The organism is Planctomycetota bacterium (assembly GCA_039819165.1).
Lineage (GTDB): Bacteria > Planctomycetota > Phycisphaerae > Phycisphaerales > UBA1924 > JAHCJI01.
On record JBCBSM010000001.1, the window covers coordinates 1,841,319 to 1,898,679 of the forward strand.

49 protein-coding genes and 1 tRNA gene (1 of these 50 running past the window's edge) are annotated in these 57,361 nt (G+C 70.2%); 20 read left to right on the forward strand and 30 right to left on the reverse strand.

Features of this window, described 5'->3' with window-relative positions; genetic code table 11:
* A protein-coding gene (locus AAFX79_08015) for a transporter substrate-binding domain-containing protein (GenBank protein ID MEO1008497.1) crosses the window boundary here: on the forward strand, window positions 1-259 show its end. 824 nt of this gene lie to the left of the window's left edge; 259 of the gene's 1,083 nt are visible here — the last part of the coding sequence; the start codon falls outside the window, past its left edge; its stop codon occupies window positions 257-259.
* A gap of 119 nt (window positions 260-378) precedes the next feature.
* Here the strand turns inward: AAFX79_08015 and AAFX79_08020 are convergent, their stop codons facing one another.
* Window positions 379-594 carry a hypothetical protein gene (locus AAFX79_08020; protein ID MEO1008498.1) on the reverse strand — a complete coding sequence of 72 codons (216 nt, stop codon included), beginning with the start codon at window positions 592-594 and terminating at the stop codon, window positions 379-381.
* A 532-nt stretch (window positions 595-1,126) separates the two neighbouring features.
* On the opposite strand from AAFX79_08020, the gene AAFX79_08025 reads away from it, so the two are divergent.
* From AAFX79_08025 to AAFX79_08035, 3 genes are read left to right on the forward strand one after another with little or no spacing between them, the layout of a single operon-like run.
* Window positions 1,127-2,596: an aminotransferase class III-fold pyridoxal phosphate-dependent enzyme gene (locus tag AAFX79_08025; protein MEO1008499.1), complete on the forward strand. Its 1,470-nt coding sequence runs from the start codon at window positions 1,127-1,129 to the stop codon at window positions 2,594-2,596.
* Between the two features lie 22 nt (window positions 2,597-2,618).
* Window positions 2,619-3,866, forward strand: a complete 1,248-nt coding sequence (locus AAFX79_08030; protein MEO1008500.1) for an arginine N-succinyltransferase — start codon at window positions 2,619-2,621, stop codon at window positions 3,864-3,866.
* Complete coding sequence (locus tag AAFX79_08035; protein ID MEO1008501.1) at window positions 3,863-5,422, forward strand: aldehyde dehydrogenase family protein; 1,560 nt, start codon at window positions 3,863-3,865, stop codon at window positions 5,420-5,422. Before AAFX79_08030 ends, AAFX79_08035 begins: the two co-directional genes overlap by 4 nt.
* Window positions 5,423-5,561: 139 nt before the next feature.
* On the opposite strand, the gene AAFX79_08040 is transcribed toward AAFX79_08035, so the two are convergent.
* The gene (locus AAFX79_08040; GenBank protein MEO1008502.1) at window positions 5,562-6,161 is read right to left on the reverse strand and encodes a hypothetical protein; all 600 of its coding nucleotides are present in this window, start codon (window positions 6,159-6,161) and stop codon (window positions 5,562-5,564) included.
* Window positions 6,162-6,209: 48 nt separating this feature from the next.
* On the opposite strand from AAFX79_08040, the gene tilS reads away from it, so the two are divergent.
* Genes tilS through AAFX79_08055 form a run of 3 tightly spaced genes read left to right on the forward strand, consistent with a single transcriptional unit; the run spans window position 6,210 to window position 9,858 of the window.
* The gene (tilS, locus tag AAFX79_08045; protein ID MEO1008503.1) at window positions 6,210-7,238 is read left to right on the forward strand and encodes a tRNA lysidine(34) synthetase TilS; all 1,029 of its coding nucleotides are present in this window, start codon (window positions 6,210-6,212) and stop codon (window positions 7,236-7,238) included.
* Window positions 7,235-8,446, forward strand: coding sequence for a Xaa-Pro peptidase family protein (locus tag AAFX79_08050; GenBank protein ID MEO1008504.1), 1,212 nt, complete (start codon window positions 7,235-7,237; stop codon window positions 8,444-8,446). The genes tilS and AAFX79_08050 overlap by 4 nt, the downstream gene beginning before the upstream one ends.
* A 50-nt stretch (window positions 8,447-8,496) precedes the next feature.
* Window positions 8,497-9,858, forward strand: a complete 1,362-nt coding sequence (locus AAFX79_08055; protein MEO1008505.1) for a GC-type dockerin domain-anchored protein — start codon at window positions 8,497-8,499, stop codon at window positions 9,856-9,858.
* A gap of 29 nt (window positions 9,859-9,887) precedes the next feature.
* Here the strand turns inward: AAFX79_08055 and AAFX79_08060 are convergent, their stop codons facing one another.
* On the reverse strand, window positions 9,888-11,009 hold the full coding sequence (locus AAFX79_08060) for a TIGR03032 family protein (GenBank protein MEO1008506.1): 1,122 nt from the start codon (window positions 11,007-11,009) through the stop codon (window positions 9,888-9,890).
* A 38-nt stretch (window positions 11,010-11,047) separates the two neighbouring features.
* Here AAFX79_08060 and AAFX79_08065 point away from each other — a divergent pair, with 38 nt between their 5' ends.
* Window positions 11,048-11,743, forward strand: a complete 696-nt coding sequence (locus tag AAFX79_08065) for a hypothetical protein (GenBank protein MEO1008507.1) — start codon at window positions 11,048-11,050, stop codon at window positions 11,741-11,743.
* 3 nt (window positions 11,744-11,746) lie between these two features.
* Here the strand turns inward: AAFX79_08065 and AAFX79_08070 are convergent, their stop codons facing one another.
* Window positions 11,747-12,448: an MBL fold metallo-hydrolase gene (locus AAFX79_08070; protein MEO1008508.1), complete on the reverse strand. Its 702-nt coding sequence runs from the start codon at window positions 12,446-12,448 to the stop codon at window positions 11,747-11,749.
* A 127-nt stretch (window positions 12,449-12,575) separates the two neighbouring features.
* Between AAFX79_08070 and AAFX79_08075 the strand changes: the two genes are divergently transcribed.
* The gene (locus tag AAFX79_08075; GenBank protein ID MEO1008509.1) at window positions 12,576-13,682 is read left to right on the forward strand and encodes a hypothetical protein; all 1,107 of its coding nucleotides are present in this window, start codon (window positions 12,576-12,578) and stop codon (window positions 13,680-13,682) included.
* Here AAFX79_08075 and AAFX79_08080 read toward each other — a convergent pair.
* From AAFX79_08080 to AAFX79_08090, 3 genes are all read right to left on the reverse strand, one after another.
* A complete protein-coding gene (locus tag AAFX79_08080; GenBank protein MEO1008510.1) occupies window positions 13,679-14,419 on the reverse strand; it encodes a signal peptidase II in 741 nt (246 codons plus the stop codon). The genes AAFX79_08075 and AAFX79_08080 overlap by 4 nt on opposite strands.
* A gap of 2 nt (window positions 14,420-14,421) precedes the next feature.
* Window positions 14,422-15,483, reverse strand: a complete 1,062-nt coding sequence (locus AAFX79_08085; GenBank protein MEO1008511.1) for a TraR/DksA C4-type zinc finger protein — start codon at window positions 15,481-15,483, stop codon at window positions 14,422-14,424.
* Between the two features lie 127 nt (window positions 15,484-15,610).
* The gene (locus AAFX79_08090) at window positions 15,611-16,720 is read right to left on the reverse strand and encodes an acetyl-CoA carboxylase carboxyltransferase subunit alpha (protein MEO1008512.1); all 1,110 of its coding nucleotides are present in this window, start codon (window positions 16,718-16,720) and stop codon (window positions 15,611-15,613) included.
* Between the two features lie 116 nt (window positions 16,721-16,836).
* Between AAFX79_08090 and proC the strand changes: the two genes are divergently transcribed.
* From proC to AAFX79_08110, 4 genes are all read left to right on the forward strand, one after another.
* Complete coding sequence (gene proC / locus AAFX79_08095; GenBank protein ID MEO1008513.1) at window positions 16,837-17,655, forward strand: pyrroline-5-carboxylate reductase; 819 nt, start codon at window positions 16,837-16,839, stop codon at window positions 17,653-17,655.
* A 185-nt stretch (window positions 17,656-17,840) separates the two neighbouring features.
* The gene (locus AAFX79_08100; protein MEO1008514.1) at window positions 17,841-19,157 is read left to right on the forward strand and encodes a GGDEF domain-containing protein; all 1,317 of its coding nucleotides are present in this window, start codon (window positions 17,841-17,843) and stop codon (window positions 19,155-19,157) included.
* Entirely contained in the window at window positions 19,157-21,310 is a 2,154-nt protein-coding gene (locus tag AAFX79_08105; protein ID MEO1008515.1) for a hypothetical protein, read from the forward strand. The genes AAFX79_08100 and AAFX79_08105 overlap by 1 nt, the downstream gene beginning before the upstream one ends.
* On the forward strand, window positions 21,307-22,440 hold the full coding sequence (locus AAFX79_08110) for an HD domain-containing phosphohydrolase (GenBank protein ID MEO1008516.1): 1,134 nt from the start codon (window positions 21,307-21,309) through the stop codon (window positions 22,438-22,440). Before AAFX79_08105 ends, AAFX79_08110 begins: the two co-directional genes overlap by 4 nt.
* Before the next feature lie 6 nt (window positions 22,441-22,446).
* Here AAFX79_08110 and AAFX79_08115 read toward each other — a convergent pair whose 3' ends face one another.
* The 4 genes from AAFX79_08115 to AAFX79_08130 all read right to left on the reverse strand — a co-directional run bounded on the left by AAFX79_08115 (window position 22,447) and on the right by AAFX79_08130 (window position 28,504).
* On the reverse strand, window positions 22,447-25,581 hold the full coding sequence (locus AAFX79_08115) for a multidrug efflux RND transporter permease subunit (protein MEO1008517.1): 3,135 nt from the start codon (window positions 25,579-25,581) through the stop codon (window positions 22,447-22,449).
* Window positions 25,578-26,858, reverse strand: a complete 1,281-nt coding sequence (locus AAFX79_08120; protein MEO1008518.1) for an efflux RND transporter periplasmic adaptor subunit — start codon at window positions 26,856-26,858, stop codon at window positions 25,578-25,580. The genes AAFX79_08115 and AAFX79_08120 overlap by 4 nt, the downstream gene beginning before the upstream one ends.
* A gap of 225 nt (window positions 26,859-27,083) precedes the next feature.
* A complete protein-coding gene (locus AAFX79_08125; GenBank protein MEO1008519.1) occupies window positions 27,084-27,248 on the reverse strand; it encodes a hypothetical protein in 165 nt (54 codons plus the stop codon).
* A gap of 605 nt (window positions 27,249-27,853) precedes the next feature.
* Window positions 27,854-28,504, reverse strand: coding sequence for a hypothetical protein (locus tag AAFX79_08130; protein ID MEO1008520.1), 651 nt, complete (start codon window positions 28,502-28,504; stop codon window positions 27,854-27,856).
* A gap of 82 nt (window positions 28,505-28,586) precedes the next feature.
* Here AAFX79_08130 and AAFX79_08135 point away from each other — a divergent pair, with 82 nt between their 5' ends.
* On the forward strand, window positions 28,587-29,363 hold the full coding sequence (locus AAFX79_08135) for a hypothetical protein (GenBank protein ID MEO1008521.1): 777 nt from the start codon (window positions 28,587-28,589) through the stop codon (window positions 29,361-29,363).
* A complete protein-coding gene (locus AAFX79_08140; protein ID MEO1008522.1) occupies window positions 29,332-32,961 on the forward strand; it encodes a CHAT domain-containing protein in 3,630 nt (1,209 codons plus the stop codon). The genes AAFX79_08135 and AAFX79_08140 overlap by 32 nt, the downstream gene beginning before the upstream one ends.
* A 33-nt stretch (window positions 32,962-32,994) precedes the next feature.
* Here the strand turns inward: AAFX79_08140 and AAFX79_08145 are convergent, their stop codons facing one another.
* The 9 genes from AAFX79_08145 to AAFX79_08185 form a co-directional block, all read right to left on the reverse strand.
* On the reverse strand, window positions 32,995-34,281 hold the full coding sequence (locus tag AAFX79_08145; GenBank protein ID MEO1008523.1) for a hypothetical protein: 1,287 nt from the start codon (window positions 34,279-34,281) through the stop codon (window positions 32,995-32,997).
* Window positions 34,282-34,932: 651 nt separating this feature from the next.
* Window positions 34,933-35,006, reverse strand: a tRNA-Asp gene (locus AAFX79_08150).
* Between the two features lie 122 nt (window positions 35,007-35,128).
* On the reverse strand, window positions 35,129-35,332 hold the full coding sequence (locus tag AAFX79_08155) for a hypothetical protein (GenBank protein MEO1008524.1): 204 nt from the start codon (window positions 35,330-35,332) through the stop codon (window positions 35,129-35,131).
* A gap of 49 nt (window positions 35,333-35,381) precedes the next feature.
* A complete protein-coding gene (locus AAFX79_08160; GenBank protein MEO1008525.1) occupies window positions 35,382-36,236 on the reverse strand; it encodes a hypothetical protein in 855 nt (284 codons plus the stop codon).
* A 325-nt stretch (window positions 36,237-36,561) separates the two neighbouring features.
* Window positions 36,562-37,626 (reverse strand): HEAT repeat domain-containing protein, encoded by a 1,065-nt coding sequence (locus AAFX79_08165; protein ID MEO1008526.1) that lies wholly within the window; start codon window positions 37,624-37,626, stop codon window positions 36,562-36,564.
* Window positions 37,627-37,642: 16 nt separating this feature from the next.
* Window positions 37,643-39,412: an apolipoprotein N-acyltransferase gene (gene lnt / locus AAFX79_08170; GenBank protein MEO1008527.1), complete on the reverse strand. Its 1,770-nt coding sequence runs from the start codon at window positions 39,410-39,412 to the stop codon at window positions 37,643-37,645.
* Window positions 39,413-39,416: 4 nt separating this feature from the next.
* Window positions 39,417-40,271, reverse strand: a complete 855-nt coding sequence (gene accD, locus AAFX79_08175) for an acetyl-CoA carboxylase, carboxyltransferase subunit beta (GenBank protein ID MEO1008528.1) — start codon at window positions 40,269-40,271, stop codon at window positions 39,417-39,419.
* A 64-nt stretch (window positions 40,272-40,335) separates the two neighbouring features.
* A complete protein-coding gene (locus tag AAFX79_08180) occupies window positions 40,336-40,944 on the reverse strand; it encodes a histidine phosphatase family protein (GenBank protein MEO1008529.1) in 609 nt (202 codons plus the stop codon).
* 195 nt (window positions 40,945-41,139) lie between these two features.
* A complete protein-coding gene (locus tag AAFX79_08185) occupies window positions 41,140-41,865 on the reverse strand; it encodes a ribulose-phosphate 3-epimerase (GenBank protein MEO1008530.1) in 726 nt (241 codons plus the stop codon).
* Window positions 41,866-41,942: 77 nt separating this feature from the next.
* Here AAFX79_08185 and AAFX79_08190 point away from each other — a divergent pair, with 77 nt between their 5' ends.
* From AAFX79_08190 to AAFX79_08200, 3 genes are read left to right on the forward strand one after another with little or no spacing between them, the layout of a single operon-like run.
* Window positions 41,943-43,406, forward strand: coding sequence for a UDPGP type 1 family protein (locus AAFX79_08190; protein ID MEO1008531.1), 1,464 nt, complete (start codon window positions 41,943-41,945; stop codon window positions 43,404-43,406).
* Between the two features lie 6 nt (window positions 43,407-43,412).
* On the forward strand, window positions 43,413-44,282 hold the full coding sequence (locus AAFX79_08195; GenBank protein MEO1008532.1) for a prolyl oligopeptidase family serine peptidase: 870 nt from the start codon (window positions 43,413-43,415) through the stop codon (window positions 44,280-44,282).
* Window positions 44,279-45,742, forward strand: coding sequence for an MFS transporter (locus AAFX79_08200; protein ID MEO1008533.1), 1,464 nt, complete (start codon window positions 44,279-44,281; stop codon window positions 45,740-45,742). Before AAFX79_08195 ends, AAFX79_08200 begins: the two co-directional genes overlap by 4 nt.
* Here the strand turns inward: AAFX79_08200 and AAFX79_08205 are convergent.
* The 9 genes from AAFX79_08205 to AAFX79_08245 all read right to left on the reverse strand — a co-directional run bounded on the left by AAFX79_08205 (window position 45,728) and on the right by AAFX79_08245 (window position 53,090).
* Window positions 45,728-47,752, reverse strand: a complete 2,025-nt coding sequence (locus tag AAFX79_08205; protein ID MEO1008534.1) for an alpha/beta hydrolase — start codon at window positions 47,750-47,752, stop codon at window positions 45,728-45,730. The two genes, AAFX79_08200 and AAFX79_08205, sit on opposite strands and share 15 nt — an antisense overlap.
* A complete protein-coding gene (locus tag AAFX79_08210) occupies window positions 47,749-49,002 on the reverse strand; it encodes a M20/M25/M40 family metallo-hydrolase (protein ID MEO1008535.1) in 1,254 nt (417 codons plus the stop codon). Before AAFX79_08210 ends, AAFX79_08205 begins: the two co-directional genes overlap by 4 nt.
* Before the next feature lie 23 nt (window positions 49,003-49,025).
* Window positions 49,026-49,598, reverse strand: coding sequence for a PH domain-containing protein (locus AAFX79_08215; protein ID MEO1008536.1), 573 nt, complete (start codon window positions 49,596-49,598; stop codon window positions 49,026-49,028).
* Window positions 49,591-49,836 (reverse strand): hypothetical protein, encoded by a 246-nt coding sequence (locus AAFX79_08220; protein ID MEO1008537.1) that lies wholly within the window; start codon window positions 49,834-49,836, stop codon window positions 49,591-49,593. The genes AAFX79_08215 and AAFX79_08220 overlap by 8 nt, the downstream gene beginning before the upstream one ends.
* A 64-nt stretch (window positions 49,837-49,900) precedes the next feature.
* Window positions 49,901-50,773, reverse strand: coding sequence for a heme-binding protein (locus AAFX79_08225; protein ID MEO1008538.1), 873 nt, complete (start codon window positions 50,771-50,773; stop codon window positions 49,901-49,903).
* A gap of 130 nt (window positions 50,774-50,903) precedes the next feature.
* Window positions 50,904-51,662, reverse strand: a complete 759-nt coding sequence (locus AAFX79_08230) for a hypothetical protein (GenBank protein MEO1008539.1) — start codon at window positions 51,660-51,662, stop codon at window positions 50,904-50,906.
* Window positions 51,659-52,720: a Rieske 2Fe-2S domain-containing protein gene (locus AAFX79_08235; GenBank protein ID MEO1008540.1), complete on the reverse strand. Its 1,062-nt coding sequence runs from the start codon at window positions 52,718-52,720 to the stop codon at window positions 51,659-51,661. The genes AAFX79_08230 and AAFX79_08235 overlap by 4 nt, the downstream gene beginning before the upstream one ends.
* Window positions 52,717-52,887 (reverse strand): hypothetical protein, encoded by a 171-nt coding sequence (locus tag AAFX79_08240; GenBank protein ID MEO1008541.1) that lies wholly within the window; start codon window positions 52,885-52,887, stop codon window positions 52,717-52,719. Before AAFX79_08240 ends, AAFX79_08235 begins: the two co-directional genes overlap by 4 nt.
* The gene (locus tag AAFX79_08245) at window positions 52,884-53,090 is read right to left on the reverse strand and encodes a hypothetical protein (protein ID MEO1008542.1); all 207 of its coding nucleotides are present in this window, start codon (window positions 53,088-53,090) and stop codon (window positions 52,884-52,886) included. Before AAFX79_08245 ends, AAFX79_08240 begins: the two co-directional genes overlap by 4 nt.
* A 206-nt stretch (window positions 53,091-53,296) precedes the next feature.
* Here AAFX79_08245 and AAFX79_08250 point away from each other — a divergent pair, with 206 nt between their 5' ends.
* Window positions 53,297-53,911 (forward strand): GC-type dockerin domain-anchored protein, encoded by a 615-nt coding sequence (locus tag AAFX79_08250; GenBank protein ID MEO1008543.1) that lies wholly within the window; start codon window positions 53,297-53,299, stop codon window positions 53,909-53,911.
* A 78-nt stretch (window positions 53,912-53,989) separates the two neighbouring features.
* Window positions 53,990-55,168: a GC-type dockerin domain-anchored protein gene (locus AAFX79_08255; protein MEO1008544.1), complete on the forward strand. Its 1,179-nt coding sequence runs from the start codon at window positions 53,990-53,992 to the stop codon at window positions 55,166-55,168.
* Between the two features lie 34 nt (window positions 55,169-55,202).
* Here AAFX79_08255 and dxs read toward each other — a convergent pair whose 3' ends face one another.
* The gene (gene dxs, locus AAFX79_08260) at window positions 55,203-57,188 is read right to left on the reverse strand and encodes a 1-deoxy-D-xylulose-5-phosphate synthase (protein MEO1008545.1); all 1,986 of its coding nucleotides are present in this window, start codon (window positions 57,186-57,188) and stop codon (window positions 55,203-55,205) included.
* Window positions 57,189-57,361 lie beyond the last annotated feature (173 nt).

Sequence of the window (57,361 nt, forward strand, 5' to 3'; positions counted from 1 at the left end):
CAACATCGAGGATGCGATGGCGCTGCTGGCCGACGGGCAGGTCGACGCCGTCGTGCACGACGCGCCCGTGCTGCGGCACCTCGCCCGCACCGACCGCGACGGCGTGGTGCGGGTGCTCGAGGCGACCTTCCAGCCCCAGAACTACGGCATCGCGCTGCCCACGGGCAGTCCGCTCCGCGAGCGGATCAACCGGGCGATCCTGGCCGAAACCAGCTCGCTGGAGTGGCAGGAGACGGTGCGGCGGTACCTGGGTCGCTAGAGCATGCTTGATCGCTCCGTAGCGGCCTCCGGCCGCGACGCTCGCTTCATGACGGCCTCGCCGGAGTGAATCCGGCGGGCCTAAACGGACGCACACGCGACACCCGGATCGAGCATGCTCTAGCCAGCCCCGCACTCCGGGCAGCGCACGACCGCCTCGCCCAGCTCGTAGTTGCACGCGACGCACAGCCCGCGCTTCCGCCGGCGGGCGATGCGACGCCAGCGGAGGGTGGTCCAGGGCAGGAAGACCAGCGCCGCGTAGAACGCGGTGTTGGCGAACAGGCCGGGCCAGTAGGGCAGGATCGGCATCGCGTAGATTCGCTTGTTGAGCGCCACATAGAGCAATCCAAACTCGCGGCACGCTGCCGAGTCGCGGCGTTCGATGTCCCCGGCCCACATGGCGCCGGGCAGCGGCCAACCGAAGCCAGCAACTCCGAACGCCACAACGCCGGGGTCGTCCTGCCACCTCCCGAGGGGGCCAGGAAGCGACTGGACTAGGCGGACGGGCTGCGGCTCGACGTCACTATCAGGCCGCTCTACTGCCCAGAAGGCCCATGCCACTCCTAGCGCGTCCCTTAAAAGATAAACCTCGTAGCGCTGGCCGCGAGACTCGTAGTCCCGAGGACCGCTGCGATGCCCCCGCAGGTCTAGTCGATGTGTGAGCAAGACAGCAGCCGGCACGCTGGCCACCGCCAGCAGCGCACCCACCTGAACGCTCGCCAGGCCCACCCGCCAGTGCCAGATCCGCGGCTGCCGCGCCATCCCCCGCCCCTTCGCGTTCCGGTGGACCCCCGGTGGATCCCACTGCCCGCACGCCCGATCTCCTACCCTACGGAACCCGCGCACCGGCGGGCCCCAAGGAGGCGCCATGACCCAGGTGGATTCCAAACAAACCGGCTTCGAGCACCTCCACGGCTCCCTGGCGGGCCACGCCCTCCGCGAGGATCCGGCGGTGCTGGCGGCCATCGACGCCATCGTCGAGCGGACGCGGGCCCACGCCGAGGGCATCACCGACGTGCGGCCGCCCTCGGGCGAGGCGGCGGCCTCCTTCGACGACCTCGTCCGGCGGGCCGAGGCGATGAAGGGCCGCCCGCTGCTGTACAAGTACGTCGGCAGCGGCCTGGGCAACGGCGCCCTCGTCGAGCTGGCCGACGGCAGCGTGAAGTGGGACATGATCGGCGGCATCGGCGTGCACTTCTTCGGGCACAGCCACCCCGAGCTGGTGCGGGCCCAGGCCGTCGCGGCCCTCGACGACACCGCCAAGTCGGGCAACCTGATGTCCAACTTCGAGGCCTACCGCTTCGGCGAGACGCTGCTGGAGTACGCCGGCCGCAACAGCAAGCTCAGCGAGGCCTTCATCACCACGTCGGGCGCGATGGCCAACGAGAGCGCCCTGAAGGTGTGCTACCAGAAGCACTTCCCCGCCTCCCGCGTCATCGCCTTCAAGCACTGCTTCATGGGCCGCAGCGTGACGATGGCCCAGATCGGCGATTCGGCCGGGGGCCGCGAGGGCCTGCCGCTATCCACCCAGGTCGACTACATGCCCTTCTGGAACGACGTGGCGGCCGAGAAGGTGGGCGGAAAGACCGCGTTCATCGACCACTGCAAGTGGCGGCTGCAGCAGTTCATCGACCGCTACCCGAGGATGCACGCCTGCTTCATCTTCGAGCTGGTGCAGGGCGAGGGCGGGTTCAATACCGCGCCCCGGGAGTTCTTCGTCGAGCTCATGGACATGTGCAAGGCGAGCGGCATCGCCGTGTGGGACGACGAGATCCAGACCTTCGGCCGCACGCGGAACATGTTCGCCTACGAGACCTACGACCTGGGCGAGTACGTCGACGTCTTCTGCGTGGGCAAGATGACCCAGGCCTGCGCCACGCTGTGGACCGACGAGTACAAGCCCAAGCCCGGCCTGCTCAGCGGCACGTTCACCGGCAGCGGTACGGACTTCACCGTGGGCACCCGCATCCTCGAGATGCTGGGCGAGGGCGACTACTACGGCAACGACGGCCGCATCGCGCAGCACCACGCCGCCTTCCGCGAGCAGGTGCAAGCGCTCATGGGCCGCCACCCCGAGTGGTTCCCCGAGGCGCTGTTCACCAGCGAGCTCGTCGGCGGCGAGGGCGGCATGATGCGCTTCACGCCCTTCGGCGGCGAAAAGGCCAAGATCGCCGCCGCCTGCAAGGCCTGCTTCGAGGAGGGCGTCATCCTCTTCTGGTGCGGCCACGGCCCCTACCACGTCCGCATGCTGCCGCCGCTGGGCGTGATGGACCTCGCGGACTGGCCGCGGGTGTTCGGGGTGGTGGAGCGGGCGCTGGCGAAGGTTGCCGCCTCTTAGGTCCGTCGAAGAGCGAGTCCGAATGTACATCATCCGCCGTGCCAAGATCGAAGACGCCGACACGCTGCTGAAGCTGGCGAAGATGGTGCACTTCATCAACCTGCCGCCCGACAAGGAGATCATCACCGAGAAGATCCTCCGCAGCCGGGATTGCTTCAAGCACGTCGGCCGCGGGCTGCCGCCGCAGCAAAAGGACTCCCGCCGCCGCTCGCACGGCCTCCGCGAGACCATGAACGAGAGCGAGCTGTTCGCCTTCGTCGTGGAGGACGTCGAGACCGGCGCGGTGCTGGGCAGCAGCCAGCTGGTGGCCTCCATGGGCGGACCTGGCAACCCCAACGTGGGCTTCAAGATCAGCGAGCGGAAGTTCTTCAGCCAGAGCCTGCACACGGGCGTGACGCACATGGTCGCCACGCTGCACCTCGACGAGAGCGGGCCGACCGAGATCGGCGGGCTGATCCTCCAGCCGGCGTACCGCGCGCACAAGGCCAAGCTGGGGCGATTCCTCAGCTTCGTGCGGTTCCATTTCATCGGGCTGCACCGCGCGCACTTCGCCGACCACGTGCTGGCCGAGATGATGGCGCCGCTGACCAGCGACGGCGACAACCGCTTCTGGGATGCGCTGGGACGCCGGTTCATCAATCTGAGCTACGACGAGGCCGACCGCTTCTGCCAGTACAGCCGCGAGTTCATGTTCAGCCTGCTGCCGCGGGAGGACATCTACCTCACGCTGCTGGCGCCGCAGGCGCGGCAGGGCGTGGGGCAGGTTGGCCAGGACACCATCCCCGCACGCAAGATGCTCGAGAAGCTGGGTTTCGAGTACAGGGGCGTGGTCGACCCCTTCGACGGCGGCCCCCACCTGCAGGCCGCCACCGACGACATCCCCCTCGTCCGCGCAACGCGGACGGTCGAGCTCGGCAAGCCCGTCGCCGCCAGCAGCTACAAGGGGCTGGCGATCCTCAGCGTGCTCGACGGCGAGGGCGAGTTCGTCGCGGTCCAGACGCCCCTAGCCGAACGCGGCGGCACCGTCCGCATCCCGCGGCAGATGATGGAGGCCCTGGGCGTGGGCATCGGCGACCGCGTGGCCTGCACCCTCATCGATCCGATGCCCAAGCTCGCGGAACCGGGCGACAACGGCGCAGCCACCTCGCCCGAGCGACGACGGTCCACCAAGAAGCCGGCCGCCAAGAAGGCCACCGCCACGAAGAACAACACCAAGACCAGATCCAGGAAGACCAGCAAGAAGCCCTCGCGGAGGAAGACCACCGGATGACCACCGCCGCCCCAAGCGTGCTCGCCAACCCTCCTAGCGACCTCGTTGGCGGGGAGTACCGATCCATCGCCGGCGACGCCCTCGTCTCGTTCGATCCCGCCGAGCGGGACCGCGTGGTGTGGTCGGGCGCGCCGGCCCCGGCGCACGTGGACGATGCCGTCGCCGCCGCGCGTCGCGCGCTCCCCGAGTGGAGCCGGTGGGATGTCGAGCGCAGGGCCGAAGTCCTCCGCCGCTACCAGCAACTCGCCACGGAGCGAGCCGGCGACATCGCGCGGCTCATCAGCGAGGAGACCGGCAAGGCGCTCTGGGATTGCACGGGCGAGGCCGCCGCCGTCGCGGGCAAGGTCGACATCACGCTCGAGGAGGGGCCGCACGCGGGCCGCCAGCGCGTCAGCGGCTTCAGCCTCGACCTGGGCGCCACCAAGGAGGGCCGCTGCTGGTTCCGCCCGCATGGCGTGATCGCGGTCATCGGGCCGTTCAACTTCCCCGCCCACCTGCCCAACGGCCACATCGTGCCCGCGCTGCTGACGGGCAACACCGTGGTGCTCAAGCCCAGCGACAAGACCCCCGCGACGGGCCAGCTCATCATCGAGCTGTTCCAGCAGGCCCTGGACGACTGCGACGCGCCGAATGGCGTGGTGAACCTGGTGCAGGGCGGCGCCGACGTTGCCGCGCGACTCACCACGCACGACGCCATCGACGGCATCGCGTTCACGGGATCGTGGCCCGTGGGCCGCAAGATCCTCGGTGCCAACCTCGATCGTCCCGGCCGCATCGTGGCGCTGGAGATGGGCGGCAACAACGGCGTGCTCGTGCTGCCCGACGCCGACCTGCGGCAGGCCGCCATCGAGATCACCCGCGGCGCCTTCGTCACCACGGGCCAGCGGTGCACCTGCGGCCGCCGGCTGATCGTGCACGAATCGGTCGCCCACACGCTCGTGCCGGCAATCCTCAAGGCCGCCAGCGCGCTCATCGTGGGGCCGCCCCGGGCCGAGCACCCGGTATTCATGGGCCCGATCATCAATGACCAATCCCGCGACGCCGTCATCGCGGCCCAGAGCGGCATGGCCGATGCCGGCGGCGAGGTGCTGCTCCAGGCGACTTCGCACCCCACGCTGACCGACGGCTCGTACGTCACGCCCGGCGTGATCCGCGTCGATCGGTTCACGCCGACGGACGGGACGGACGCCGGCTGCGACGTCGAGGTCTTCGGGCCGCTGCTACGCATCTGCGTGGTGTCGTCCTACGAGGAGGGCATCGAGCAGGTGAACGCGACGCGCTACGGCCTAGCAGCGTCGATCTTCACCAAGGACGAGGCCCGCATCGCCGACTTCCTGCACGACGCCCGGGCCGGCTGCGTCAACCTGAACTGCGCCACGGCCGGCGCCAGCAGCAAGCTGCCCTTCGGCGGGCTTGGCTATAGCGGCAACCACCGGCCCGCCGGCGCCTTCGCGCTGGACTACACCGCCTATCCGGTTGCGGGCATGCTCGAACGCGGCGACGCCGCCACGGTCGCGCCGGGCATGGCCTTCGAGGACGGCTGGCTGCCGGCGTAGAGCATCCTTGAACGCTCCGTAGCGGCCTACCGGCCGCACACTCGCTCTGGTACGGCCGCGCTGGAGTAAATCCGGCGGGCCTGGACGAATGCACACGCTACGTCTGGATCGACACTACTCAAGATCGAGCGAATCGCACTCACGCCGGCTTCTGCCGCAGCGCCAGGATGAGCTCGATCGTGCCGACCTGCTGGTCCAGCTCGCGGGCGATCTCCAGCGGCGACCTGCCTCGGTCGGCCAGGGCGTAGACGTCCTCGCGGAGCGGGTCGGCCGACGCGGCGTCCTCCGCATCGCCGGACGATGCCTCCGGTCCGTCGGCGGACCACGAGGCCTCGGCACGCTGCGGATGCGGGACGGGATGGGCATCGAGACTGCCAAGCGGCCGCACGCTCGAACCGAGCCGCGCCTCCAGCTGCTGGATCCGCTCGTCGGCCTGCTCGAGCAGCACCTCGAGCCTGTCGGCGCGGTTCTCCAGCCGGGCGGCGAGGTCGGCCACGATCGCCGCCATCTCGCCGGCCCGCTCGGATTCCTGGGCGCGAGCGTCGACGTACTCCCGCATCTGGTGCACGGGGCTCTCGTCCTCGCCCCGCCGCCGCCGCTTCCATTGCAGCCGCATCATGACCCACACCAGGATCGCGATGCCCGCGGCGATGAGCAGCCATTGCATCCGCGAGCCATCCAGCACCTCGGTGGGCGCGGCGGCGGCGGGATCGGCGATGTCCTGCAACGCGAGGAGCATGCTCCTATGTCGGCCGATGCAGCCCGGATCCATTCGTTACGATCGGCCGTGGGACACGCGGACCGGGCAGACCACGCCGAGCAACCCGACGCACGGGCGGCCAGCCGCGCGATCGTGCGGTCCTGGCGGGAGCTTACCGGCGGCTCAAGCGTCGACGACGCCGACCGCCCGACGCTGCTTGCGGTCTCGGGCGGCGCGGATTCCTCGGCCCTCGCGCTCGCGCTCGGCCGCACGCGGGGCGTGCGGAGCATCGGGCACGTCGTGCACGACATGCGGCCGAGGCAGGACGCCGAGGCCGACCGCCGGCTCGTCGAGGCGCTGGGGCGCGTGCTGGACCTGCCCGTCCGCGTGGCGTACGCGGACGCGGGCAACTCGGAGGCCGCCGCCCGTACGGCGCGATACGGGGCGCTCGCACGCCTCGCCCGGAACGCTGAATGCCGCTACGTCGCCGTCGCGCACCAGGCCGACGATGTGCTCGAGACCATGCTGGCCAACCTCATCCGCGGTGCGGGCCCCCGCGGGCTGCGGGGGCCCGCACCGCGGCGTGCGATCGGCGACGGCGTGACGCTCGTGCGGCCCATGCTGGGCGTCGGCCGCGCCGAGGCCGAGGCGATCTGCCGCCATGCGTGCTGGACCTGGGCGTACGACGCGACCAACGACGACCCAACCCGGCTGCGAGCGGCGCTGCGGGCCGAGGTCACGCCCGTACTCGAGCGGTTGCGGCCGGGCGCCTCGCGCCGGGCCGCCCGGGCGGCCCGGGCCATCCGCGAGGCCGCCCGCGTCGTGCGGGACGCCGTCAACGAGGCCTGGCCCCGCGTCGCAATGCGGACGCCAAGCGGGCTGGAACTTGCGCAGCCGCCGATGGTCGACCTGCCGCCCGCCGTCCGCGAGGGACTGCTCCGCCGCGCCATCGACGAGGTCGCGGGCCGGGGGCACGACCGCCTCTCCGCCGCCACCGCCCGTTCGCTGTCGGCCTGGCTGGTGGACGGCCGCGGCGTGCGTACGGTGGCGGGCCTGCGCCTCGAGCACCGGGGCGGCACCATCGCCATCACGCCAGCGCCCCGGGAGGACGCATGACCGCGAAGCCCATCGACCTCGCAGAGATCAAGACGCGCCGCGAGCGGGTGGCCGCGCAGCTCGACGGCGGCGCGGCGGTCGTCTTCGCGGGCGAGCACAGCCCGAGCCTGCGGGGCGACTGGGAGCCGGCGATCGAGTTCCTCTACCTCACCGGGCTGGCCGACGAGCCCAACGCGGCGCTGGTGCTCGATCCGACCAACCCCAACCCCCGGCGTCGGGAGGTCCTGCTGCTCCGCAGCCGCGACCCCGAGGACGAGCAGTGGCACGGGATCCGCGAATCGATCTCGCCCGAGATGCGGGACCGCTTCGGCGTCGGCACCGTGTTCCGCACGAGCCGCCTGCACTGGCTGCTGACCGACGCCGCCGCGCGAGCGGGACGCCTGGTGTGCCTGCACGCGCCGCGGCCCGCGCCGGCGCCGATCAACGCGGACCTTGCCGCCTACCGCCGCGCCGCGGAGCGCGTGCCGGGCGTCTCGATCCACGCGGGGTGGCAGCGGCTCCGCACGCTCATCGCCGCCAAGAGCCCGGCCGAGCGGACGCTGATCCAGGTGGCCGTCGACGCGACGATAGCCGGCGTCCGCGCCGCGGCGCGCGAGATCCGCCCCGGCGCGAGCGAGGGCGCGGTCGTCCGCACGCTGCAGGCCACCTTCGCCGAGCACGGCGGCGAGGGCAACGCCTTCAACCCCATCGCCGGCTCGGGCATCAACGCCACCGTGCTGCACTACGGCGCCAACGACCGCGTGATGCAGGATGGCGACATGCTCGTGCTCGACAGCGGCACCAAGATCGGCGGCTACTGCGCCGACATCACGCGCACGTTCCCGGTCAACGGCACGTTTAGCTCCACGCAGGCCGACGCCTACGAACTCGTGCTGGAGGCGATGCGCGCCGCGATCGAGGCCTCCACCGTCGGCACCTGGATGCACGACGTCGACATGGCCGCCCGCGAGGTCATCGACAAGGCCGGCTACGGCCACGCCTTCTTCCACTCCATCGGCCACCACCTGGGTCTAACCGTGCACGACCCCGACCCCCAGCAGCCACTGGCCGAGGACGCAGTGATCACCATCGAGCCCGGCCTCTACCTGCCCGAGGAGAACATCGGCATCCGCATCGAGGACGACATCCACGTCACCACACAGGGCCCAAGGAACCTCAGCAGAGATCTGCCGCTGGACCGCAAGGGCGTGGAGGGCCTGATGCGGTAGCGGCCGCAGATGTCCTTGCGTGCGCGCAAGCGGTGCGGTATCGTGGCGGTATGGCCCCGCGCATGCCCGTCGCTGTATTCGCCATCTCCACGCTCGTTGCCTGCCCCGCGAGCGCGCCTGCCCAGTGCTCGCCCGACTGGGACGCCGCCATCGGCCAGCCCGGCCTCGATCGCGGCGTGCGGCGCGGGCTGGCGGCGCTCGACGAGGGCGGCCCGCTGCTGATCGCCTCGGGCGCATTCTCGTCGGCCGGGGGCGTGGCCGTGGGCGGCGTGGCCGCGTGGACGCCCGACGACGGCTGGCGGTCCTTCGGCGGCAGCGGCCTGACACGCGGCGGATCGATCGTCGGCGCCAACGCCATCGCCGTGTTCGACGGCGAGCTGTACGCCGGCGGACGCTTCACCGAGGCCGGCGGCGAGGCCATCGAGGGCGTCGCCCGCTTCGACGGGGACCGATGGCACCCGCTGGGCGGGGGCATCGACGGCCAGGTGCTCGGCATGCGCGCCGTCGACTTCCAGGGCCGGGACCTGCTCATCCTCTGCGGCACGTTCACGACCGTCTTCCAGCCGGGCGGGGCGGGCGAGAACAGCCCCGCGGTTGCCGGCTGGGACGGCACCGCCTGGGTCGCGCTGGGCGGCAACCTCATCGGCTCGGCCAACGACGCCATCGTGTGGGACGACGGCGCCGGCGACGCGCTGTACGCCACGGGCGCATTCGACGTCGACGGCGGACGCGGCCTGGCGCGCTACGACGGCAGCGAGGCGTGGGAGGTGGTCGGCGATGGCTTCAGCGGTGGGACCAATCCCCGCGGCAACACCCTGGCGGTCTACGACGACAGACGCGCCAACGCGCTCTTTGTCGGCGGCAACTTTGCAGACGCTCGGCCGCTGAGCGGCCCGCCCCCGCTGAACGTCGTCCGCTGGGACGGCGACAACTTCGAGGCAGTCCGCGACGGCTTCGACAACACCGTGTCATCGCTGCTCGTCGCCGACGCGGGCGACGGCGAGCGGCTGTACGCCGGCGGCACGTTCTTCCTGTCGGGCTCCGACGCCGTCAGCGGCATCGCGGTGCTGGGCAGCACCGCCTGGGAGCCGCTCGGCCTGGGCATCGCCGGCGGCAGCGTCCCGGGCATCGGCGGGATGGCCGCGAGCCCCTTCGGCGACGGCCTGTTCGTCGCGGGCGGATTCTCGTTGGCGGGCGACGACGAGGCCAACAACATCGCCCGCTGGGGCTGCGGCTCGGTGGCGTGCCCGCCCGACCTAGACGGCGATGGCGAGCTCACGCTCTTCGATTTTCTCGCGTTCCAGAACCTGTTCACCGACGGCGACCCGCGGGCCGACTTCGACGGCGACGGCGAGCTGACGCTCTTCGATTTTCTTGCATTCCAGAACGCGTTCGACGCGGGGTGCGAGTAGCACGCCTCGCACGCCGAACCGGCGCCGGCCTACGCCTCGATCCGCAGCATCCGCCGGATCTCATCGGTCTTGAAGCCCAGCAGCATGGGGCGGGCCACGCCCCTGAGCGCGATCACGTCGTACAGCTCGCGGACCACGCCCTCGACGCGGAGCCAGTGGTCGGTCCCGCCCGTCTCCAGGTTGATCGCGTGCAGCGCGCACCGCGGCTCGGCGTCCCGCGACGCCAGGTTTTCGTCGAGCGGCATGCCACGAAACGTGCGGTTCTCTCGGGCGGCGCTCAGCCCGACGACGGCGTGCTTCCCGGCGAAGGCCATCCCCCGCGTGAAGCCCGGGCAGAACGCGACGTCCGTGAACGCGCCGCTGTCCAGGTCGACGTACCCGAAGAAGCCCGTGCCCGCGTTGAGCAGCCACACCCGGCCCGGGTAGTCCGGGTGCACGCGGGGCGAGTGCGGCATGCTCAGGTTCTCGGCCACCACCGCGCCGCCGTTCGCCCGCACGTCGATGAGCACGCCCCCGCCGACGCGGCGATCCCGCCAGCCGTCGCTGACGTCCGACCGGCTCACCGCCGTGACGTACGCCGGCGCGCCGGTCTCGGGGTCGCCCGCCAGGCCGTTGAGGTGGCAGCGATCCTCGGGCGGCAGCGTGGCCAGCGTGCCCGAGATGAACTCGGGCTTCCAGACCGGCTTGAAGCTGTGCGTGTGGCTCGTCGTGGCGAGGCAGTTGAAGGCCGTCGCGCAGAATACGGGCTGGCCATCGGGCCCGACGACGATGTCGTGCGTGTCGATGTCGCCCGTGGTGTAGCCCACCGTCGGCACGTACAGCCGGTCGTAGCCATCGGGCGTGGCCTGGCCGGGCGGCACGTAGTTCTCCATGCGCCAGAGCTGGTACAGCGAGGCCATCCAGATCGTCTGCGCATCCGCCGACGCGTGCAGCCCCATGCAGCGGTTGAACGTCCGCTCGTAGACGCTCAGCCGTCCGTCGGGCTGCAGGCCGATGAGGAACATCTTGCCGGCCTGGTAGGTCGAGAAGCCCAGGCTGAGCCGCTCGCGGGCCAGCCACTCGGGCAGATGGCGGCTGGCGCTGATGGCCAGGTCAACGGGCTTGGATGGCGGCTGCTGGCCGGACTCGGCAGGCTGAGAGTGGCTATCCATGTGCGAGGATAGCTGACGCCGGACGGCTATCGTCGCGGGTGTCGCGGCCAGACTCCAGCGATGTGAGCTACGAACAGTGGCTGGACTACGCGTTCACGCAGGGCTACGGCGACTTTAGTTCGGATTCGCCCGAAGCGTTCGCACGCTTCGAGCACTACGACGTGATCCCCGCCCCAACCGTTGCGTCCTTCCTGCTGCAACTCTGCTCAAATCCGCAGACACTCAGATTCCGATTCACTCCGGACCAGATCGGCGATGGCGTCACCTACGCCTTCGGGTGCGCCACCTTCAATTGGCACACCATCCGCGATGATAAGGTGTCGATCGAGACCCAGCAGGCGTGCTGGGCCGCGATACCAACGATCTATCGCCAGCTATTCGACGCGTTGTGCTGCCGGGACGGCACCGCACCGGATGACGACTGCAGAAACGAAGCTCGGATCGACGGCGCTGTCTACATGATCTGGGACATGGGTGGCGGCATCGCGTCTCCAACGCTCTTTCCAGAGGAGCATCCACAACTCGCCGATGTCGCCTTCCGGTCCCTCGAGACCATCCTCCACCAGTGCCGCACATCCACGTGCCGTATCAGTGCCCTGCACGCACTCAGCCACGCGCAGCTCTCGTCCCCAGCGCGGATCGAGGCGATCATCGATCGCTTCACGAGCACGACGCGGCTGCCGCCCTTCTTGGCCGACTACGCGGTGCGAGCACGAACCGGCCCCATGTATTAATTTCTAACCCCGCCTCACGAACGGATTGCTCTCCCGCTCGGCGCCGATGGTCGTCGGCGGGCCGTGGCCCGGCAGCGCGAGGCAGTCGCTCGCCAGGGTGTAGAGCTGCTCGCGGATGGCCGACGCCAGCGTGTCGAAGTCGCTGCCCGGAAAGTCGGTACGGCCGATGCTGCCCGCGAACAGGGCATCGCCCACGACCGCAAGCCGCCCGCCCGGCGCGACGAAGGCGCAGCCGCCCGGGCTGTGGCCCGGCACGTGGCGGACCTCCCACCGCTGCTCCCGCGCACCGTGGCCGATGGCCAGCGTGTCGCCGTGCGCGAAGGTCCGCGTGGGCTCGGGGGCGGCGAAGGGCACGCCCATGCCCTGGCTGAGGTTCTTGGCGGGGTCGGCCGGCCAGTCCTCCTCGGCCTCGTGGATGAGCACGGGCGTATCGGGGAAGGCCTCCAGCACCTCGGCCAGGCCCAGGATGTGGTCGGCGTGGGCGTGGGTGAGCAGCACGGCCTCGACCGTCCAATCGTGCTCGCGGATGGCCCCGATGACCCCGGCCGGCTGGTAGCCCGGATCGATGATCCAGCAGGGAACGCCGCCATCGGATCCGTTCGGGGAATAGACGTAGCAATTGGTCTGGTGGGGCCCCAGCGGAGCGGCGAGCATGGCCGCCGTGGGGTGCCCCTCGACGCGGCCCTCGATGTCGATGGCGTCCATCGGCGAGCCTAGGGCGGCCCGGCGACGCATCTTGCGGCCCCGTTTGGCCGTTATATACACTGGAGTGCTGCGCACGCGGCATCGGAGGAGGGGGTCCGCAACCCCGCAAGACCCGAGGGACCGGGCGATGAACACCAGCGCATCCACGAGCCGTCCGACCAGCGCCCGCCCGCACGGGGCCGCCCCGCCCGCGCGGGCCGCCGCCGCGGAGATCCACCCCGTGCCCATCGATGGCGACGCCCCGCCGGCCGATGTCCGGCCGCGTTCGAGCGACGGGCTGGGGCTGCTGGTCATCCTGGCGGCCCACGGGCTCGCCTTCGCCGCGGGCATCGCGGGCGTGCTGGCGGGGGCCGTCGGGCCGACCTTCGGCCTGCCCGCGGGGCTGGAGGGCCTGGCCTACGCGGGCCTGATCGCGATGGTGCTGGCCGTCGTGCTCGCGCCGATCTCGGTGGGCGTGCTCCGCGTGGTGCGGGGCCTGCGCGAGACCCACGAGGCCGCCGTGCACGCCACGCTCGCGCTGCGGGCGCTGGGCGAGCAGGCCGCGCTCTCCGACGACGCCCGTCGGGTGCTCAACCGGGGCCGCGACCGCACCCTGCTCCGCCGCGCCATCGAGGAGGACATCGCCCGCGAGGACTGGGAGGCGGCCCTGGTGCTGGCCGACGAGCTGGCCCACCGCTTCGGCTACCGCCAGGACGCCGAGGACTTCCGCCGCCGCATCGACCGCGCCCGGCACGTCACGCTCGAAGCCCAGCTCGACGGCGCGATGGCGCGGCTCGACGCGATGGTGCTCGACCGCCAGTGGGACGAGGCCCGCCGCGAGGCCGCCCGCGTCGCCCGCACCTTCGACGACAGCCCCCGCGCACAGGCCGCGGGCGATCGCGTACAGCGGGAATTCGAGCGGTTCCGGGCCGACCTGGAGCGGCAGTTCCTCGAGGCCGCCGAGGACGAGCGCGTCGACGAGGCGATGCAGCTGCTGCGGCGGCTCGACCAGTTCCTGACCGAGGACGATGCCGAGCCGCTGCGGGAGGTCGCCCGCGGCATCATCGGCAAGGCCCGCGAGAACCTGGGCGCCAAGTTCAAGCTCGCCGTCAAGGACAAGCGGTGGGTCGAGGCCGCGCAGGTGGGCGAGCGGATCATCGCCGAGTTCCCCAACAGCCGCATGGCCGCCGAGGTCCGCGAGCTGCTCGACGGCATCCGCGACCGCGCCTCCAAGATCGTGCTGTCGTCGAGCTAGCCGGCGTCGCCGCTCGCGCCCGGGGCATCGCTCTTGGCATCACCCCGCTGCGCATCTTCGGGCTTGGGGGCACGCCACAGGTGCACCACCAGCACGCACACCCCGATGATCAGCCACAGGTCGGCCAGGTTCGAGACGTACGGCCAGACCTCCGTGCCCGACCACGGCGTCGAGATGCCGAAGGGGAACTCGACGCCCGGCAACGGGTGGATGAAGTCACGCACGCAGGCAAAGCGGATGCGGTCGTAGACGTTGCCCAGCCCGCCCGAGATCACCAGCCCGATGGCGGCGTGCGCCGCCCAGTGCCGCCGCGTCGTCAGCCGCGCGAAGACCCAGAGCGCAAAGGCGATCGCCAGCGCCGTCGACACGATGAAGAAGACCCGCTTGCCCGCCCCGATGCCGAAGAGCGCGCCGGGGTTCAGCACCAGCTTGAACTCGAGCAGGGAGGGCACGACGACCGTGGGCTCGTGCGGCGGCAGCAGCCTCGCCAGCTCGGGCGTGGCCTCCATGACCTCAACCCGCCGGACCTCCACGGGGTCGTCGGCCAGCGTCGCGAACATGATCTGCTTGCTGGCCAGATCGGTGACCAGGCCGAGCACTGTCACGACGAGCAGCAGCAGGAGGCTCCTGCGGCCCGGCCGCAGGGACGCGTCGTCCGAGCCGGCGGCGGCCTGGGCCTTCGCGGGGCGTTCGGGGTTCGCCTCGGAGCCGGCGGCGTGTGGCGCGGCGTCCGCCACGGTCAGCGGCGTCCTTCGAGCTGCCGGGCGGCCGCGATCGAGTACCGCGCCCAGGGCAGTTCCTCCAGCCGCTCGCGGCGGATCGGCTTGCCCGTCAGCTCGCAGACGCCGTAGACGCCCTCGGCGATCCGCTTGAGGGCCGCATCGATGTCCCGCAGCAGGTTGCGCTCGGCGGCGGCCAGATCGAGCGACAGCGTCTGGTCGGCGGCGTCGCTGCCCTGGTCGGCCATGTGCTGGGGCATGTGGCTCAGGTTGCCCGAGCCGCCGCCCGTGAGCGCACCGCCCTCCAGCCCGGTGATCTCGCCGAGCACCTCGGCCCGCTTGTCGAGCAGGATGCGGCGGAACTTCTCGAGCTCCCGCTTGTTGAACGGCGACTTGACGGGGCCGTCGGCGGCGGCCTCCACCTTCGCGTCGCTCCGTCGCGTCTTCGACGACGGGATCAGCGGCTTGGGCGCCGGCCCCCCCGGCGCGAGCAGACCGCCGATGCCCTCGGGCATCACCGCGGCCGGCGGCTTGGGGCGCTTGGGCCGCTGCGGGCCCTTGCGGTCGAAGTCCCGGCGGGGTGGCGTCGAGGCCTTGCCGTCGGCCGAGCCTCCCGACGCGGACGCGGCCCCCTTGGTGTTCGCGGGGGCGGGCGCCTTCGCGGCGGCGGGCTTCTTCGCCGAGGAGGTGCTCGCCGACTTCTTGGGCGGGGCCTTGCTCGCCCCGGACGTGCCGGAGGACGACTTGCCGGCGGCCGCCTTCTTCGCCGGGGCCTTCTTCGGGGTCGGCTTCTTGGAGGGGGCCTTGGACACCGGCGTCTTCTTGGTCGTCGGCTTCTTGGCGACCTTCTTGGATGCGGCGGCCTTCTTGGTGACCTTGCGTGCCGGAGCCTTCTTGGCGGGCATCTTCTTCGCCGGGGTCTTCTTGGACGGAGCCTTCTTGGCCGTCGTCTTCGCGGGGGCCTTCTTGGTCGTCGTCTTCTTGGACGCGGACTTCTTGCCGGCCGCGGCATCGGCCGACGCGGCGGACGAGCGGCCGCCGGTCTTCTTGGTGGTCTTCCGGGTGGTCTTCTTCTTGGCCACCGTTACCCCGGGGCTGGAGTGCTCCGGGCAGCGAGCCAACCGTGGGGGCCGCCCGCCCGAATGAGGCCAAGCGTAGGGACGATAACCCGTTCCGTCAAAAGGGCCCGGAGCTGGCTGCGGCGGGCCGCTAGGCCCTGGCGGCGGCCGACCCGCCCCCGTTCCTGTTCGTATCTTGATCGGATGCGCCCTCCGCCGGGCCGGCCTCGGGCGGCTCTGCCTCAGGGGGAACCTCCTCGAAGGCGCCGAGGCGGCGGAATCGCCGGTAGCGGTCCTCTAGCAGCCGCTCGGACGGTCGGCTGGTGAGCTCCCGCAGCTCGGAGACCACCCACCGCTCGAGGCGGCCGGCGGCGTCGACCTTGTCGCGGTGCGCCCCGCCGACGGGCTCGTCGATGACGGCGTCGACCACGCCCAGCTCGAGGTTGTCGCGGGCCGTCAGCCTGAGCGCCGTCGCCGCCTGGCTGTTGGTCCGCTCGTTGGCCTGCTTCCAGAGGATGGCGGCGCAGCCCTCGGGGCTGATCACCGAGTACCACGCGTGTTGCAACATCGCCACGCGATCCGCCACCGCGATGCCCAGAGCACCGCCCGAGCCGCCCTCGCCGATGACCACCGACACGATCGGCACGGGTAGGCGGCTCATCTCGCGTAGGTTGAAGGCGATGGCCTCGGCCTGCCCCCGCTGCTCGGCCTCGATGCCCGGGAACGCGCCGGGCGTATCGACCAGCGTAACGATGGGCACGCCGAACTTCGCGGCCAGCTGCATCTTGTGCAGCGCCTTGCGATAGCCCTCGGGGTTCGGGCAGCCGAAGTGGCAGCGGAGCTTCTCCTGGGTATCGCGGCCCTTGTGGTGCGCAACCACCATGCACTTGAAGTCGCCGATGCGGCCGAAGCCCGTGACGATCGCGGGATCCTCGCCGCTGCGGCGATCGCCGTGCAGCTCGGTGAAGTCGCGGCAGATCGCCTCGATGTAGTCCCGACCCTGCGGCCGCTTGGGGTGCCGCGCCACGCGGACGGTGTTCCACGGCGTCAGCTCGCGGTACAGCTCGGCCAGCGTCTCGCTGTGCCGCGCGACGCGGTCGGCCAGCGCGTGCTCGGCCTCGGCGAGCTCGGCGGCGCTCGGGCCGGCCTCGTCGGGCGTCGCGGCGGGCGCGAGGGCCGCCACGCGGGTCCGCAGCTGGGCGATCTCCTCCTCCAGCGTCCGCAGCGGCTGCTCGAAATCCAGGGAGTAGTGGCTCGACACGCATCCTCCGCCGTGGGCTGGCGGGGGCGTGATCGTGCGAAGCCCCCGGCACGAGGATTGTAGATCCGTGGCCCGGCGCACCGGATGCCCCGGTGGCCGCGGCGATACCGTGGGCGATGGCCGCCTCGGCTCGAGAACGCGTCACGCCCCTGGGCGTTATCGGTGGTGGCGCGATGGCGTCGGCCATCCTTGCGGGCGCCGCGCGGGCGAGCCTGCTGGACGGGCCGTGCGTGGTCGCCGAGCCCGACGCCGCCAAGCACGCCGCGCTGCGGTCCATCGCGCCATCGTTGGCCGTCGTGCCCACGGCCCGCGAGGCCATCGCCGCGCTGCCAGCCGACGCGGCGGTGCTGCTCGCAATCAAGCCCCAGATGCTGCACGGCGTCGCGGCCGAGACCGGCCCGCTGGGCGACCGGGCGGTCATCACCATCCTGGCGGGCACCACCACCGATCGCATCCGGGCCGAACTCGGCGGCCGGCCGGTCCGCGTCATGCCCAACCTGCCCGCCCGGGTGGGGCTCGGGGCGTCGGCACTGGCCGCGAGCGGGCACGCCCGCGAGGCCGACGCCGACCTCGCGCGGGCCCTGTTCCGGGCGGTCGGTGAGGTGTTCGAGATCGAGGAGGCGCTCATCGACGCCTTCACGGGGGTCGCCGGCAGCGGGCCCGCGTACGCCTTCTTGCTGGCCGAGGCGATGGAGCGGGGTGGCATCGACGCGGGGCTGCCGCAGGCCGACTCTCGGCGGATGGTCGCCGCCACGCTCCGGGGGGCCGCCGCCATGCTCGACGGCGACGCCGATGCGGCGCTGCTCCGAGCCGCCGTCACCAGCAAGGGGGGCACGACGGCGGCGGCGCTGGGCGTGCTCATGGACGCCGGCGTGCCCGAGGCCGTCGCGCGGGCCGTCGTCGCGGCACGGGATCGGGCGCGCGATCTGGCGTGATCGCACGGGTCCGCGCGGAAGACCCCGCACCCGCACGGACCGATATCGCGAAGCCGCCGCTCCCGCGTCGCACGTCCCCATGCCGCCCGCCCAACCGGCGCAGGTCACCCCGGCGGACCATCCGACGCCGCAACACCTATGCGATCTTCCAGCGTGGACGGGCGACCCCCGATGACACCGCCGTGGTGCACGGGATCTCACCCTTCGAGGCTATCGGGCTGGGCGTCTCGCTCCTGGCCATCGGCTGCCTGATGCCCATGATCTGGCGCAGCGGCAAGCTGTCGGCGTGGCTCGGGCTGCTGCTGGCCTGCGTGGGCGTCTTCACGCTGGGCATCCACGGCGCATTCTTCGGGAGCGCCACCATCGGCACCGACGACCCGGCGTCCAATGAGATCGCCCTGTGGCGGATGATGGAGATCGTCGGCGTGCTGTCGGCGGCACTGGGCTTCGTCGCCCTCTCGGTCATCGCCGACCGCAGCCACCGCGACCGCGCCTTCGACCGCACGCTGGTGCGCGTCGAGGACGGCCTGGCGCTCTCCCAGACGACGCTGGCCGCGCTGCTCGACTCCACCGCCGACCTGATCCTGCTCGTCCGCCTGGATTCGGGCGACGACGCCGACGCCGACCTCGAGATCGAGTGCGCCAGAGTCTCCGACGCGGCGCGGCGGACGCAGCTGGCCGGGGCCGTGCACGCCCAGCGCATCGGCGACATCCTGCCCGAGCACCTCCGCGACACGGTGCGGCGTCTCGTCGGCCAGACGCTCGACAGCGGCACGCCCACCAGCGGGCACAGCGGCTCGATCGACGCCGGCTCGATGCTCGACGTCTGGGTCGTGGCGATCGACTCGATCGCGCTGGTCCGCGTGTGCGACATCACCGACCGGGCTGCCACCGAACGCGAGCTGCGGCGGCGGGCGTTCACCGACACGCTCACGGGGCTCGCCAACCGGCGGCGCTTCGAGGAACGCCTGGCGTGCCTCCCCCAGCCGCCGCGCGGCGAGGACCGCATCGCCCTTGCCTACCTGGACCTCAACGGATTCAAGGAGGTCAACGACGCGTACGGGCACAAGAGCGGCGATGCCATCCTCGCCGCGTTCGCGGACCGTCTCCGCAGCACCCTGGACGAACACGTACCCGGGCCCGCGGTGGGCGAGGCCGCCCGCATCGGCGGCGACGAGTTCGTCGTGCTCGTGACCGGCCTGGACGACGAACGCGTCGCCGCCCTCGCCGATGCGCTGCACGACGAGCTGGCCAGGCCCTACAGCATCCGCGGACGCGAGATCCGCTGCGACGCGAGCATCGGCGTCGTGGGCTTCACGCCCAAGATCGGAAGCACCTCGGCGCTGCTCGAGCACGCCGACGCCGCCATGTACGCCGCCAAGTTCGGCCAGGGGCGGACGCTCTCGGTGCGGCTGGGCCGCGACGGCGACGCCGTGCAGCGCCGCCGCAAGTCGGACTGGCACATCGAGCAGCCGCCGCCGAGCAGCGCGAGGGGCGCTTGATGCCCGAGCTACCCCACGACCCCGCGGCTGAACCCGCCACCGACGCCGCCGAGCAATTTGCGCGGAGCCTCGGGAAGCTGTGGGAGTGCATCCGGCTGTACGAGGACGGCCATCCCTCGCGGACCGACGCGCTCGAACGCTGCGTCCGTGATGCCGCGACGCTGGGGCCGCCGTTGCGATTCGCGGCGACCGAGACCGGCCTCGCCAGCGTGCCCGACGCCCGGTGGCGGCAGGCTCGCTCGCTGGCCGAGCGGCTGCGGAGCGGCAGCATCGTCGGGCTCACCATCGATCGGCGGCCGGACGCCGCGGCGCTGATCGCGTTCCTGGAGACGCTCAGCCGCGGTCACGACGATCCCCGTGCCCTCGTCGAGGCCGTCCACGGCGCGACCGGCGGCGCCATCGGTGCGCACCGGCCCACCGAGCGGCTCGCGGCATCCACCCAGACTGAGCCGCCGCATGCCGAAGAGGACGGCGAGCGCATCCTCACGTTCGGCGACGCCACGCCTGGGTCCGCGGGCGGGGCGCGACCCACGAACCGACCCGAGCTCGATCCGCCCGAAGAAGTCCGATCGGTCCTGGACGGTCTCGCCGAGCTTCCCTTGGGCGGCCGCCCCGTGATCGCGGGCGGCGCCACTGCAGCCGAACACTCGGCGGACGACGCGGATCGGGCGGGCGACGATTCGCCGCTCGAACCCATCCACTGGTTCCAGGGGCAATTCGACGCGCTCTCCGACGAGCAACGGAGGCTGCTGTTCCAGGGCCTCGCGGCCGACGGCGAGCTGCCCTTCGAGAACGCGGCGTTCGCGCTCTCGCAGATGCCGATCCTCAACATTGCCGACGCCATCGCGGTGCTGCGGCGGGGTGATGCGCAGGTCAGCGAGACCTCGCTGCTGCTGCTCCGCCGACTCGCGGACCTGGCCGTCGGCTCGGAGAGCGACCTGCGCGCGCTCGCGTCGGTCGCGCGAGACTGGGGTGACGACGAACCCGAGCCCGGCAGCCAGGAGGACGCCGCCCGCGTCGCCGCCGAGATCCTCGAGCGGCAGGCCGACGGCGAGTTTCGCTCGCGGGATTACTCCGAGCTGCTCGATCGCGCGCTCCGCAGCGCAACCGTCGCGCGCACGCCGATCGCGATCCGCCTGGAGGACGAGCGGGCCTCGATCGCCGAGCTGGCGACCGACATCATCTGCGACATCGCCGAGGAGCCAGCCTCCGACGAGATCGATGCCTCGGGGATGTACGAATTCCTCACGTCGAGGGCGGCGATGCTCGCCGAGAGCGGCCGCTTCGACACCATCCAGCGGATCACCGTGCTCGCGACCTCGACGCTGCGTCGGAGCACGACCCAGGACGAGCGCGACGCGGCGCATCGGCTGCTGGAGCGGGCCCGACGCGAAAACTGGCTCGCCGAGGCCCTGGCGCGATCGTCCAACGCCGAGGTGCTCGCCCAGCAGCTCGAGCGGACCCGCGACGACGGCGCGGACCCCGTGGGCCTGCTGCTCGACGTCGCCGAGCGGGCGCAGACCACCGGCGGCCGGGCGGCGGTGCTCCAGGCGGCGGCGGGCTACCCGCGCGACGAGATCCTCGACGGATGCCTGGCCCGTGCCGGCTCCGATGCGGACGCCGCCATCGGGCTGGCCTTCCTCGTCGCCGAGCTGGATGCGAGTGAACTCGCGGCTGCGCTCAAGCCCGCGCTGCTGAGCACGGATGCCGGCCTGCGGGAGCACGCCTTTCGGCTGTTCGAGCGGCTGGGCGGCCCGTGGCCCCGCGAGCTGTGCATCCGCGGGCTGAGCGATCCGCTCGAGGACATCCGCCTGCTGAGCGCCCACGCCGCCATGCCCGAGCACGAAGACGTGCTGGTCGAGCGTCTCTGCGGCGAGATCGGCGGGACGGCGCCGGGCGCCGAGGAGGCCGCAGAGCTGGCGCGGCTGCTGCGGCGCACGCCCTCCGCCGGGACGACGAATCGACTCGCGCGCAGCGCGCTGCTCCGCCTGGCGACGTCGGCCAGCACGACCGGCGCCGAACCCCTGCTGGCCACGCTGAGCGGGCGGCCGCGCACCGGGTGGTCCACGCTCGCGATCGGCGTTGCCCGGCTGCGGCTGTGCGGCCCGCCGGCCGAGAACCGACCGGTCCGCCTGCAGAGGAGGGCGGCATGACCACCACCTCGCCCGCCGCCGCCATCCAGTCGCTCATCCTTGCCGACGAGTGCACGCACGTCTACGGCGAGGGGCACGCGCGGACCGAGGAGGCCCGCGCCCGCGCCGCGGGCGATCTGGCGCGGGCGGCCGCCGCGCACGCCATCACGCTCAGCGCCATCCGCACCGGGCTGATCATCAACCGCATCATCGTGTCCGATGCCTGGGCGGCGGCGTCGCCCTTCGCCAGCCGGCTGACCCGCGGCGGGACGGCCGCGGTCATGATCGCCCGCGGCGCCAACGAGGCCGACGCGCTCTGGCTGCTCGATCACGGCGACGACGACGCCTGGCTGGTGAGCCCGTCGGGCCACATCCGCCGCAACCCGCTGGCGCGAAGCGGAGGCACCCCGGCGCTCTCGGCGGCGTCCGACGCGAATGCGCCAGCCGCGACCATCGTGGGCGACGAGGGCGCCGAGCAACTGCAGGCCACGTGGACCTCGCTGCTCGTGGGCGAGCGCCGCGTCGACGACCGCGTCTCGACGCTCGCGGCGCGCATCGGAGCGGCGGTCCGCAGCAACGGCAGCGGGCTCGTGCCCCTCATGGATCTCAAGAGCCACGACGAGTACACCTATGTGCACGCCATCAACGTGGGGCTGCTGGCCTCGGCGCTCGCGCAGGCAACCGGCCTGGACGGCGACGTGCTGCACGAGGTGACCGAGGCCGCGCTGCTCCACGATGTCGGCAAGCGGCTCACGCCCCTGCCGCTGCTCGGAAAGCCGGGCAAGCTCTCCGACGCCGAGCGCGCCGTGATGCAGGAGCACCCCTCGTCGGGCGCCGCGCTGCTCGCCGGCGTGCGGGGCGTGAGCGACCTGGCGATCGTGGCGGCGTACGAGCACCACATGCGGATCGACGGCACGGGCTACCCCAACGGCGCCCGCAGCCGCGCGCCATCGCTGTGCAGCCAGCTCATCCAGATCGCCGACATCTTCGATGCCCTCCGCAGCGATCGGCCGTACCGCAAGGGGCTGAGCAGCGAGCGGTGCCTCGAGATCCTCGGCGAGGGCAGCGGCGCCGCCTTCGACAAGGACCTCTTCGAGGTGTTCCGCACCCGCGTGGTGCGTCGGATCGCCCGGGCCGCCGACGCCGCCTGACGCGGCCTACTTCGCGCCAACGAGCCTGCGGACGAGCACGTAGAACGCCGGCGTGAGGAACAGGCCGAAGAGCGTGACGCCCAGCATGCCGCTGAAGACCGCGGTGCCCAGCGCCCGCCGCATCTCCGACGCGGGCCCGGTGGCGATCAGCAGCGGGACCACGCCCAGGATGAAGGCGAAGGCCGTCATGAGGATCGGCCGCAGCCTCAGGCGGCAGGCCTCGACGACGGCATCGAAGCGATTCTTGCCGGCGTCTTCCTGCTGCTTGGCGAACTCGACGATCAGGATCGCGTTCTTGGTTGCCAGCGCGACGAGCACCACCAATCCGATCTGCGTCAGGATGTTGTTGTCCATCCCGCGGAGCCAGACGCCCGCGATGGCGCACAGCAGGCACATGGGCACGATCAGGATGATGATCAGCGGCAGCGACCAGCTCTCGTACTGCGCGGTGAGCAGCAGGAACACGAACAGGACCGCCAGCGGGAAGATGTAGATGGCGGTATTGCCCGCGAGCTGCTGCTGGAACGCAAGGTCGCTCCACTCGTAGGACATGCCCCGCGGCAGCGTCTGGTCGGCCAGCCGATCCATGATCGCCAGCGCCTCGCCCGAGCTGGTGCCCGCGGTGGCGCGGCCATCGATGCTCGCGGCCGGGTACAGGTTGTGCCGCATCACCCGGCTCGGACCGATCGTGCGATCGATGGTGACGACCGACCCCAGCGGCACCATGCCGCCCTCGGCGTTGGTCGTGCGGAGGCTCAGGATGTCGTCGGCGGTCAGCCGGAAGCCCGCGTCGCCCTGGGTGGTCACCCGGTAGGTGCGGCCCAGCAGCGTGAAGTCGTTGATGTACGCCGAGCCCAGGTAGACGCTGAGGGTCTCGAAGACGTTGGACACCGGCACGCCGAGCATCTCGGTCTTGGTGCGATCGATGTCGGCATAGAGCTGGGGCGTGTCGGCCCGGAAGGTCGAGAACACGCCCTCGAGGTCCTGGTGATCCCGGGCGGCGTCGACGAGGTCGTCGGTCGCCGCCTGGAGCAGCGGATAGCCCAGGCCCGAGCGATCCTGGAGCTGCATGCGGAAGCCGCTGCCCGTGCCGATGCCGCGGATGGCGGGCGGGTTGAGCACGATGATGCTGGCGTCGCGGACGGCCGACAGCCGCTCCTGCAGATCGGGGATGATGTCGAAGGACGTCAGCCCGTCCTTCTGCCGTTCCTCGAACGGCGCGAGCGGCGTGAACACCGCGGCGGCGTTGGAGGCGTTGGTCCGCGTCGCGCCCGAGAACCCGGCGAAGGCCACGGCGTTCTCGATGCCCGGCGTCGCCATCGCGATATCCGACACCTCGCGAACCACGCGATCCGTCCGCTCCAGCGACGCACCCTCGGGCAGCTGGATGGCCACGATCAGATAGCCCTGGTCCTGCTCGGGCACGAAGCCCGCGGGCACCTTGTTGAACATGTACCCCGTCAGCCCCAGCAGCGCGACGTACAGCACCGCGGCGATGACGGCGAACCGTACGATCCGCCGCACGACGACCGCATACACGTTCGAGGACGCGTCGAACGCCTTGTTGAAGAGCTTGAAGAACCAGCCGAGCAGGAAGCCGCCGACCCGCGAGATGAGGCCCTTCCTGGCCTCTCCTCTGGGCTGCAGCAGCAGGGCGCAGAGCGCCGGGCTGAGCGTCAGCGAGTTGATCATCGAGAGCATGGTCGCGCCGGCGATCGTGAGCGCGAACTGGCGGTAGAACGCACCGGTGATGCCCGACAGGAAGGCCGTGGGCACGAAGACGGCCACGAGCACGAGCGACATCGCGACGATCGCGCCCGAGACCTCACCCATCGCCTTGCGGGTGGCCTCCTTGGGTGCGAGGCCATCCTCGATGTTCCGCTCCACGTTCTCGACGACGACGATGGCGTCATCGACGACGATTCCGATCGCCAGCACGAGGCCGAAAAGCGATAGGTTGTTGAGCGAAAAGCCCAGCGGCGCCATGATGGCGAAGGTGCCGATGAGCGAGACGGGGATCGCCGCCAGCGGGATGATCGCGGCCCGCCAGCTCTGCAGGAAGACCACGATCACGATGATGACCAGCACCACCGCCTCGAAGAGCGTGTGGATCACCGCGTCGACCGAGCGCTCGATGAACGCCGTGGGGTTGTAGATCACCCGGTACGCGAGCCCGTCGGGGAAGTCCTCGGCCAGGCGATCCATCGTCGCGTAGATCTCCTCGACGGTATCGATGGCGTTGGCGCCCGGACGCTGCTGGATCGCCATGGCGACGGCGGGCTGGCCGTCGAGGTAGCTGTTGGTCGTGTAGTTGCGGGCGCCGAGCTCCACACGGGCGACATCGCGGACCCGCAGCAGCCGGCCGTCCTCGCCCGAGCGGATGATGACCCCGCCGAACTGCTCGGGATCCTCGAAGCGGCCCTGGGTGTTCACCGAGAGCTGGAACGCCTCGCCCAGCGGCGCCGGCGGCTGCCCGATGGCGCCCGCGGCCACCTGCACGTTCTGGCGGCGGAGCGACTCGACGATGTCCTGCGTGGAGAGCCCGAAGGCGCTCATGCGGTCGGCATCGAGCCACACCCGCATGCTGTACTCGCGCGAGCCGAAGAACTGGATGTTGCCCACGCCCTCGATGCGGGCGAGCACGTCGCGGACCTGCAGCAGCGCATAGTTGCTGATGTACAGCTGGTCCCGCGAATCATCGGGCGACACGAGGTGCACCACGATCAGCAGGTCGGGCGTGCTCTTGGTGGTGGTCACGCCGAGCCGCGTGACCTCCTCGGGCAGCCTGGATTCGGCGATCGCCACCCGGTTCTGCACCAGCACCTGCGCCCGATCGAGGTCGGTGTCCGTGCCGAAGGTCACCGTCAGCTGCATCGTGCCGTCGCTGGTGGACTGCGACGTCATGTACAGCATGTCCTCGACGCCGTTGACCTCCTGCTCGATCGGCGTCGCAACCGTCTCGGCGATCGTGACCGCGTCGGCTCCCGGGTAGGACGCGCTCACCACGACCGTCGGCGGCGCGACGTCGGGGAACTGCGCCACCGGCAGACCCACGTACGAAAGGGCGCCGACGATCATGGTCAGCAGCGAGATGACGATCGCGAACCGCGGCCTGTCGATGAAGAATCGCGAGAGGTTCATCGGCCGCCCGACCCCGAGCCGCTGCCCTCGGAGGATCCGGCGGACCCGGGCGGTGCGGATGTCTCGGAAGCCCCGGCCGACTCGGGCGGATCGAATCGCCGCATCCACGCCTCGACCTCGACGCGATCCGGCGAGACGGCATCGCCCGACCCGATCCGCTGCAGCCCCTCGATCACGATCGACTCGTCGGCGCCGAGCCCCGACCGCACGACTCGCAGGCCGTCGATCATCGGGCCGAGCTCGACATAGCGGTACTTCGCGTTGTCCTGGTCGTCGACGACGACCACGAACTGGCGGGACTGATCCGTGCCCACCGCCTGGTCGGGGATCAGCACGGCCTCGTACTCGGCGGTCCCCAGCAGCCTGACCTTGGTGAACAGGCCGGGCGTCAGCAGCAGATCTGGGTTCTCGATGATCGCCCGGCCCTGCATGGTGCCCGTCTGGTTGTCCACGCGGTTGTCTACGAAGTCCATGACGCCGCGGTGCGGGAAGCCGGCCTCGTCCACCAGCCCGATCTGCACGGGGTTGGCCGCGTCGCGCGAACTCGGCCGCGCGCCCGAGTCCGCCAGCCGCGCGTATCGCAGGAACTCCTGCTCACTCACGGTGAAGTAGCAGTGGATCGGATCGAGCGAGACCACCGTCGCGAGTATCGGCGAGGACGCGGTACCGCCCGCGATCAGGTTGCCGACGTCCACAAGGTTGCGGCCCACGCGGCCCGTGATCGGCGAGCGGACCTCGGTGAACTCCAGGTCGAGTTCGGCCGTCCGCACGCGGGCGGCGGCGGCCTGCACCTCGGCCTCGCGCTGCGCGACCGTCTGCGTCGCGCTATCCAGCTCCGAGGGCGACGCGGCCTGCTGGCCGAAGGCCCGCTCCACGCGGCCCAGATCGTTCTGGGCGAGCTTCAGTTCCGCCTCCGCCCGGGCTCGATTCGCCTGCTCGGATTGCAGCAGCGCTTCATAGGGCCGCGGATCGATCACGAACAGCACGTCGCCCGCATCGACGATCTGTCCGTCCTCGAAGTTGACCGACTCGACGTAGCCGCTCACCCGCGCCCGGATCTCGACCGACTCGACCGGCTGCAGCCGGCCCGTGTACTCGTCCCACTCCTGCACCACGCGGCTCACCGGCAGCGCCACGGTGACCTCGGGCGGCCCGGCATCGGGCGGCGGGGCGTCGGACTCGCACCCGGGGCCGGCCGCCAGGCACGCAACCCCCGCCATCACCACTGCCGGGAACCAGGGCCCCCGCGCAACCCGCCGTGCATGCATCGCGTCCATGGAAGCCCATGGTACCGCCGGCGGCGGCGGCCAAGGGACGCCGCGCACTTACAGGGGCACATGGCACATGCGGATCGCGGCGAGGAACACGACGGACGCGTGTGCCCGTGCGACGACGCGTGCCGGCGACTAGGGATAACCGCCATAAGCCAGACGGGCGCGCCAACCAAACGCGACTCGCCGCCGACGGTGCATCGAGTCGCTCGGCGCCGAACCGTCGTGAGTTCATGAGGAAAGTGGCAACGGGGCGCCGCCCAGCCGGTGGTCGAGCAGCAGCTGCGCCACGCCGCGCGCGGTGCGGCCGCTCTCTTCGTCGCCCGTGACCTGCCGGGTGACGCATGCGCCCTCCATGAGGAGCACCAGCTCCTTGGCGAGCGCCGCCGATGCCAAGGCAACGCGAAGTGCGCTTGAATCGCTTCTCTAGCAGCGCACATCCACGCCCACGGACTAACGGCCACGTCTCTTCTTCTTCAGGAAGTACTTCGGATAGAGAGCACCGACGTCTCCGTCGTATGCCCGACCGAGCCTGCAAGCGGTGTCCCGTCCCTGTGAATTCCCGCATCGCTCCAACGCGGGATTTCTGTCGGTGAACTCAGCCAAAGAGTCCAGGTGGCGACGTTGACGGCTGGTAGCTCGCTGGGGCTGTCATCGGCTTAGGCTTCAGGGCGGTCTGGTCGACTCAAACACCACCCGCGCCCGATCAATGCGCGGTGTGGAGAGCGCGCACTATTCGATCTTCGGCTAGACCGGGCCCACCCCCAAAAACGATAAGCCCCCGCAATGCGAGGGCTTTCAAAGCGAGGCGGACGGGACTCGAACCCGCAACCACCGGATCGACAGTCGGGCTACGGGGACCAGGTCGGCCCACCTGAGGGGTCAGAAACCGCGTTCTTGGGGCCGTCAGGCCGTTCGCTTGTACGCATGTATGCGATCAGTCGAGCGCTAGTTTCCCCCCGATGAGAGCGCACTGGAGCGCGCACCGTCATCTTCACACCCTATTGGTTGCCTTCTCGGCGAAACACCAGATATGCCCGAACCTGGCTTCCTGCGCGAACCACGGGCGCAGAAACTACAGTGTCGTAGGGGCCGGCCACTTCGGTCGCCTCAGCTTCGGTCGAGTAGGCGGAACCGGAGGGCACTAGGAGTGACCGAACGGGTTCAGCTGGCCTCCCGCTAGCCTGCAGCGTCCCATCCACTAAAGCCACCGTCCCTGACGAACTGACGGTGCTCCCTCCGACCGTCGCCTCGATTGTCACAGAAGAGCCGCGAGCAACCACGATATCGTCCGCAGCGACAGACGCCGCCCCTTCAATGGACACATCGTCCCGTACAATTCGGCTCCGCGGAATCCGCAGCGAGATCGGACCCGTCGGAATGCCGTTTGGAACCTTGATGATGTCTTCCACATTGAACTTAAGTTCAAGCCCTTCCGCCGCATCCGCGACGGACAGCGAACTCGCCTGCACAATCGATGCTCCACCGAGGTGCGACCGGATGACCAGCTCGGAATCGTCCACGACTCGCGCCCGGTTCGCTGATGCCGTCGCGTTACTGTTCGACCCAGTCTGTCGCTGGGCTGTGCCACAGCCCAGCAGCGAGAAGACGGTCAACACGATCGAAGCCGAAACAAGAATTCTCGATTCCATCGCGTGCCACACTCCTTTTGTACCGTCTTCCGCAGACAGTACCGCATCGGTCGCCGGACGCGCCCCCATGATATCCACTGGGATGGCACATCGAATCCTCCAGGGCGTTGGCGTTCTCGTCTTCGCGACCGCCTACGTCATCCCGCCAGGGTGCGCCTCGGAGCCACCAGCCTCAACCCCAACCAGCGTCTCAAGCAACGCTACCGGGGCCACGGTGACGGACGGGTCCTCGCTGACAGTGCTGACGGTCTACGGCACGATCGAGAATCTGCCGCCTCATGGGGATCCTCTCAAGGTTGGGGATGTCCGGCTTGAGCAGTACAGGCTCGATGACGGTCGGTTTGAACTTCTGCGCAACGTTTTGCGCGATCCTGACCACCCGGACTTTAGACTACTTCTCGACGATGACATCAAGCTCTTCGCCAGAATTACTGGCAACGGACTCTGGTATTTGGCGATTGTTGAACCCAGCGGGAGTGTTCGTCGTGGGCTCTCCGATCATCCCCCGCTCCTACGCAGTCTGGGGAAACTCGAATACCCCGCGCAGGAATCCATGTACTATGGCTTGACCCATGGTACTGGTACTCATGCATTCATCCTAGTAGGCACTCACTCGCCACTTCCCGCCGATAGCAACTGGTGGACAGAGCAAACATCGCACTGGAACAGTGTCGAAGGAGTCTGGCAGTACGACTCACAGGCTCCAGAGCCCTTCCAACGTGTTCGCGGGATCCGCGATCCGCGACGACGCACAAAGCCTGCGATACCCGAAGGCTTTCGGGCGCTCTGTGAATCTCTCGACTCACTGGAGGCTACGGAGGTGGTCTATGGCATCGCGTTCCACGTCGGCAGCCCGTAATGGTGCTCTCGTCGTCGCAGCCATGGTTGCGGCGTGGTTCCACGCTCTGACGTGCAATGCACAAGATGCTGGCGGGTCGTGGCACAGCCCCATTAGCCACTACAGCAACGACGACCTCGATATACGACTCAAGAGTGCTGAGTCGACTGCATTCGAACTCCTCGCCAATGGCCATCTCGATAAAGCTCTTGAAATGATGGCTCCGATTGTCCGGCTCCGTGAGTCCCGGGGCATCGCCGCGGGAAGCGAAACTCCTGTACGACTTCGCCAACTCTCCGGCGCGCTTGCCAGTAATCCGGACGAACAAGCAGAAGTCCAAGATGCCCTTCGAGTGTTGTACGGAGAGCTCTCACAGTACCGGACACGCGGCGACTTCAATGACGGCGCAGAGGCAGCGCTCTCTGTAGCCGATCGCTTGGAACGAGCGGTAGGAGTTGATTCCATTGATGCAGCGCACTCACGTCTCCGCTCCGCCTGGCTCTATCGGCAAGCTGGACGACTCGATGATGCGGTCCAGCAGGTTAGCCTTGCAACTGCAGCATTCAAACGAGCCCTGGGCGATAGACACCCAACCACCCTTGAAGCTACTATCGCCCTAGCCGAATGTCTTCGACTTGACGGTCGCATGGGCGACGCGAAAGCGGTCTACGCCGAAGCCATCGATGCAGTTGGCGACCACCTCCCGTTGAGAGGAGCGCCAACCCTCGGGTTGGCCTCGATTGCACACGCCGATGGTGCCTTCACCGAGGCCAAACAACTGTTGACCCGCCTTCGCCAGGACCAAGAAGCCGCTGGCATCGATCCTCTCATTCTTTCCGAGACGCTTCATTTACTCGCTCAAGTGCACCACGCGGCAGGCGAGTATCGAGACGCCGAAAGTCTCTATTGGCAGACGCTTAGCATTCGCCAGGTCCAGGCCGGCAAATGGGCTGAGTTCACCCTGCCGGTATACCACAACCTTGCGGGGCTGTTCCTGCGCTACGGAGACTTTCGTCGAGCCGAGACGCTTTACCGATCCTTGTTGAATGCGCTTGATGGCAGATCAGCGGAGTGGGACCTAGAACGTGCTTCCGTTCTGAACAACCTTGGCCTGACTTTGCGTGAAGTGGGAGATACACCTGCTGCGATTCAAGCGTTCTCTGATGCGCTCCATTTGCGAGAGAGCCGTCTATCGCCAGCAGATGAGCGTATTGCGATCACGCTTGCGAATCTAGCGCCGCTCGTTATTGAAGGTGGTGACCTCGATCGCGGCATTGACATGCTTGCTCGCGCCACGGACCTTGTATTGGCGCGACGGGGCAGGCACCACCCATACACGCTTCGCATACGCTCCAACTACGCTGCTGCCCTAGCTCGTGTACCCGGGCGGGAAGACGACGCGGTGCGGATTCTGGACGAGACGGTTCTCCTCGGGAGAAAGACGGGCGGGCCCTACTTTCTGCAAATCTTGTTGAACCGGGCACAATTTGCCTTGGGACAGCAGCACGACAGCGCACTTGCAGAGCGCCTATTCGAGGAAGCGTGTGCCGAAGCCGAATCAAACTGGGAGGGTTTTCGTGCGGACGCGATCGATCGTGCTCGCTATTTTAGTGAAAGTGACGCCCTCGACGCCTATAGAGGTCTATCACGTGCGATTCTCACTCAAGTGCCCGGCGACCCGTGTGGAGTGAGGTCCGGATCTGGTGTATCTCGGGCGTTCGTCGCCCTTGACCGCTCACGCGCCCGGGAGTTGTCAGCCGCGCTCGCCAGACATGAAGCACTCTTGGAGCGCGTTCCGGAGAGGCTCCAGCGCTTGGTTGAGGAAGCCCGTCGGGAGCATGAGCGGGCGGAGACTGAACTTGCTGCCCTGAGCGCTGATTCCTCCGAAGCTGGCATGGCCAGAGTCCTCGAACGACTACGAGACGCCAAGGCGAGACACCGTGAAGCTCGACGCGCGGCCGTCGCCGCTTCAGGAACCACCGAGTCAGGACCTCCAGTAGTGGACCTCGAATGTTTGCGCGAACGACTGGATCCGCTACAGTTGGTCCTGGCATTCGACGTCGGGCCGACTCAATCTGCGCTCTATCTGCTTGCCAAGGATGGCGATCCCACTGTGGTGTGCCTCCGATGGCCGGATGGAACCGACGTCACAGCCGAAACACTCCGTACACAACATGCCGCAGCGTTCGAATGGCTCAAAGGAGAGCTGGTCGAACCAGCACATCGCGCTGATTCGGTAGCACGGCTAGAACAGCTAGCCGACTCTCTCATTCCGGCCTCCGTCAGAGATCTGGTACTGTCCAAGCGAGAGCTGATCGTTATTGCGGATGACGTTGTGCACGCGACTCCGATCGAGTACCTCCTGCAGCTACTCCCACAGGACTCAGCACCATCGGTGACGTACGCCCCGTCTGCTGCGATTCTGACAGTTTCTTCTATCCCGAAGCATCAAGTGCGCCGCATGGCGTATTTGTTCGGGAATCCTCAGTATGAGTCAATGCCCCCCTCTCAAGCTCCCGCGGGTGAACTACAGGGTGTCTTCGTCGCATGGGTGATGCCCGACACGGCCGCGGCTATGTCGGGATTGGCAGCCGGAGACGTTGTGTTATCCGTAGATGGTGAGCAGCAGATGGACGCGGAAGCACTGCTGACCCACTTGGAAGAGCGACGCCAAGGCCTCATAGGAGTGCCGCCAGTAGCACTCGCGGTGGAGCGAAATGGTCGAATCTTGGAGCTGTCGCTTGACTTTCCGTTCTCAGGGATGCGACTCTGCTCCATGCCAGTCGGAGAGGCCGTTGCTGCCAGCAAGCTGGCTGACGTCCCAGCAGCACCATCGACGGATGATTGGATCGAAGCCGTGCTCCCGGACACGCTTCCAGGGGCTCAGCTGGAACTCGCAGGTGCCAGAGCTACGCTGTCTCGCGCACTTGGCGCTGATCAGGTGGTAGTCAGAGAGTGGTGTGACGCAACTAGGTCGGAAGTGGAACAATGCGCACCCGATGCACGGTGGCTGCATTTGGCTGTACACGGCATGGCCAACCCGAATGCTTCAGACAGCTCGCTTCAGTTTGCACGCTGCCCATTGACAGATGGTTATTCAACATTGACGGTCGCGGACATCCTATTCGAGTGGCCGCGGTACTTGGCTGGGACGGAGCTTGTCGTGCTCAGCGCTTGCGAAACCGGCTCCGGTCAAGTCGAGCGGGGCGAAGGTGGTTTATCCATAGGCTGGGCGATGATGACAGCCGGCGCTCAGACGGTGGTGGTATCACGGTGGCGGGTAGACGACGACGCGACAGCACTGTTGATGACGAAATTCTACGAAGTACTCTTTGCTGGTGACGACACCGGGGCCGAGGCGATTGGCATTCAGCGTCATTCACCGTCAGCTGCCCTGACTGAGGCCAGTCGATGGCTGAGATCGCTCAGCCGACATGAGGCCGACCAGAGGCTCGCTGAACTCCGTACGATCGCTAAGGCGTCCGAGCCGCCGTTCGACGAGCGTCCGCCTCGATCACGTGATCCACGAAGGCGAGCAATTGCTCCAAGCGGTACCGTCCGACCGTACGAACACCCCTCATATTGGGCCGCTTTTTCGGTCATCTCTCGACAACCTTGATGCTCCCGAACCCAAAGCGATCCAGAACTCGGCCTACTTCGGATGCGATTTTTTCCCTGGGTTACCGATTGTGACCCGCCCGTACTCTCCCGTAGCTGTAAGGACACCATCGTTGCTGTGGAGGATCATGCTGTCCGAGCCGCTGCCCTTGTCGTATCCCAACAACTCGTGCTGCCGAATGACGAATCGATCGAGGACAACGGCCGCGAGATCGTCCCATGTGCGATTCCACCAGACTCGATCCCACTGGCTCAGCCAGTTCGAGAGTAATGGCAGCGCGAGGTCGAGGTACGGATCGCGGACGTTTCGAGCACACCACAATGCTGCCTCGTGCTCTCGCAACTCATCAAACCCGAGCAACACTGTCGTCAGGGGGGTTAAGGAGACTGCCACACCCGCTGGCGTTGGAAGAGACGCCCATTGCAACTGCCGCAGGATCTCTGCGAGGTTCCACTCCGCAAGAGGCGACTCAAGTTGCAGGCCACTGCCGATCGCCGGCCGCCCGTTCGCTTCATCGACGCCGGCGAGCGAGAGAATTCCCGCGGGAGTCGAGTCGAGGAATGACTCGAGATCGTCCACGCCGAGTCCGGTTCCAAATGTCTCCGCGACGATGCTGTCATCGAGGGAGCTCAATACAGATTCAAACCGAACATTGCCTCGCTCAGACTGCTCGACATTCCGAATGAGCCCCAGAAATGCACCTTCCAGTGCCACAGACAAGTGGTTGTGCAAGTAGAACATCCGCCAAAGATCTGCCACGTCACGAAACACCCCATCACGGGAGAACTCGAACACCAAATCCTCGACGGTCGTGGCGCCGTAGAGCACTGCATCTCCGAACGTTGCACTGTTGAACTCGACATCAACCTCGGCGCACTGGCGGATCAGGTCCATGATCAAGAGCAGACTGCGCCTTCTCAGGGCGTGGGACTTCCCGGGACTCCCAACCTGATCAAAGAACACGTGGCGAAGCAGCCCCTTATCCACGGGACCTTTGTTCATGATCTCGCAGACACCACCACCAGAGCCGATCTTCTCCAAACCACGAAGCGTCACCTGAGAGGCACCCGTCCTCAGGTTCGTCAACACTCGTGGGTGCCCAAGTTCGGCCCCATACGCGTCGGCCAACTGCTTCCCTAATGGCGTCAAGCGAATCTCGTCTGGCGATGTCTGGCTCGTTGATTCCCCCTCGCCGTTCTCGTCGTCCTCGGTCGGCTCCATCTCCTCGAAGCATCCGAGATTCACCAGCGAGTTGAAGTACTGATTCCACGCGAGACTTCCACTCCGGCGGTATCTCCGGAGATCAAAGCTCTCGTCCATCTCTGTTGCCGACCGCTTGCGCTGAGCTTCTCGAGAACCGACGACGCCACCACCATCACAAGTCGCACCCTCGTGATGTGTGATGCAGCCAAGAGCGAGAGCCTTCTCACGCTGCCGTATGGCGTCGTTTAGTCCGCGGTCCGACGACTGTCCCTTAAGGTGCGATCGATAGTCATCCACGCACCAGGGGCAGGAAGCTGTAGTACCGAGCCCGTGGCGTTATGGTCGTGATGCAGTGCAGCAACTGTCCGGCCATGCGCGTAGAGACTCTGAGTTCAAGCCCAAGCGGGTCTTGGACATCGGATCCGAGTGACGGCTTGTTCCAGATCAGGGTCTCAAGCACCAGTACATTATCGTGCCACTCTGGCCGCTGTGAATCTGCTGCTAGGTGTGGCCTAGATTCCCGTATCCCGTTGAGGCGGGAATTCTGTCCATGCCCTGGACCTCCGAGGTGGGGCACCAGCCCGGTGCCCCTGAGGCCAGAGGAGAGACCATCGCAGTCGAATCAGAGCATCGGGTGTCCCCGACCACACGGGGACAACTCGCGTCCGACCAGTGCGCGCTCTGGAGAGCGCGCACTATTCGATCTTCGGCTAAGAGTGAACACCCCGCAAAAACGATAAGCCCCTGCTTTCACAGGGGCTTACGAAGCGAGGCGGACGGGACTCGAACCCGCAACCACCGGATCGACAGTCCGGTACTCTAACCAATTGAGCTACCGCCCCGGGCACGCCTCGGTGAGGCGCGAGACAAGCCTAGCAGACACGATTCGGGGGTCAAGGATCGGGCCGCCGTCCGAGCCGGCGGGGTCCGCGTCCGCCCCTGATCGGTGGAGGCTCCCGCCGCTCTAGCCGTCCGCCAGGCGGACGTTACCCTCCTCTTGCAGCTGCATCACGTTGCCCTCGGGCGCGACCGCGACGGCGGCCTGGTAGACGAACACGCACGCCGCCCCCATCGCGATGACCGCGAGGAACAGCAACGCGTCGAGCACGCTCAGCGTGGGGCCCCTCGAGGCTCGGCCGCCGGGCATCTGCATGCCGTACTGGCTCATATCTGCGGCTCCAATCTTGAGTCGGGTCCTGGCTCGAATAGTTGGGTGCCTAGCGACGGATGTTGGACACGACGGCGTCGCCGCGGCGGGGCGTGGTGCCCAGGCCCGCGGTGTCGACCGTGCCGTCGGCGAACTGCAGGTCGGCCCGCTGCACGATGAAGTAGCCCACCAGGGTCGCCTGGCCGCCGCGCTGGCCGACGATGTACAGCCGCTTGCCGGCGGCGAGCCCGTCCTCGCTGCCCAGGTCGACGCGGGCGAGCATGGAGCCCGAGTCGTCGTTGCGGGTCTCGGTGATGCTGCCGCGGACGTAGGACGCCACGTCGGGGCTGGTCGACCCGCCGCCGGCGACGCCGCCGCCGCCCTCGCCCGACTCCAGGCGAGCGACCTGCTCGCGGAGGGAGCGGACGGTGGCCTCCATGGACTCGGTGCTGCTCTGCAAGTCGCTGATGCGGTCGAGCAGCGCGATCTCGTTCTGGCGGAGGTTCAGCTCGTTGGCCCGCAGCTGCACGACCTCCGACGAGTGGCGGTCGACCAGCTCGGTCAGCAGGCGGTTGGTCTCGTTGAGCTGGGTGATCTGGTTCTGCAGGCTGGTGACCGACTGCTCGGCCGTCAGCTTGTCGCGGCGGAGGTCGCCGACCTCGCCCTGCAGGCTGTTGATCTGGCTGGCCAGCGCCGTCTCGTTGGACTGCAGCTCGCTGATCTTGGCCTGCAGCGCCTCGCGGGCGGCGGCGGCCTGGGCGGCGGCCTCCTGGTTCACCGCACGCTGGGCGTCGAGCTCGGTGTACACCCGCTCGTAGTCATTCAGCACGGCGCGGTTGTTGACCGCGAAGGAGATCGTCAACGACGACAACGCGATGCCCGCGACCGCGGCCAACACGACGAGGAACTTCGTGAGCAAGTGCATGTTCAGCTACCCGTATTCTGCACCGGCAACGGCCGGCTTCGCCAGGGCCTCCAAGGCCATCCCCGCGACCCGAACCAGCGAGAACCCAATCGAACGACGAACCGGAGCGATCCCAGCCGCCCCCAGCCGCAAAAGCCGAAACGAGGGCCATCCCTGGACCGCCGACGACCCCCCACCGCGGGAGCCGGGATACCGCACGCGATGCCGGCAGCGGCCGACCCTCGCGGTGGGCACCGATACGACCGGGCCAACCCGCTGGTTGCCCCGACCCGCCGAACACCTCGGAGGTGTCAGCCTCCCGGCCCTGCGGCGAGGGCACAGGTTATCACGGTCGTGTCAGCCGGACAACAGCGGCGGCAGCGTGGACCCGGACGGCCGGATCGGCGTCGGCCAGCATGCCCTCCAGCACCGGCAGGTGCCGCGCCTGGCCCGTGCGGCCCAGCGACAGCGCCGCCAGGGCCCGCACCTGCGGCGAGGGATGGGCTAGGTACTCCTCGGCGATGAAGAAGCCCTGGGGCTGGCCAATCTCGGCCAGGGCGTAGACGGCCGAAAGGCGGACCTCGGGCGGCAGCTTGCGGCCGGTCTCGTCCTCCTTGGCGGTCAGCAGGATGAGCTGGTCGACCGAGCCGCGGTCGCGGACCTCGCCCAGGATGCGGGCGGCGAGCGCGGCGGCCTCGAGTTCCTCGGGCCGGGCGGGATAGAGCGCCGCCCGCAGCGGGTGCACCTGGGCCTCGTCGCCCAGCTTGACCATCGCCTCGCCCATCTGCAGCCGCATGAGCTGGAGCTGGACGGGGTCGGCCAACCGCATCGGCCGCCGCGCCGCCTGCCTGAGCAGCGGCAGGGCCGACTCGTTGCCCAGCTCGCCCAGGATCACCGCGGCGTGGGCCCGCAGCCTGGGGTCGTCGGCCTCCAGCACCGCGTCGGCCAGCGTGGACATCTGCCTGGGCGCGCGGTTGGCCGCCATCGCGTACACCGCCGACAGCCGGACGTAGGGCGAGGGGTCCCGCAGCAGCGGCTCGGCGTCGTCGAGGAGCGAGGCCCGCTCGGCCCGGCCGATGGCCATCAGCGCGATGGCCCGCACGCCCGGGCTCTCGTCGTTCAGGGCCCGCCGCAGCACCGGGGATGCTCGCCCGGGCGCCTCGAGCAGGCCCTCGAGCGCGTTGCCCCGGACCACCGGGTTGGGATCGCCCGCGTAGCGCTCCAGGGCGGCGATGGCCCGCTCGCGGGCCTGCGAACGCTCGATGGGGCCGATGGCGGCCTCGGGCGTCCGCGACACGCGGGGCCCCGCCGACGCGCATCCCGGCGTGAGCGTGCCGGCCCCCAGGGCGCCAAGGGCGAGCGAGGCCGTCGCGATCGCAACACGTGGTCGTACGCTGGTTCTGCGGAGCATCAGCGTCGTTCGTCGGCTAGGCCGCCGCGGTTCGTCCAGCCCGGGCCCGCAGCGAGCCCCGCACCAGCAGCACGCCGCCGGCGGCCAGCAGGACGTAGGGCGTCGCCCAGCCCGCGGCCGCGTAGGGCGTCGGCCGGACGGTGCGGCCCGGGATCGCGCCGGCCACGATCGCGGGCGTTCGCGTGGCGAAGGCATAGCCCGCGGTCTCGATCTCGTGGTCGGGCCCGGCCTCGGGCAGCCAGGCGGTGGCGCCGATGGGCCGACCGCGTGCATCCAGGATGGCCGAGATGCCGGTGTTGGCCGCCCGGACGATGGGCACGCCCAGTTCGAGGGCCCGCCAGCGGGCCAGCTGCATGTGGGTCGCCCGGGCGGCGTCGCTGTCGCCCATCCAGCCGTCGTTGGTGGCGTTGACGAGGGCATCGACGCGGTCGCCTCCGCCTGTCGCGAGCCGGCGGCACACGCCCTCGTAGGCGATCTCGAAGCAGATGGGCGTGGCGACCCGCAGCGCATCGCCGCCGGCCAGCGGCACGTCGATCCACGACGGCTCGGGCGCGGCGTCGAGGTCGAAGGTCATCCCGCTGGCGCCGATCGCCGACAGCTGCCGCTCCAGCCAGCCCCACCGCGAGACCAGCGGGATCACCTCGCCGAAGATCGTCAGCCGCATCTTGTCGTACCGCTGGCTCGTCAGCCGGCCGTCCGAGAACAGGTGCACGCTGTTGTGCAGCGCGTCGTAATCACTCTGGATCGAGCCGTCCTCGGCCCGCGAGAACTCCAGCCCGTCCTGGCTCGCCGCCCCCACCAGCATGGGCACGCCCAGCTCGCCCTGGATGCCCGCGAGCTCTTCGGCGAAGGACCACGCGTTGAGCCGGCCCCGCTCGGTCTCGTAGTAGAGCCCAAAGTCCCGCATCGCGCGGACGGCGTCGACGCCGATGGGTGGTCCGGGCAGCATCGTCTCCGGCCAGACGATGACATCGGCCTCGCCCCCGAGCTGGCGCGTCATCTCGACGAATCGTGCGAACAGGTCGATCTGCCGCTCGATGTCCCAGTTCGTGCGGTTGCTCTGGGGTACGTTGGTCTGCACGATGCCGGCGCGGATGCCGCGATCACCCCCCGGGGCCTCGCCGACGGGCGGCGCCAGCAGCCCGAGCAGCGCGAGCGCGAGCCACGGGACCGCGATGAGCGCGACGCACCCGACGATCCTCTCGCGCTGCAGCACGCCCAAGGCAAGACCGATCACCGCCGCCGTGCTCAGCGCCGCCGCAAAGCCCACGCCGTAGGCCCCCACAACCGCGCCAGCGAGCGACACCCGCGGCGCGTCGATCAGCGGGTGGCCCACGAGCAGCCACGGATACCCGCCGAAGAGCACCTGCCCGCGGGCGACCTCGACCGCCGACCAGAGCACCGCGAGCGTGGCCGCCGCCGCCAGCGGGGGCCTCGTTCCCCGCAGCGCGAGCGACGCCGCCAGCACGAACGCGCCCGCCCAGGATGCCTGCAGCAGCATGCCCGGCGGGTAGCCGAGCGCCGAGATGTCCATGATCCAGGCGTGCGTGATCGACCACATGGGCAGCGCGCCCAGCATCGCGCCCAGCGCTGCCGACAGCTTGGCGTACCGACCACGTCGCGACGCCGCCAGCGCCACGGCCATCAGTCCGGCGGGCGACGCAACCGCCAGCGGCCACCAGGCAATGGGCTCGCCCGACAGCAACCCGGCCAGTGCGTACCAGAGCCCCGCGACTAGCCCGAGCGCGAGCCACGCGGGCGACAGCTTTCGGAGCCGCCGGACCATCGAACTAGAGCCCGGCGTAGTCGATCAGCCGTGCGATCTCGCTCCGCAGGTCGGCACGGGCCACGATCTTGTCGATCAACCCGTGCTCCAGGCAGAACTCCGCCCGCTGGAAGCCCGGCGGCAGCTCCTGGCGGATCGTCTGGCGGATGACCCGCGGACCCGCGAAGCCGATGAGCGCCCCCGGCTCGGCCAGGATGACGTCGCCCAGCATCGCGAAGGAGGCGGTCACGCCGCCGGTGGTCGGGTCGGCCAGCACGCTGATGAACAGCCCGCCGGCCTCATCGTGCCGCGCCAGCGCCGCGCTCGTCTTGGCCATCTGCATGAGCGAGAGCGTGCTCTCCTGCATGCGGGCGCCGCCCGAGCAGCTGACGATGACCAGCGGCAGCGACCGCTCGGTGGCCATCTCGATCGTCCGCGTGATGGTCTCGCCCACCACGCTGCCCATCGAGCCCATCATGAAGCCCAGATCGAGCGAGCAGAGCGCCGCCTGGCGGCCCTTGACGAAGCCCACGCCAGCCATCACGGCGTCGTGCCGCCCGCTGCGCTTCTGCTCGGCCTCGAGGCGATCGGGGTAGGCCTTGAGGTCGGTGAAGACCAGCGGATCGATGGGCCGCAGCTCCTCGAACATCGCCTCGAACGAGCCGGTGTCGACCAGGTGCTCGATGCGGTCGGGGGCGGTAATCCGGAAGTGGTGGTCGCACTCGGGGCAGACGCGGAGATTGGCCTCCATCTGCTTGCGGTAGATCAGCTGCTCGCAGCCCGGGCAGCGGAGCCACAGCCCTTCGGGCACGCTCGACCGCCGCTGCGGACGCACGTCGGTCCAGCTGCGGGCGGCCTTGGCCTGTGTGGTGCTCGCCATAGCTCGATTCTTGGCCGATCGCCGGCCTGCGCTCCGCCCCGGGTCTTGCGGCACGCGGGTCGGGCTACACGCCGCCCCGCGCGGGCTGCAGCCGTTCCCGCTCGATCTGGATCGGGACTACCAGCGGTCCGCTGACCGCCGCGTCCCAGTTCTCGGTTAGCGGCACTCCCGCCAATCGGCTGCGGACGACGTGGAACGCCAGCGGCCGCAGCACGACCACCACGTGCTTCGCCTTGCCGTTGAGCTTCTCGATCGCCCGGGCCAGGGCGGCCATGAGCCGGTTCTCGGCCGCCTCGAAGCTCTCGCCCTCGGGCGCTACCACGGAGGCCGGGTCGTCCAGCCACTGCTTGAAGGCGCCGTACCGCTCCTCCAGGGCGTCGAGCCGCTGCCCCTCCCACAGCCCCAGGTCGATCTCGCGGAGATCGTCGATGGTGCGGGGCTTTCGCTCGGCCAACTGGCCGATGTGGTTTGCGGTCTGGGCCGACGCCTCGTCGGGGCCGCACACGATGGCGGTCACCACCGAGGCGTCCACGCCAAGGAGGGCCTCAGCGAGTTCCTCGCCCCAGGTGGCGCACGCGGGCAGGTCGCAATCGCCGCCCAGACGCGCGGCGGCGTCCCATTCCGTGCGGCTGCTGCGTACGAGGATGAGATCGATCAGGGCGGGAGCGGCCATCCAGGTCCCTTGGGTCGGCAGCCGCTCCGCCACACGCGGACGACGGCTGCCCCGGGGGCGGCACTCTCCGGGTATCGGCCGGAGGGGCGAACTGTACCGCCCATCCCGACCGATCGAGCGGCCCGAGGGGCGACCGGATCGGAATGCCGGGGCTGAAACCCGTACATGATGCGATCAAGATCGGCTATCCGGGCCCTACGCCTCGCCACGCCGCATGGCCGATATGACGCCCCGCCGCTCGCTGGGGGAAGTCCGGAAGACCGCCGATGCCGCCGCCAGCACGTCCGCCCCCGCCCCGAGCAGGCCCGCCGATTGCGCCGGGCCCACGCCGCCGTCGACCTCGATCCGCAGGTCCCTCCCGGCCCGCGCCCGCGCCCAGCGAATCTTGCCGAGGGCCGCCGGATCGAACGCCTGCCCCGCGAAGCCCGCGCGGATGGACATCACCACGAGCACGTCAACGTGGGGCAGCAGGTCGGCGGCCCGCTCGATGGGCGTCGGCCCGTCGACCGCGACCCCGGCGCTGCAGCCCAGAGACCGGATGCGATCGATCAGCGTCCGGGCCTCGTCGCCATCGCACGCCTCGACGTGGAAGGTCAGGTGCCCCGCGCCGGCGCTGGCGAAGGGCTCGACGAAGTCCGCCGGCCGCTCGACCATCAGGTGGACGTCGAAGAAGGCCTCCGGCAGCGCCGCCTTGAGCGACGCCAGCATGTCGACCCCTAGCGCCAGGTTCGGCACGAGGTGGCCGTCCATGACGTCGTAGTGCAGGAAGTCGCCGCCGGCCTCCAGGGCGTCGCGGCACTCCTCGCCCAGCCTCGCATAGTCGGCCGCCAGGATCGACGGCGCCACCAGCGGCAGGCGCGGCGGATGCAGAAGCGGATTGCTGGTCGTGGACGGCTCGGCCATCGGCGTGCTCCCTGCCATGCCGCATGGTAATACCGCCGCCCGGCTCTACGATCGAACCCACCGCCGAAGCACACTCGACGAGGACGACCCACGCCATGAGCACCCCCGCCAGCGCCGGTGCGCGACCCGCGAGACTCGAGGACCTGCGGCCAGCGCTCCAGCGGATCGGCCAGGCGCACGTGCTCGCCTTCGCCGACCGGCTCCGCGACGCCGAGCGCGCCGGGCTGGCGGGGGATCTGGCGACGATCAACCTCGACGCGCTGCCCGGCCTGATCGAGCGATTCTGCGAGCCCGCGCCCGCCGATGGCCTGGGCGAGCTGCGGCCGCCGACCGTCTGCTGCCTGCGGGGCACGCCGGGCGACCACGCCATCGACGCCGAGGAGGCACGCAAGGCGGGGCTCGAGCTCGTCCGCGGCGGCAGGGTGGCGGCACTCACCGTCGCCGGCGGCCAGGGCACCCGCCTGGGCTTCGACGGGCCCAAGGGCACGCTGCCCATCGGTCCGGTCAGCCGGCGGACGCTCTTCGAGGTCTTCGCCGACCAGATCGCGGCGGCCTCGCGATGGGCGGGCACGCCCATCCCCTGGCTGATCATGACCAGCCCGCAGAACCACGAGCAGACCATCGCGTTCTTCGGCGAGCGGGACTGGCTGGGGCTCGATCGCACCCAGATCCGCTTCTTCCGCCAGGGCGTGATGCCGTGCTTCGACCCCGCGACCGGCCGGCTGCTGCTGGCCGAGCCCCACCGCCTGGCGACCAACCCCGACGGCCACGGCGGCGTGGTCCGCGCCCTCGTCGAGAGCGGCGAGCTGGACCGGCTGGAGCGCGGGGGCGTCGAACACATCAGCTACTTCCAGGTCGACAACCCGCTGGTCACGCCCATCGATCCGGCCTTCCTTGGCGCCCACGCCGCGGCCGGCGGCGCGCGATCCTCGGGCCAGATCTCCAGCAAGATGGTGCCCAAGGCGGCGCCCGAGGAGAAGGTCGGCCTGTTCGCCCGGGTCGCCGGCCGCACCCGCGTGGTCGAGTATTCCGACCTGCCCGAGGAGGTCGCCCGCGAGCGGACGCCCGACGGGCGGCTCCGCTTCGAGGCCGGCTCGGTGGCGATCCACGCCGCGTCGGTTCGCTTCCTGCGCGAGATCCACGACGCCGGCGAGCGGGCGCTGCCCTTCCATCGCGCCTTCAAGAAGGTGCCGTACGTCGACGTCGAAACCGGCAATCGCGTCGAGCCCGAGAGCCCCAACGCCGTCAAGCTCGAGCGTTTCGTGTTCGACGCCGTCCCGGTCGCGGACGAATCGCTGGTGCTGCGGTGCGAGCGGGAGCGGGAGTTCGCGCCCGTCAAGAACGCCCAGGGCGTGGACAGCGTGGCGACGGGCGCCGCGCTGCAGATCGAGTGCGCCGCCCGCTGGCTGGAGGAACGGGGGCACGCCGTGCCACGAGGCGACGACGGCGCGCCGGCCTGCACGCTCGAGCTGTCGGGCGGGGCCGCCTGGGCCCACGCCGCGGGCGAGACGCACGAGCCGGAGGGCACGCCAGCCGCCGGCAGCCGGGTGCTAATCTGATCCCGCATGGCCGGCCCGACCGACACGCGTGATCCCTCGGGCTGGCCCGCATCGGCGTTGCGGCTGGCGAGCGCCCTGCAGGAGCGCACGCGCTTTACCACGCTCGCCGGCGGCGTGCCCGCGCTGCTGGCCCACCCCGATTGGCGGAGCCGCCGTCCGCTCGTGCTCTGGATGCACGGCCGCACCAGCCGCAAGGAGATCGACTCGGGCCGCTACCTTCGCTACGTCCGCGCCGGGATCGCCGCCTGCGCCATCGACCTGCCGGGACACGGCGATCGTTACGACGCGAGCTGCCAGCAGCCGGAGGGCACGCTGGGCATGCTCGAGCGGGCGCGCGGCGAGGTCGATGGCGTGCTCGCCGAGCTGCTGGGGGGCGAGCACGCGGGCATGTTCGACGCCGACCGCCTGGCGATCGGCGGCATGTCGGCGGGCGGCATGGTCGCGCTCCGCCGCCTGTGCGAACCCCACCGCTTCCGCTGCGCCGCGGTGGAGGCCACCACCGGCTGCCTCGAGACCCTCTACTTCCCGCCCGAGGACCAGCCCCGCCGCTGGCCGACGCTGCACGACCGCGACCGCGTGCGGGTGGTCGACCCGCGGGCGCACCTGGGCGGGTTCGAGCCCCTGCCGCTGCTGGCGATGCACTCCGAGGCCGACGCCATCGTGCCCTTCGAGAGCCAAGCGGGCTTCGTCCGCGACCTGCGGACGCACTACGAGGCCCGGAGCGCCGCGGCCTCGCTCGTCGAGTTCGTGCACTGGTCCGAGACCGGCGCCGACAGCGAGCACATGGGCTTCGGCCGCCACGCCCACGAGGCGAAGCTGCGGCACGTCGAGTTCCTGGTGGGCCACCTGGACGCCGCGTCGGGCGCGGAGGCATGAGCGCGGGCGTGCGGGGCCGCCTGGCGCGGCTCAACCCCTTCGCCGGCCTGCCCAACCCGCGGGAGGTGTGGGCCTGGGGCATGTTCGACCTGGCCAACCAGAGCTTCACGCTGCTGATCATCACGCTGCTGTTCAGCCTGTACGTCACCCAGGTGGTCGTGCCCCAGCCGGTCTTCGATGCCGAATTGCAGGCCCTCGTCGACGCCGCCCGCGCGAGCGACGACGTCCGCGCGGCGGCCGCCCCGGAGGTCGTCGCCGCCTGCGATCGCGCCGACGCCGCCGAACGACAGGGCAAGTTCGTCTGGTCGCTGCTGCACGGCGGATCGCTGCTGGCGGTCGTCGTGCTCTCGCCCGTCATCGGCGCCTACGGCGACATCCGCGCCCGGCGGAAGCTGCTGCTGATGCTCACCGGCCTCGCGTCGGGCGCGCTGACCTGCTCGCTCGGATTCGTCGGCCCGGGCATGGTGATCCTCGCGGCCACGCTCTACATCCCCGCCAACGTAGCCTATCAGATCGGCGAGAACTTCCTGGCGTCCTTCCTGCCCGACGTCTCGACGCGGCGGAACATGGGCCGCATCAGCGCCATCGGCTGGACGATGGGCTACGCCGGTGCGTTGGCGCTGCTCACGATCGTGACCCTTGCCATGCTTCTGTTCGATCTCAAGCAGCCCGGGCAGTGGCGGCCGCTCTTCGTGTTCGCGGGCCTGTGGTTCCTTCTGGGCATCGTGCCCGCGGGCCTCTTCCTGCGGCGCGACGCAGCGCCCCGCGAGACGGAGCAGCACCCCCTGCGGGCGGCGGTGCGCCGCGTCGCGGGCCGGGTGCACCTGGCCGCGAAGCACCGCCAGTTGGCGCGCTTCCTGCTGGCCTTCCTCATCTACGGCTTCGGCGTGCAGACCATCATCGGCTTCGCGTCGATCATCGCGCGGGACTTCGGCTTCGGCGACGTCAGCCTCGTGCTCTTCGTCGCCCAGATCACCATCACCGCCGTCATCGCCGCCGTCGCGACCAGCTTCTTCCAGGATCGCCTCGGCGCCAAGCGCACCGTGCTGATCTACCTGGGTGTCTGGGTCGCCAGTTGCTCGGCCATGGTCGCCATCGCGGTGGTCTGGCCCGGCGGCGGGCCCCAGTGGCCGCTATGGATCGTCGGCAACGGCCTGGGCTTCGGGCTCGGCGGCATCGGCACCGCAAGCCGATCCCTCGTCGGCCGGCTCACCCCCGCCCACCGCACGGCCGAGTTCTTCGGCCTGTGGGGCATGATCTACAAGCTCGCGGGGGCCATCGGCGTGCTGTCGTTCGGCGCCATCGCCCGCACGCTGGGCGAGGTCGCCAGCCTCGTGCTGCTGCTGAGCTTCTTCGCGGTCGGCACGCTGCTGATGCTCCGCGTCAACGAGCGGGCCGGCGTCCGCGAGGCCATGCGCAACGAGCGGCAGGCCCGGCGGGACGGCCTACCCGCCGGCTGACGCATCGGGCCGTGCGCCCGCGGGCGGCGTTGCGGCCTCGGCCTCGGGCGCGCCGCCGTCCACCGCCTCCGCCGGCTGCCCGGCGATCTGCGCCGCCTCGGGAGCCGTGTCGATCGACAGCTCCAGCGACGGATCCTCGGACTGCAGGTGCAGCAGCAGGATGCGGCGCATCTCGGCGATGGCGGCCGGGTGGTCGTGCGCGTTATGCCCGCTGGGCACGATGACCTCGCTGACGGCGGACTCCAGCCGCGAGCTGGCGTTGGGCACGATGCCGTCGCCCGGCTCGTCGGCCCTGGGCTTGCCGCGGTCGCCCATGATGGTGTGCACCGTCACCCAGTCCACGAATGGCGACTCGAGGTAGCCCCGCAGCGACGGCGCCTGCGGCGACAGCGTCGCGATGCCCGTGGGCACGCCGTTACGCTGCATCCACGGATCCATCGCGTCGCGGTTGGCCAGCAGCTCGCGCCTCGCGTCCCGCAGGTCGTCGCTCAGCCGGCTGAACGCCCGGCCCAGCCGCCCGATGAAGCCGTCGGCCATCTCCGCCCCGCGGTGCGGCGCCGCGACGAGCACGATCCGCTTGACCTTGCGATCGGGCGGGTAGTAGAAGATCTCGCGCATCAGCCCACGCGTGTTGTCCGAGAGGTCGAGGTCGTCCAGCGGCTCGAGGTAGATCGAGGCGTACAGCCGTTCGCCGACGTCCCGCACCAGCGACGCCGTGATGATGCCGCCCATGCTGTGCCCCACGATCACCGACCGGTCCATGCCCCAGCTGGTGTCGTAGGGGTCGTAGCGCTCGCGGACGTCGGCCAGCGCCCGCCGCAGCTCCAGCGCGCTGCGGGGGATGGGCAGCGCGGTGGGGTACACGAACATCCAGATCTGGTAGCGGCGGCGGATGATGTCGTCGCCCCGCAGCTCGTTGAGCACGTTCCGCCACGTCAGCGGGCTGGACCGCAGCCCGTGCACCAGGATCAGCGGGATCTTGTCCTCGCGGTAGGGCTCGAGCATGTACAGCCCGGTGCGCGCCTCGATGGCCCGCGGGTCCAGCGAGCCCTTCTTGCCCAGCTCGTGCAGGTCGGTGCGCGCGTGCAGCACGCCGATGGACGCCGTCTGGTCGCTGGCGATGGGCGTCCGCCGGCCCAGCACGTTGGTCGTCCGAGTCCGCAGCGTGTCGTGCAGCAGCCCGGTGACGGACACCAGCTCCGAGCCGTCGCGGGCGTCGAAGGCCAGCGTCAGCGTGCCGGGGTACACGATGCCCTCGGGCGGCAGGTTGGGATCGACGGCGGCCCGCGCGGGCGTGTTGTCCCGCTCGAGCACCAGCGGTGTGCCCAGGCCCTCCCGCCGGTGGTGGTGCCGCAGGCCCTTGACCTCGATCCGCCGGGCGGCCGACACACGCTCGAAGTCCGCGACGTTCCAGGTGTGCTCGCCCTCGGCGAACTCGAGCGCGTAGGTGCCGCCGGCACCCTCGAACACGCGGCCCAGCTCGGCTTCGGCGGGCTCGATGGCGCCCAACGCGACGAGCCGTGTCAACGCCCGGTTGTAGACGTCCATCGATCGACGCGTGATGCCCGAGAGCATCGCCTCGTCCCGCGACGCCGCCAGCTCCAGCTCCCGCCAGGCCAGCTCGGCGCACGCCAGCGCGATGGTGGCATCCTCGCCCGCCCGCGGCCGGCGACGCGTCGCGTAGTACAGCAGCGATTCGGCCAGCGCCGCGGTGCGGTCGCGTGCGAGCGGCTGGTCCGGGCTTGCGAGTAGATCGGCCCGCAGCGCGAGCAGCGTCTCGACCGAGGGGGGCTTGCGGCGAATGGTCTCGCCGGTCCACATGCTCAGCGTGCGGCGGGCGTGCTCGCTCAGGCCGCCGCCCGTCGCGATGCTGGACAGGTCGCGGTCGAAGGCGGCCGCCTCGCTGACGGTGCGGGCCTCGATCGGTCCGCCGCACGCCTGCAGCGGCGCGACCCACGCCGCCGCCAGCAGCACCACCGCCAGCCGCATCGCCCGGGCGCCGATCCTCATGCGTCCGACTCCTCGAGCACGAACCGCCGCTCGTGCCAGAGCCGATCGAGCCGCTCGTCGATGCTCCCGCCGGGCCTGAGTTCGATGCCGCAGGCCACCAGCAGGTCGACCAGCCCGTCGAAGTCGCCCACGTCGATGAACTCCCGCTCGATCGTCGGCCGGCCCCCGTGCGCGCCCGCCTGCACCGCCGCCAGGTCGGCCATGTTGTGGTAGTTGCCCAGCGGCAGGCACACGCACGTGGCGTCGTAGCCCGCGGCGCAGAACACCGTGGCTTCGCACGCGCCGCCCGCCATCAGCTTCCGCTGCCAGCGCCACTTGGGCATCTCGGCGTGCTTCTGCGCCGCCGTCGGCGACGCCGGCCCGCCCGCGACCGCCTCGGCCCGCGACGCCACCGCCGCCGTCACCCGCGGCGTGAACACGCTCAGGCGATCGCCCACGCGGACGATCGGCCCGCCGCCCAGCGGCGAGTCATCGAATGCCCGGCTGTTCTCGAGCGCGATCACGGTCGATTCGGCCTCCATCGTCCTGTCCCGGGCCGCGCCCAGTGCGCCCACGAACCCGATCTCTTCCGCCCGCGTGAACAGCAGCCGGACGTCGCGTCCGACCCGCTCGCCCGCCGCCCGCAGCCGCAGCAGCTCGTCCATCGCCGCCAGCGCTGCGGCGGCCGCCGCCAGGTCGTCGCAGGCGGGCGCATGCAGCACGCCATCCACGACCTCCGACGCCGGCAGCGCCCAGGTGCCGAAGTCCTTGTTGGTCAGGCCGGCCGTCGAATTTCCGTCGTCGAGGCGCACGCGGTACCGCTTGAAGAGTTCCTTCTCGCCCTCCGCCGGCGGCACGCGCTCGACGACGACGCCCCGCCGTGGCTGCGCGGTCGCATCGGATCCTGAATGGACTGCGACGGGCGTGCCCGCGAAGTAGTCCTCCATCACCCCGCCGCGGAAGGCCATCACCAGCGTCCGATCGTCCTCGATCGCCTCGACCACGAAGGCCGGATGGTCCAGGTGTGCCGTCACGTACACCGGCGAATCGCCCGCGAAGGGCTCGGTGCGGCGGATCACCAGGTTGCCGTGCGCATCGGCGCGGATCGCCAGCTCGGGCCGCTCGGCCACCCACCTTCGGGTCCACGCGACCACGCGGTCCTCGCGGCCCGCGGCCGTGGGGATGCCCGTGAGCTCCTGGAGCCATCGGTGGTGCTGGGTGCGTCGATCGGCGGCGATCTCGACCAGGTGCTGCGTCGCGGTCGTCGTCATGCCGTGAGGGTAGCGGCGGCCGCCTAGCCCGCCGGCGGCAGCCGGCCCTCGATGCGGCGCAGGCTGTCGCGGATCTCGGCCAGCAGCGCCGTCGCGGTCGGGCCCGCGGCGTCCTCGGACGCATCGCTGCGGCCGCGCGCAAGCACCCGGCCCTCGGCCAGTTCGTCTCGCTGCTCGAGCACCGCCTCGCGGAACGCCGGCGCATCGACGATGCCGATCAGGCTCACCAGGCTCGCGCCCGGGCCCGCGCTCTGCCCGGCGGTCTCCACCTTGAACCCGTGCAGCCCGAACAGCCGCATGAGGGGCCCCTGGATCATCTGCAGGTCGGTGATCTTCTCGAGCGGCACGGTGCTCTCGACGCGGTTGAGCCAGCCCTTCTTGATCTCCAGCGTCCGCTCGGTGAGCGTGCACGCCAGGCGGTCGATGTACTTCTGGATCAGCAGCCGCCCGACGACGAAATACACTACCGCCAGCGGCGCCCCCACGATCGTGACGACCAGCACGATCACGCCCGACAGCAGGTAGTAGCTCGGCAGCTTCTCGTCGAAGCTGGCCTCGCGGAGCACGCGGTAGCGGGATGCCGACGCCTCAGCCATCGCGGCCCTCCTCCCGCTCGCCCGGCCGCAGCACCACCTCGTCCACCGTGGTGGTGGTCCGTCGCAGCACGACGCGCTCGCCGTCGCGTGCCGGCGGGCGGGCATCTCGTGCGGCGTCCTGCTGCTCGTAGCGCTCGGGCGAGCTCTTCACGGCCCGGACGATCTCACCAAAAAAGGCGCCCAGCGAACGCATCACGCCGGGCGCCTTCTCGTGGTTGTCCGTGGGCCGGTCGGACACGGAAGACCCTAGGGCATCGCCGCGATCGGCACCGCGACGGGCCGCCCTCCTGGCATCGGCGGACTCAGGACTCGCCCGCCTCCCAGCGGATGGGGACCTGAGCCTCGGCCCAGCGATCGCGGGCGGGCATGGTCGGGCCGTTGTAGCCCAGCCATCGGGGCGGGCCCGCGGGCACCCAGCGGCCTGGCGCCATCGAGCCGTCGGGCCCATAGTTGGTCGAGCCCTGCGTGCGGAGCCAGCGGTACAGCCGGTCGGTCCGCTCGCGGATCATTTCGTCGTCGGCCACGCCGCGGATGCCGACGCTGATCACCGTCACCGGCGGCGCATCGACGACTCGGACGCCCCGCTCGGCCTCCCCGACCGGGCCGAGGTCCTCGGTGCGGTACAGGAACGACACGGTGACGTCGCCGCGCATGGAGCGATCCGCCGCCGGCTCGCCGAGCTGATCGATGGCCTGCGCCATCGCGGGCATGTCGTTCTCGACGGGCGCGGTCATCGCGATGTTGCGGTCCTTGATGTGCATGAATAGCGGCATGAACGCCTGCGACGCCGCGCGCCGGGGCGTGTTCTCGACCGTCAGCTCCGCGCGGCGGACGCTCGGGTAGCTCTTGATCTCGATGGCGCCCGCGGGCGTGGGCCGCGGGTAGCCCTCGGGCAGCACCGCGGTGGTGCGCATCGGGCCGGCGACGTAGACCGTGCCCTCCTCGCCGTCCTCGACGATGGCCGTCCGCGTCTGGATCTCGAAGGCCGCCTCGCCGCCGACCCGCATCGGCGTCGCGACGGTGGCGGACGCATCCTGGTCGGTGCCGCGGTCGGCGACGCTCGTCGTCGTGCCGCTGGTCTGGGCGATCGCGACCGCACCGCTGCAGGCGGCGGCCGTCGCGGCGAGCCGCAGGGTGCTGGTGAGCCTCGCGATCGATCCCGGCGTGCGTGACATGGGCCTTCTCCTGTAAGTGCTGCACTGAGTGTGCCCACCTGGACGCGCACGGACCGGGTGGGCCGTCAGGGATTCCGACAACCCCCGCCCGCGACGGGGTACCCCGCGCTCGGTCAATCGTGGTGCGTCGCTATCGGATGACGCCGGCGGACTCGACGGCGATCCACAGCCAGCCGTCGCGGGCCGACACGTCGCCGGTGACGACGACGGGCCGGCCGATGGCGTCGAGCAGCTCGGCCGGCATGACGCCGCCGTCGGCGGCGGTCACGAGGGCGTAGCGGGACTCGCCACTCTCGTCCCGCCAGGCGATCATCGGCGGGACGCCGCCCCGCACGCACAGGATGGCGCAGGCGCGGTGGCCCTCGCCCTCGCCGGGCATCATGGCGCCGAGGTAGCACTTGCTGTCGAGCAGCTGGGTGTCGATGGTGTGCCGTCCGAGCGGCCGCGCATCGGCGCGACCCTCGGCACGCAAGGGGGCGGAGGTCGCCGCGTCGGCATCGGTGACGGCCCGCTCGTCGGCGTCGTCGATCGACAGCATCCGTAGGCCGTCGCGCCGCAGCTCGAAGCCGGTCAGCGCGACCCGCTCGCCGGCGCGGCTCGTGATGCGTTCGTCCGGGCCGCTCTTGGCGATGCCCACGAGCAGCACGCCCGGGCCGCCGCCGTCGGGCAGCAACATGGGGTAGGGCTCGGCGACGATCGTGCCCGTGAGCGTGACGGCGTTGGACAGGTCCCAGGTGCCGCCGCCGGGATCGCGCTGCGCGACGGCCGACGCCACGCCCACGCCCAGCATCAGCCCGGCGAGGCCCGCGATTGCGGTGAGCACCACGGCGAACAGCGCGGCGGGCAGCGGGCGGTAGATCACGTAGATGCTGGGCTTGGTCTTGCTCATCCGGCGTGCTCGCTGTTCGCGTCGCTCGGGATCGAGACCGGCTGCGTCGGCGTGCCCGGTGCGTTGGGTTCGGGGTTGACCTGCACGCGGCCGCCGCGGACCCGCAGCTCGTAGGTGGGGATCTTCTCGGTGTAGGGCGGCGGGCTGGTGCCATCGGCGATGTTGTACTGGTAGCCGTGCCAGGGGCAGGTCGCGCAGCCGTCGATGATCTCGCCCTCGCCGATGGGGCCGCCCTGGTGGGAGCAGATGTTGCTCATCGCGTGCAGCGAGCCGCCGTCGCGGAACACCGCGACACGCGCGCCACCGCCCAGGCAGACGACGCGGGCCCTCTGATCGGGGATGTCGCCGGCGTCGCCGATGTCGACCCAGCCGTCGTCGGCGCGATCGGGTGTAGCGGCGTCGCGCTTCAGCTCGCGGGTGCCGGCGGCGAGGTGGAGCCCGCCCAGCGCCAGCGCGCCGGCCGCGAGCAGCGCGGGCAGCACGAGCGAGGTCTCGGACCGCAGCACGCCCAGCGTGACGTGCGCGACGACGAGCGCGTACGCCACGTACACCAGCATGTGCAGCGCCTTCCAGGCCGCCGGCCCGAGGAAGGCGAGCCAGAAGTCGTGGCTCGTGGCGGCCAGCAGCAGCAGGACGAGCAGCGCGAGGAAGCCCAGGAATTCGAAGCCCACGCCGCCGCCGGGCCGCACCAGCACGGCGACGAGCGGATTCTCGACACCGAAGCCGCCGTACCAGCCGGTGACGACGAGCGCGTGCAGCAGCGCCACCAGGAACAGCGTGACGCCGAGGTGCCGGCGGTTGGCAAGCAGGAACGTGAACCGCTCGCTCAGCCGGGCGAGCGGACCGATCGCCAGGATGACGTGCAGCAGCACGAGCGCGAGCGTGCCCAGCGCCCGCATCAGCAGCGTGGGGATCCACTGGTCGGGCTGGCGATCGGGGTAGGCCGCGAGGCTCACGCCGATGAAGGCGGCGACGAAGGCGACGCAGAGACCGACCACGATCGCGTCGTAGACCAGCTTGTGCCTGGTCCAGTTGACGGCGCGGAAGCGGACGCTCACGGCGTGCCCTCCGCGGCGGCGGCTTCAACTTCGGTACCAGTGTCGATGGCCGGCCCGGGCTCGGGCGGCGGCGTCCGAAGCAGCAGGCCCGCGGCGATCACCGCCAGCACCGCCGGCAGCACCAGCAGCCACAGCGCCACGTGCATCTTGCGGTGTGCCGCCCTCACGAAGACGCTCCGGCCGAGATCCACCGCAGCAGCACGAGCGGCCACAGCACGGCCAGCCCCGGGATGGCCAGTACGCGGAAGCCCCAAGTGCCGTCGCGGGCGGCGCCATCGAAGCGGTTCACTCCGCGGATGGCCATGGGGATAGCGACCAGCAGGCCGACGCCCAGGTAGCCCACGATCACCAGGATCAGCAGTTCGAACACGCCCAGCCCCCGAACGTCCCGCCGCGGCTTATTGGCCCTCGCCCAGTCGTTTGTTGGCGCTCGCCGCGGACGGGTCTACCCGGCTTCGCTCGCGTTCTCATCGCTCCCGACCACGCAAAGCGGCGCCCGACGCGGGATGCGTCGCGTATCCGCGTTAGAATTTGCGAGCACCGCATGTCGCGGCGCATCGAGAAGAGAGAGGAAGCATGCGCAGCACCGCCATCGTCGTCGCCCTTGCCGCCTGCACCGCCGCCGCCTCGGGCCAGGAGATCTGGTCGGGCTACGACCTCGAGTTCGTCAAGCCCGACGGTTCCGATTGGACGCTGCCGGAGAACCAGGACCTCCTGACCGACAACGTCATCCTGACCCGGCAGGAGCGACGGGGCGTGTACAACATCGCCGTGGAGCCGTTCTACGCCGGCATCGCGAGCCCGGCCGACACGGCCTGGGCCATCGGCACGACGGCGGACCTGGACGCGCTGGCCTTCGACTGCTGGGAGTGCATCGCCGGCAGCAATCCGCAATCGCTCGTCGGGCAGAACGCCGTAGTGCACCTGATCACCGACGACATCTACGTCGACATCCGCTTCACGTCGTGGTCGTGCTGCGGCGCGGGCGGCTTCGGCTACGTCCGCGGCCTGCCCGATGTCGCGTGCCGCGCGGATCTCGACGGCGACGGCGAGCTGACGCTCTTCGACTTCCTAGCGTTCCAGAACCTGTTCGCCGCCGGCAATCTTGCCGCCGACTTCGACGGCGACGGCTCGCTGACCATCTTCGACTTCCTCGCGTTCCAGAACGAATTTGCATCGGGCTGCCCCTAGGGCCCACGCCGCCGCAATAGCCCCGCCGGTCCGCCGTTCGTTCTCGTGCGTGCAACCACGCCGAACGGAGGACATCCCATGCGACCCGTCCCGCACCCCCTCCTGCGCCTCGTCATGCGTCTCGATCGCACTACCGCCGCTCTTGCGGTGCTCGCCGCCAGCAGCGCACACGGCCAGGTCGAGGTGCGAGAGATCGACCCGACCGACACCGATCCGGCCATCACGCCGCTGGTGGCTCCCAGCGGCCTGGAGGCGCTCCACGTGGCCGCTCTCGATCCCGCGCTGCGGCCCGCGGAGCGGCCCGGGCTGCTGTTCGTCTTCCTGCCGGGCAGCGGTGGCGTGCCCACGCAGTACGCCGAGGTCGTGGCGCACGCCGCCGGAGAGGGCTGGCACGCCCTGGGCGTGGCCTACGGGAGCTGGCCCTCGGTCCGAGATCTGACCCGCGACAGCAGCGACCCCGATCTGCCCGAGGCCATCCGCCGCGAGCGGCTCTTCGGCGAGCCGCGGACCGACGTCATCGACGTGCCACCGCCCGACGCCATCGACAACCGGCTCGCGCGGGCCCTGGCGTTCCTCGAGGCGGCGCACCCCGGCGAGGGCTGGGGCCGATTCCTCGACGCCGGCGGCGAACCGACCTGGCGGACGATCGTCGTCGCGGGCCACTCGCAGGGCGCCGGACACGCCGCCTACCTCACCAGAGACTTCAGCATGGGCGGTGCGATCATGTTCGCCGGCCCGGGCGACTTCGTGCCGGGCGTGGGCCCGGCGCCCTGGCTCTTCCGTGGCGGCAACACCCCCGCCGAGCGGATGCTCGCCTTCACGCACGTCAACGACCCGACGGCCGCCGGCTTCTTCGGCAACCAGCGGATCCTGGGCCTCGAAGCGTTCGGAGGCATCGAGAGCGTGGATCGCAGGGCCGCCCATGAGCTCTCGAGCCACATGCTGACCAGCCTGCGGGATCCCGGCCACCGCAACTTTCACTCGGCCGTGGTCGTGGACGAGTTCCTGCCGACCGGCGCTACCGGCGAGAACCTCTACGAGCCGGTGTGGACCTACTTGCTGGCGACGCAGGCCGAGGCGTCCCGCGGCTGCCGCGCGGATCTCGACGCCGATGGCGCGCTGTCGCTCTTCGATTTCCTTGCGTTCCAGAACGCGTTCGCCACCGGCGACCCGACCGCCGACTTCGACGGCAATGGCGTGCTGACGCTGTTCGACTTCCTGGCGTTCCAGAACACGTTCGCGGCCGGCTGCGCGTAGGCAGTCGATGATGCCGTAGAACCGCGGCGGGGCGCTAGACCTCGACGCGGTCGCGGGCAGACGGCTGCGCCATGGCCGCCTCGGCCTGACGGCGGATGCCGTCCGCATCGAGGCCAACTTCGGCGAGCTGCGCGCCGCGGCCGTCCTGCTTGATCCAGGCGTCGGGCAGGCCGTGCCTCCGGACGCGGGCGCCCTCGAGGCTCATTTCCTCGATGGCTTCGAGCACCGCGGTGCCGAAGCCGCCCTGCAGCGTGTGCTCCTCCACCGTCAGGATCGGCACGCCCCGCTCGGCGAGGGACCGGATTAGGGCGCGGTCCACGGGCTTCGCGAAGCGGGCGTCGTAGACGGCGACGCGGGCGTCCATCACGTCGGCGGCGTCCATCGCCGCCAGCGCGGGCACGCCGAAGGCCAGGATCGCAAGGTCTGCGGGTTCGTCGCCGAGCGGGTCCGCGTCGGGCGTCAGCAGCCGCGCCCGGCCCAACTCAAAGGACGGGCAACCGAGGTCGGCGAAGCGGTCCGACACGTCGTCCCGCGGGTAACGGACGCTAGACAGGCCCGCGTCGTACTCCCGCATGAACTCGAGCGCGGCGCGGAGGCTCGGCTCATCGATGGCGGCCAGGAGGGCGGCGTCCGGGAGCGTCCGCAGGATGGCGACGTCGCAGAAGCCGTGGTGCACCGCGCCGTCACCACCGACGAGGCCCGCGCGATCGAGGCACAGCCGCACGGGCAGGCCCTGGAGCGACACCTCCTGGAAGGCCTGGTCGAACGCTCGCTGCAGGAAGGTGCTGTAGACCGCAAAGAAGGGCTTGAAGCCGGTCTTGGCGAGCCCCGCCATCATGTCCATGGCGTGGCTCTCGCAGATGCCCGTGTCCCAGGCCCGCCGCGGGAAGTCCTCGAGGGCGCGCGTCAGGCCCGTGCCGTCGGGCATGGCCGCCGTGCAGGCGACGACCTGCTCATCGCGGACCATCAGGTCGTGCATGGCCTCGCCGAAGGCGCTGGTGAAGCTGCGGCCGCCGCTCTTGACCTCCACCCGGCAGCCCTCGGCCTCGAGTTCCTGCCCGTCGACCGAGGCGAAGGGCTTGGGCGAGTGGAACGTCCGGGCGTCGCCCTCGCTGAAGCCGTAGCCCTTGCCCTTGACCGTCTTGACGTGCAGCACGCACGGGCGATCCAACTCCTTGACCGACTCCAGGAACTCGATGAGTGTCGGCAGGTGGTGGCCGTCGATCGGGCCGACGGTAAGCAGGCCGAAGTGCTCGAACCAGTCGCCGTGGGGCGTGCCCTGCGCCCCCTCGGCGATCATCGCCTTGGTGGCCTCGCCCATGCGGTGGTAGGCGTCGCGGATGGCGCCGCCGCCCGGCAGCGTCTCGAGGATCTTCTTGGCATCCCGCTTGAGGCCCGTATAGGTGTGGCTGACGCGGACGCGATCGAAGTACTGCGCCATGGCGCCCTGGGGCTTGGCGATCGACATGCCGTTGTCGTTGAGCACGACCAGGAACTGGCGGCCGAGCGTGCCGGCGTTGTTGAGGCCCTCCATCGCCACGCCGTTGACGATCGAGGCGTCGCCGATGATGGTCGCCACGCGGCGTCCGTCGGCGCGGGTCTTGGAGTGGAAGCCCTCACCCCGGAGCGTGTCGCCACGGGCCATGCCGACGGCCGTCGAGATGCCCGTGCCGGCGTGCCCGACGCGGAAGAGGTCGTAGGGCGATTCGTCGGGTTCCGGAAAGCCGGCCATGCCCTCGCGGGTCCGCAGCTTATCGAGCGCGGGCAGCCGCCCGGTGAGCAGCTTGTGGGGGTAGCACTGGTGGCCGACGTCGAACAGCAGGCGGTCCCAGCCGAAATCGAACACCCGGTGCATCGCGATGGTCAGCTCGACCACGCCGAGGTTGGGCGCCAGGTGCCCGCCCGAGCGGGCCACCTGCCGGCAGATGGCGTCGCGGATGTCCTCGGCAAGCCGCTCGAGGTCCTCGATCGACATCGCCCGGAGGTCCTGGGGCCCGGCCAGCGATTCGAGCAGCGTCATGATCCGGCCTCCGGGCTCGGCCCGCGGTGGACGCTCCTGCGCGGCGTCCGCGGTGTGCCACCCTCATTCTTAGCATCGAGGGCCTGAGATTTCAGTTTTTTTTGAAACATTTGTCGCGTTCGCGCCCGCTCGGTGCGGGCCTGCCTGCGGCGATGGGCGGTCTCGGTTGGTCG

Excerpts from the sequence above, each read along its gene's own strand:
- AAFX79_08025 (MEO1008499.1), top strand. The coding sequence starts at position 1,127 with ATGACCCAGGTGGATTCCAAACAAACCGGCTTCGAGCACCTCCACGGC.
- AAFX79_08030 (MEO1008500.1), top strand. The coding sequence starts at position 2,619 with ATGTACATCATCCGCCGTGCCAAGATCGAAGACGCCGACACGCTGCTG.
- AAFX79_08035 (MEO1008501.1), top strand. The coding sequence starts at position 3,863 with ATGACCACCGCCGCCCCAAGCGTGCTCGCCAACCCTCCTAGCGACCTC.
- AAFX79_08040 (MEO1008502.1), bottom strand. The coding sequence starts at position 6,161 with ATGCTCCTCGCGTTGCAGGACATCGCCGATCCCGCCGCCGCCGCGCCC.
- AAFX79_08050 (MEO1008504.1), top strand. The coding sequence starts at position 7,235 with ATGACCGCGAAGCCCATCGACCTCGCAGAGATCAAGACGCGCCGCGAG.
- AAFX79_08055 (MEO1008505.1), top strand. The coding sequence starts at position 8,497 with ATGGCCCCGCGCATGCCCGTCGCTGTATTCGCCATCTCCACGCTCGTT.
- AAFX79_08060 (MEO1008506.1), bottom strand. The coding sequence starts at position 11,009 with ATGGATAGCCACTCTCAGCCTGCCGAGTCCGGCCAGCAGCCGCCATCC.
- AAFX79_08070 (MEO1008508.1), bottom strand. The coding sequence starts at position 12,448 with ATGGACGCCATCGACATCGAGGGCCGCGTCGAGGGGCACCCCACGGCG.
- AAFX79_08075 (MEO1008509.1), top strand. The coding sequence starts at position 12,576 with ATGAACACCAGCGCATCCACGAGCCGTCCGACCAGCGCCCGCCCGCAC.
- proC (MEO1008513.1), top strand. The coding sequence starts at position 16,837 with ATGGCCGCCTCGGCTCGAGAACGCGTCACGCCCCTGGGCGTTATCGGT.
- AAFX79_08105 (MEO1008515.1), top strand. The coding sequence starts at position 19,157 with ATGCCCGAGCTACCCCACGACCCCGCGGCTGAACCCGCCACCGACGCC.
- AAFX79_08110 (MEO1008516.1), top strand. The coding sequence starts at position 21,307 with ATGACCACCACCTCGCCCGCCGCCGCCATCCAGTCGCTCATCCTTGCC.
- AAFX79_08115 (MEO1008517.1), bottom strand. The coding sequence starts at position 25,581 with ATGAACCTCTCGCGATTCTTCATCGACAGGCCGCGGTTCGCGATCGTC.
- AAFX79_08120 (MEO1008518.1), bottom strand. The coding sequence starts at position 26,858 with ATGGACGCGATGCATGCACGGCGGGTTGCGCGGGGGCCCTGGTTCCCG.
- AAFX79_08130 (MEO1008520.1), bottom strand. The coding sequence starts at position 28,504 with ATGGAATCGAGAATTCTTGTTTCGGCTTCGATCGTGTTGACCGTCTTC.
- AAFX79_08135 (MEO1008521.1), top strand. The coding sequence starts at position 28,587 with ATGGCACATCGAATCCTCCAGGGCGTTGGCGTTCTCGTCTTCGCGACC.
- AAFX79_08140 (MEO1008522.1), top strand. The coding sequence starts at position 29,332 with ATGGCATCGCGTTCCACGTCGGCAGCCCGTAATGGTGCTCTCGTCGTC.
- AAFX79_08145 (MEO1008523.1), bottom strand. The coding sequence starts at position 34,281 with ATGGACGAGAGCTTTGATCTCCGGAGATACCGCCGGAGTGGAAGTCTC.
- AAFX79_08155 (MEO1008524.1), bottom strand. The coding sequence starts at position 35,332 with ATGAGCCAGTACGGCATGCAGATGCCCGGCGGCCGAGCCTCGAGGGGC.
- AAFX79_08160 (MEO1008525.1), bottom strand. The coding sequence starts at position 36,236 with ATGCACTTGCTCACGAAGTTCCTCGTCGTGTTGGCCGCGGTCGCGGGC.
- AAFX79_08165 (MEO1008526.1), bottom strand. The coding sequence starts at position 37,626 with ATGCTCCGCAGAACCAGCGTACGACCACGTGTTGCGATCGCGACGGCC.
- lnt (MEO1008527.1), bottom strand. The coding sequence starts at position 39,412 with ATGGTCCGGCGGCTCCGAAAGCTGTCGCCCGCGTGGCTCGCGCTCGGG.
- accD (MEO1008528.1), bottom strand. The coding sequence starts at position 40,271 with ATGGCGAGCACCACACAGGCCAAGGCCGCCCGCAGCTGGACCGACGTG.
- AAFX79_08180 (MEO1008529.1), bottom strand. The coding sequence starts at position 40,944 with ATGGCCGCTCCCGCCCTGATCGATCTCATCCTCGTACGCAGCAGCCGC.
- AAFX79_08185 (MEO1008530.1), bottom strand. The coding sequence starts at position 41,865 with ATGGCAGGGAGCACGCCGATGGCCGAGCCGTCCACGACCAGCAATCCG.
- AAFX79_08190 (MEO1008531.1), top strand. The coding sequence starts at position 41,943 with ATGAGCACCCCCGCCAGCGCCGGTGCGCGACCCGCGAGACTCGAGGAC.
- AAFX79_08195 (MEO1008532.1), top strand. The coding sequence starts at position 43,413 with ATGGCCGGCCCGACCGACACGCGTGATCCCTCGGGCTGGCCCGCATCG.
- AAFX79_08200 (MEO1008533.1), top strand. The coding sequence starts at position 44,279 with ATGAGCGCGGGCGTGCGGGGCCGCCTGGCGCGGCTCAACCCCTTCGCC.
- AAFX79_08205 (MEO1008534.1), bottom strand. The coding sequence starts at position 47,752 with ATGAGGATCGGCGCCCGGGCGATGCGGCTGGCGGTGGTGCTGCTGGCG.
- AAFX79_08210 (MEO1008535.1), bottom strand. The coding sequence starts at position 49,002 with ATGACGACGACCGCGACGCAGCACCTGGTCGAGATCGCCGCCGATCGA.
- AAFX79_08215 (MEO1008536.1), bottom strand. The coding sequence starts at position 49,598 with ATGGCTGAGGCGTCGGCATCCCGCTACCGCGTGCTCCGCGAGGCCAGC.
- AAFX79_08225 (MEO1008538.1), bottom strand. The coding sequence starts at position 50,773 with ATGTCACGCACGCCGGGATCGATCGCGAGGCTCACCAGCACCCTGCGG.
- AAFX79_08230 (MEO1008539.1), bottom strand. The coding sequence starts at position 51,662 with ATGAGCAAGACCAAGCCCAGCATCTACGTGATCTACCGCCCGCTGCCC.
- AAFX79_08250 (MEO1008543.1), top strand. The coding sequence starts at position 53,297 with ATGCGCAGCACCGCCATCGTCGTCGCCCTTGCCGCCTGCACCGCCGCC.
- AAFX79_08255 (MEO1008544.1), top strand. The coding sequence starts at position 53,990 with ATGCGACCCGTCCCGCACCCCCTCCTGCGCCTCGTCATGCGTCTCGAT.
- dxs (MEO1008545.1), bottom strand. The coding sequence starts at position 57,188 with ATGACGCTGCTCGAATCGCTGGCCGGGCCCCAGGACCTCCGGGCGATG.